The following is a 52,236-nucleotide window of genomic DNA, read 5'->3' as shown; positions in this document are numbered from 1 at the left end:
GAGAAGCCGATCCGCATGTATCTGGTCGGCATCCAGGACCTCTATTCGAACAAGATCCTGTCCTGGCGGCTCGACGAGGCGGAGACATGGGAGGTCGTGCGCCTTGTCGTCGGCGACATGGTGGAGAGCTTCGGCATTCCCGAAGACATGTACATCGACAACGGCCGGGCCTTCGCCTCGAAGAAAATCTCCGGCGGCGCGAAGACACGCTATCGCTTCAAGGTCCGCCCCGAGGACCCGGAAGGCCTGCTCGTCGCCCTGAAGATCAAGCCGCATTTCGTTCTGCCGAAATCCGGCCAGTCGAAGCCGATCGAACGCGCCTGGGGCGATTTTGCCGAGGACATCTCGAAGCATCCGGTCTGCGCCGGGGCGTATACCGGCAAGAAGCCGACCGAAAAGCCCGACAATTACATGAGGACGGCTATCGACATCGAGGACCTGAAGCGGCTCATCGCGCACCAGGTCGCCGAGCACAACGCCCGAACCGGCCGCAAAACCCAGATCGCCAAGGGCCGCAGCTTCGACGCCGTCTTCGAGGAGAGCATGCAGCAGCCGACGACGATCGTTCGGCGTGCATCCGAGGCACAGCGCTTCCTCTGGCTGCTCGCCTCCGAGACGATCAAGACCCACAAGGGCAGCGGCGCAGTGCACTTCGCCGGCAACCGGTACTGGAGCCGCGAGCTGAACCAGCACATGGGCGATCAGGTGACGATCCGCTTCGATCCCGATGACCTGCACGGCTCCATCAAGGTGTATGACCTCAAGAACCGGTTCATCTGTGACGCAGCGTGCATCGCCGATACCGGCTTCAAGGACCAGGACGAGGGACGCGTCCACGCGCGCGGCAGGGCCGAGTTCGACAAGGCAACGCGCGCCGCCGCTGCCGCCGAGCAGCGCTTCAACCAGAACCAGCTCGCCGCAATCCTGCGCAAGGGCCAGCGCGACCTCCAAAAGGCAGAGCCAGTGCATCCGAAGGTGACGCGCATCTTCACCGGCAAGCTCGCGCCCGAAGCGGTGCCGGTTCCCGCAGAGGATTTCGAACAGGGATTTTCCAAGGCAATGGCCCGTGTCGCCGGTGCCTCGGTCCACGCATTCCCGAGAGGGGATAAGGCCGGCAAGTAACGCGTCCGGTCGCTCAAACTGAGCCGAAGTGTAGTGCGTACGGTTCCGGAAAAAAGAACGGGCGGGAGTGGAAGTCCCGCCCAGCAGAGCCCCAAAGGGCAATACACAAGGAACCTTTTAGATGAACAAGCATGTTGGCACAAGCCAGATGACGGCGGGATCGACCTGGGAGCGTCCGGTCAATCCGCCCGTGCTCCTCGACAACAGGTCGCAGGAGGATATCCAGCTGTGGTGGCAGCTGGTCGACGGCGTGATCGACACGGCCAAGGCGAGCGGCTGGACGAAGGCCGAGGTCGCGCGGCGGATCGGCATGGCGGACGGCACCTTCAGCCAGTGGTTCTCCGGCAAGTATTCCGGGCGCCTCGACAGCACCAACAAGATCGTCCTGCAGTGGCTGTCCGCGATCGAGGAGAACGCCTCCATCGCCGCGACCATCCCGCAGTCGCCGCCCTTCATGAAGATGCGAGGTACGGTCGAGATCCTCGACACGCTGATGTGGGCGCAGCTCTGCCCCGACCTCGTCATGATCACGCTCGGCGCCGGCATGGGCAAGACCGAGACCTGCATGCATTTCGAGCGGTCCCGTCGCCATGTCTATCGTGCGACGGTCTCGGAAAACACCAAGACCGTGCACGGCATGCTGACGGAACTGGCCGAGGAGCTGGACGTGCGCGAGCACAATCCCGCTCGTCTCGCCCGCGCCATCGGCAACAAGATCCGCCGGGCCGGCGACGGCACGCTGCTCATCGTCGATGAGGGCCAGCACCTCAACGACGAGGCGATCAACCAGCTGCGCCACTTCGTCGACGTCTACAAATGCGGGGTCGCGATCGTCGGCAACGCCGAGGTGTACACCCGCTTTTCGAAGGAGAAGAAGAAAAACCGCTCCTACGATCAGCTCAAGAGCCGCATCGGCAAGCGCCTTCAGCGGCCGGAGCCCTATGCCGAAGACCTCGTCGCCTATGTGAGATCATGGGGCATCGAGGACCCCGACTGCGCCAAGTTCCTGATCGGCATCGGCAAGAAAGGCGGCGCCTTCCGGCAGATCGACAAGACCATGAAGCTCGCCACCATGTATGCGAACGGTCGCGGCGAGACCGTGGCGCTCATCCACATCACCGAGGCGTGGAAGAACCGTGATGTCGAGGACATGGCATGAAACCCATCGTCTATGACGCCACTTTGAGCGCCACGATCCTAAACGCCTCGGCCCGCATTCTGCCCTACACCGCCGAGGGAAAGACGATGCCGGCCGACAAGGCGCGGGACGTCGTCGTCGAACTCGCCCTGGCGCTTCGGCTCGCCGCTGCCATGGAGCAGGAACTGGCCGTCCATCGGCTCGGGGAAGCCGGAATGCTCGCCCGTGCATCGCTTGAGGGCGCGGCCACAACGGCGCTCGATCAGTTGATCCGGGATCCTGTCGGCAAAGTCGTCAAGGTCGATTTCGACAAGGGGAGGAAGTCGTGAACACCGCCTTCCTTCTTTCCGATTATCTCACCGAGCTTCGGAGGACCCTCGCGGGGGTCCTCCAGCACGGCCGGACCGTTCGCCTCGGCGAGGTCCAGCTCATCACCGAACAGCTCAACACGGCCGTCGCGCTCGCCCAGGAAGTCGAGGAAGAAAACCGCATCCTCGAACATCGCCTGTCGGCCGGGCGCGACGATCTGCGAAACCGGAAGGCGGCGGCGGACATCACGGATGTCGCCAGCGGCGACAACGTGACCGCCTTCCGGCTCCCCCACTTTCCCAACAACTGAAGGATCATCACTATGGATGTAGTCATTATCGCAGATAAGCCGGCCACACCGCGCCAGATCGAAATCGACGGCGCCATTTACATCGAAGACGTTCGCGGCCGTTTCGTGCCGGAAGCCATGTATCGCGCCACCGCGCAGGTAAAGATGGAGCCGGCGATTGTCGAGCTTAACGGCCGGCCCGGCATGATGGATGCCACCGGGAAATGGGTGCCAATCGCCCTGGTCAAGCCAGCCAATGTTCTCGAAGACGAGATCGTCCGCAAATGCATCGCCTTCGCCCTCGATGCCAGCGCCTCGCTCTCCCGCCTGCTCGGCCACACCAAGTTCGACCTCGGTTCCTACGACGCGCTCCTGGAGCAGGAGTACGGCGTGGTGAAGCGCGGCGAGAAGGGCAATGCGACGTACTACAGCTATGATGGCCTCTATCGCGTCCAGGTGCAGGTCGCGACCCTGATCGACTTCGGTCCTGAATTGCACATCGCCAAGAGCCTTGTCGACGAATGCATCAACGACTGGTCCGCTGACAGTCGCGCCGAGCTTCAGGCGCTCGTCACGCGGGCTTTCAATGTTGATCAGGAGGGCACGCTCAACCGGTCGGAAATCTACCGCCTGTTGCGATACGAAATGGCCGACCCACGCTGGAAGCGTGCAATGGATGCGATCCGCGATGCCATGCGGCCGATCGGCTCGAAGGAGTACATCCGGTTCGGCCGCCGCGCCGACGTCAAGGCGAAATGGGAAACCATCTCCCTTGATTTCGCCCGGGCATGAGGGCGCCGCCATGACCCGCGCCCTCGGCATTGTCCGCGCAGCAAAGCTGCTCATGCAATCGCAGTGCCCGGTCTGTGGTGCTGACCGCACGGAAACAATCGGCGGCGCCCGCTCGCCGATTGCCATTTGCGTTTACCGCTGCACGGCCGAATTCGAGGTCGACGGTAACGGCGAGATCATTCCGATGAACGTCTGCCCCTCGGCGTCCTATGGCGCGGCCGCGCGGCTGAACAGAGAAGCGCGCGCCGATGCCCTGCGCCAGGCAGGTGGAGCATGAGGCACTTCCGTGATCAACGGGCGATCCGCGAAGCCATTGCTGAGATGTTCCATGCCGAGGGCGCAAAGGTCGTGGATCAGGAGGGTGTCACCTTCGCTTTGTTCTTTGAAACCGATCCCTTCGACCTTCCCCGTGCACCTGTATTGGTGGCGAAGATCAACATAGACCGCCTCGCGGCCGACATCGAAAGGAGGCTGTCGTGAACGATCCGAGCAAGATAACCAGTCTCATCCGGGAAGCTTTGCGTGATGACGATATCGCACGTTTCCCAGATTTCACTGAAGCGGTCAGTGACGTGTGTGACGAACTGGAGCGCTTCCGCTCGGACCGCTCCTACATCATCGGCCACAACGACGGCTGGCGCGATGCGCTCAGGCAGGAGGTTTCAAGGGCGGAGGCAGACCTTGCAGAGGCGCTGAACCTCATCTGGCGCCTGCGGTCAGTCATCGAGGTCAACATCGATCCTTCGATCGCCAATCGCATTGCGGCACTTCACGAGAGGCATCCGCAGCTCGTCCCCGGTTCCGCCACCGCATCATCGGGAAAGGACAGCGACAGCGAACATGCCTGATCGTCGTTATGTCGTCGAATACGGCGACCTCCTTCACCGTCGTGTCGGCCGTGCCCCGGATCGAGAACCCGGCGACTTCTTGACTAAGGTCGAGGCCGCCGAGCGCATCATCGCCGAGATGGATGAGGCCATTTGGCTGGCCAAGGACAGCCGTCGCCGTGCTGTCCGCGTTCTCGCTGCCGAGCGCAAGAAAGCCGCCAGCACATCGAAAGGTCAGACCGATGAGTGACGCGATCCCCGCCGACGTCATGAAGGTGGCTGAGAAGGCTTTTAAGTATGGATTTGGCCTTCGGTACGAGGTTGCCATTGAGGCTATCGCGAAGGCCATCCTTGCCGAGCGCGAACGATGCGCCCGAATTGCTGAAGAACATCGCGACAATCGCCCACTTATTGCGCACCAACCCAGTTCGCTGGTCATCGGTCGGTACGAGGGAGAGCAAGCCGCCTGCACTGAGGTTGCCCGACTTATCCGCGTCCCCACAGGAACAAGTGGAGCCGGTCATGAGTGATCGTCTCGCTCCCGTCCATATCCACCCGACGCGCCCGATCGCAGACGGCATCCTCTTCGATGATCTCGACGGTGCGCCGCTCGACGTCGTCAATCGCCTCGCCGCGCGCCAGATGGTTTTCGTGACGTATGTCCGCCTCAACAGGCGTCAGTACGGCGGCAGGATCGTCGCTCGGTCAGAGGCCGAGGCGGAACAGATCGCCTTCGGCCGCGGCTTGGGCGAGACGGTCGTCGGCACGCTCGTGCTCGCCGGATATCTCAAAGGACACTCCCGATGACCTCGTCAATCGCCGCCATGCACGTCGCCCGCAAGCAGCTTGACCTCGACGAAGACGTCTATCGCGCCAAGCTTGTTGCGATCACCGGAAAATCTTCCGCCAAAGACATGACCGAGGCCGAGCGCCAGAAGGTTCTTGGGGAATTCCGGAGGATCGGGTTTCAGCCAGCGCGAGGCCGTTCGACGGCTCGGCGCCAACTGACCGGCAAATACGCGAAGAAGCTCCAGGCGCTCTGGATCGCCGCCTACAACCTCGGCCTGGTCGACGATCGCGACGACCAGGCCATGCTCGCGTATGTCAAGCGCCAGACCGGTCTCGACGATACGCGTTTCCTCCATCACGCCGATGACGGGCGCGCGGCGGTCGAGGGGCTGAAAGGCTGGTTGAGGCGGGAAGCCGACGTGATGTTTGGGACCAGCAACGGCTACGAATGGCTCGCCCATGACGGAGCCAAAATCGCCTGGGCGCAATGGCGCATCCTCCATCCCGATGCGTGCCTCATGGTGCGCAAGGGGTTCGACCAGGCTGTATCCGAGATCCTCGGCATCCGGCTGGTCTGGCTGGGCGACGTCAAACCATCACAGTGGCAGACGGTGATGAACGCCTTCGGCCCACGCGTGCGCGCCGCCAGGAAGGCCGGCACGCCATGACCACGCCCCTCCACGTCAGCGACCATGCCATCCTGCGCTACCTGGAGCGTGCGCATGGCCTCGACGTGGAGGCCGTGCGCCGGCACATCGCCAGCCGGTGCGCCACCGGCGCGGCGCTTCGGGCGACGACCGTCATCGTCGAGCGCGTGAAGTTCGTGCTGGCCGAACGGGAAACCGGGACCGTCGTCGTCACGGTCTTGAAGGCCCGATGGCCGGTCAGACCGGAGGACCGGACGTGATGGGCACGGCCGCGCACCTTCCCCTTTTCGAGGTCGAAACCTTGAACGCCATTCGAGAGGAGCGTGAAGACCTTTTGAAGCGTCTTCAGCGCGGCGGCGTCGATGCCCACACGCGGATCAAGCGCGAGGAGCGCCTGAAGGTGCTGACCGCCCGTCAGATCGAGATCGAGACGGCTCTCAGCCTGGGGAGGCGCCCGTGAGCCGAAGCAGCCTTCCGGGCCTTCTCGGTGACATCGCCGACATCGCGGGCAGCGACGTTGCCTTGACGATCGCCCGCAGTCACGGCGGCACACGCGTTTCGATCCCGCCGCGTGCCGAGCCGAACCATTGGCTCACCCGGCTGGTCGGCCTCGATGTGGCCGACCGCATATGCCGGGGCCTCGCGATCGTCGACGCGGACGGCCGGCCCGCTGCCATCCGGCATGAGGTCTTGCCGCTGGGCCCGGCATCGGCCAGGAGCCTTGCGCGTCGTCGTGCCGCCGAGGCGCTTGCCCAGGGCGCCAGCGGCCGAGCCGCTGCCAGGGAAGCGGGCTTGCACGAGCGCACGATTTGGAGGATGAAAGCCAAGGATAAAGATCAGGGCGAATTGTTCTGACGGCCTTGGCTGACATTTGTCAGCCCTGCAACTCCCCCAACGCTCACCATAGTCCGACCAGATCGCCGGAACGATTTCCGGTTGTTTTCATCTGATCCGGGGGCGTTTCCTTTGAGCACCATCAGCTTTGACAAATGGGTCATCACGCGCCTGCTCGCCCATGGCGCCTATGCCGGCAAGGCGGACGATGCGCCCGGCCGCATGATGATCGAGGGCCTCAAGCGTTTCCAGGCGGCCGAGGGCCTGAAAATCACCGGCACGGCGAACGAAGCCACGGTCGCCGCCCTGCGCCGTTCGTCGGCCGCGCCGAACGCAACGTTGCTGATTGCGCCCGAGCCGCCGACCGAACCCATCTGGATGCGCGAGGCCCGCCGCTACCTCGGCCTGCGGGAGATCGTCGGGAAGGGATCGAACTCCACCATCATGTCCTGGGCGAAACGCCTCGGCGGATGGGTGGCGAGCTTCTACAGCGACGACGATATCCCGTGGTGCGGCCTTGCGCTCGCCGCCTGGGTCGCGGTGACGCTGCCCCAGGAGGCGCTGCCCTCAAATCCGCTCGGCGCGCTCAACTGGCGGACCTTCGGCATTTCGCTTCCCGCGCCCTCGGTCGGCGCGATCCTCGTCTTCAAGCGGCCGGGTGGCGGGCATGTCGGCCTCTACGTCGGCGAGGACGCCACGCACTACTATGTGCTCGGCGGCAACCAGAGCAACAGCGTCTCCATCACGCGCATCGAGCGGTCGCGCCTGGTCGCGATCCGCTATCCGAAGACCGGCGGCAACCCGATCGGCGGGCGCGTGCACCTGTCGGCAAAGGGCGTGCCGGTGACGAAGGACGAGGCATGAAGGACGGCCCGGCCTACAACACCACCAAGCGGCAGATCTGGTTTTCCTTCGGCCTCGGCTGGCTGGTCATCCTCCTGCTGATCGTCGGCGGGCTTCGCGGATCTCGCGAAGCGGTGGATCTTGCCGGCATCACGATCCCGTCGATGATCCTGCTCATTGCGGCCATGCTCGGCATCCATCGCTACACGGGGTCGATGGACTTTCGGGCGATGCAGGATCGAGCCCCGGCCAGCGTCGAGCCACCGTATCGCGCGCGCGACGAACCGACGGGAGAGGTCCAGTGATTGCCGCACTACAAGGGCGGGCAGCGCAGGCCCTGATCGGTCTCGCGCTGCTCGTCGGCCTCCTGCTCGCCGCCTGGCTTGTTCTGGATAGGCTCGACACGATGATCGAGCGCGCCGAGAAGGCCGCGATCGAGAAGCGGGACGCCCACTGGACCGCCGAGATCGAGCGCGGAAACGCCGAGGCCAACCGCCGCATCGCCGACCAGGCGAAAGCGGCGCTTGCCATCGAAACCGACGCCAACGCCCGTATCCGGGCCGTCGAAAACCAACTTGCCAGCCTGGAGACTGCGAATGCGGCCCTGCCACATGGCGATGCTTGCGGCCTCGGCCGTGATCGCGTCCGCCTGCTCCCACACTGAGCCCAAGCCCGTCGTGCGCATCGTGCGGGCGCAGGTAACGCTGCCCGAAAGCGCACGCCTTGCCTGTCCGCACCCCATAGCGCTGCCCGACCGGGACATGACCTCGGGCGAGGTCACCGTGAAATGGGGCGCCGATCGCGCGGCGCTTTTGACATGTGAAACCAGGCGGGCGGCTGCGGTCGCGGCCGTCGATGCTGCCGGAGAAGACCGTTGATGGACTTGTCGATACTCATGCCGTGGATCGGCGCCGCCCTGTCCATCATCGCCCTCGGCACCCAGCTCAAGGCCATTATCTCGTCCGGCGAGCGAAAGCTGGAGGAGCGGGTCACCAAGGTGGAGCTGAAGCTGATCGAGCATGATCGTCGCGTCCAGACGGTCGAGAGCGAGATGAAGCACCTGCCCGACCGGGAGACCGCCCACAGTCTCCAGATCAGCATGGAACGCATTGCCGGCCGGCTCGACACGATGGACGAGCGGCTGCGCCCAATCGCTGCCACCAATCACCGTTTGCAGGAATATCTGCTGGAGCAGGCCAAGAAATGAGCATCGAGAACATAATCCAGGAAGAAGCTCGGCTCATCATCCTGAAGGAGCTGAAGCGCCAGTCGAACCGATCGCTCACCTCCGAAGCGATGCGGCGCTACCTACTGCGTAGCTTCCTCATCGACAAGCCGCGCGAATGGGTCGAAAGCCAGTACTTTTTCTTGCGCGATATGGGCGCCGTCGATGTGATCCCGGCCGGCACGGTCGCGATCGCACAGCTGACGGAACGCGGCGACCTCTTCCTTCAGGGGCTCGCCTTCATTGCGGGTGTCCAGTCCCCGTCCGCGAGGGCGTGACATGGCGGAGGATCGCCGTGGCCGTGGGCGGCTCGACAGTCTGGAGCTGCTGCCCGAGGAGGCACAGGACGATGTGATCTGGGCGGTCGGCCAGCTCAACGAGCGCCGTCGATCGACGGCCGACATCCTCTTCGAGCTGAACGACCGGCTCGACGTGAAAGGCATCGCGCCGATCTCGAAGTCCGCCTTCTACCGCCGATCGGCCCGGCTCGCCAAACGTGTCATGCAGCTTGAGGAGCGGCGCTATATCTACGCCGGCATCGCCGAAAAGCTGACACCGGAGGAAATCGGTCGAAACGATGTCGTGCTCGGCGAATTCCTGAAAACGCTTATCGACGATCTCCTGGACAGGGAGGAGGCCGACAGCAAAAGCGCGATGGAACTGGCGCGCGCCTACAAGGATACCATCGTCGCCCAGCGGCATTCGGCCGAGCACCGCCGCAAGGCCGAGGAGGAGGCGAAGACCAAGCTGCTCAAGGCCGTCGATGCTGCTGCCGGTGTCGCCGGTGTAGAGGGCGAGAAGCCGGACGGCCTCGCCGTCATCAAGAAGATCCGCGAAGAAGTCTACGGGATTTTCGATGAATGAAGCCCGCCGTCCCGCTCTATCGCTACCAGCGAAAATGGTTCCTTGATCGCCCGCGCTTCAAGATCGGCATGTTTTCCCGCCAGACGGGGAAGACATTCACGACCGGTCTGGAGATTGTCGATGATGGCTATGTCGCCGCCGCCCAGGGCCGGCGCTCGCCCTGGGTGATCCTGTCCCGTGGCGAGCGCCAGGCGCGCGAGGCCATGAACGAAGCCATCAAGCCGCATGCCAAAGCCTACGGCCTGGTCTTCGAGGAGCACGAATACGACTGGCAGGGCGAGAGCGGAACCCACAAGGCCATGGAGGTCATCCTGCCCCATGGCAACAGCATCCTTGCCTTGCCGGCCAACCCCGATACGGCGCGCGGCTTTTCCCGCAACGTGTTTCTCGACGAGTTCGCCATCCACAAGGATAGCCGCGAAATCTGGGGGGCGCTCTTCCCGGTCATCTCGAAAGGCTGGAAGATCCGCGTCACGTCCACCCCGAAGGGCAAGGGCAACAAGTTCTACGAGCTGATGACGGCGAGCGACCAGACTTGGTCGCGTCATAGCGTCGATATCTACCAGGCCGTCGCCGATGGCCTGCCGCGCAATATCGAGGAGCTGCGCGCCGGTCTTGCCGACGACGAACTCTGGGCGCAGGAGTTCGAGTTGCAGTGGCTCGACGAGGCAAGCGCCTGGCTGTCCTACGATCTCATCAATTCGGTCGAGGACGAGCTTGCCGGCGATCCGTCATTGTACCAGGGCAATGTCTGCTTCGTCGGCCGCGACATCGGCCGGCGCAACGACCTGCATGTCATCTGGGTTTGGGAAAAGGTCGGCGATGTCCTTTGGTGTCGGGAGATCATCGAGCAGAAGCGCGCGACCTTCCTCGAAATGGACATGGCCTTCGACGAGGTCATGCGCAAGTACCGCGTCGGCCGCGCCTGTATCGACCAGACGGGCATGGGCGAGAAGGTTGTTGAGGACGCCCAGCGCCGCTACGGCAGCGTCATCGAGGGCGTGTTGTTCACCGGCCCGAACAAGCTCGTGATGGCCAATTCCGGCAAGGACGCTTTCGAGGATCGCAAGGTGCGGATCCCGGAGGGCAATCTCGCCCTGCGGTCCGATCTGCACAAGCTGCGCCGTGTCGCCTCCGCGACAGGTGCGCCACGCTTTGTCGCCGAGCGCGACGACGATCACGCCGACCGCACCTGGGCAGCGTTCCTCGGCATTCATGCCGCCAGCGATGGCGCGGTCATCTACGATTATCAACCTGCATCGTCCCTCGGCCACAACAACGGCCCGCCGCTCGACGATGACGACGAGAATGAATACGGGAGGCGGCATTGGTAAGCTCGCGCACATCATCCATCCTCGGGCCGGATGGGCGGCCGATCGTCGTGTCCGTCCTGGCGGAGGAGATCGCCACGCCGACCGTCGCCGGCGTCCGGCGCACGCACGAAGACCGTGTCGCCTCCGGCCTCACGCCAGAGCGCCTCGGCACCATCCTGCGCGATGCCGCCGAGGGCAATGCCCGCGCCTATCTCACGCTCGCCGAGGAGATGGAGGAGCGTTATCTGCACTATGCCTCGCAGCTCCAGACGCGCCGGCTCGCCATCGAGAGCGTCGACGTCACGCTTTCCTCCGACAAGGTGCCGACGAAAATCACCGATGCCGTGGGCGAGCTGATCGACGACGACGGTTTCAAAGAGGCGAAGGGCACGCTGCCCGATGGCATCAACAACGGGTACGCCTGCGTCGAAATGATGTGGGAATACGAGCGGAAGTACCTGCGGCCCGTCGAATACCTGGATCGCGATGCGCGCTTCTTCCAGATGGAACGGCTGGGCTTGCGCCAGCTTCGCCTTGCCGTCGACGGCTCCATCGAGGGCGAGGAGCTGCCGGAGGCAAAGTTCCTGCGCCATATGCCGCGCACAAAGCTCGGACTGCCCCTGCGCCGCGGCATGGCCCGTCCGGCCGCCTGGGCCTACCTCATCCAGCAGTTCACGTTGCAGGACTGGGCGGCGTTTTCCGAAGTCTACGGCATGCCGCTGCGCGTCGGCAAATACAATGCCAGTGCCAGCTCGGCCGACAAGCGCACGCTGCTGAAAGCGGTTGCGTCGATTGCCAACGACGCCGCCGCGATTATCCCGGCCGGGATGGACATCGAGTTCCACGAGGTGAACGGGGCGAACGGCGCCGCCGTCTTCGGCGGGCTCCTGGAATATATCGACAAGCAGATCTCGAAGCTCGTCGTCGGCCAGACCATGACCAGCGACGACGGCTCCTCGCTCGGCCAGGCGAAGATCCACAACGAGGTGCGGCTCGATATCCTGCGCGCCGATTGCCGCCAGCTTGCCATCACGATCAACCGCGATCTGATCAAGCCGTTCGTCGATCTCAATTTCGGACCGCAGGAGCACTATCCGTTCGTCGAGTTGCCGGTGCCTGACCCGGAAGACGTGAAGGCCCTTTCGGACAGCCTCGGCGTTCTGGTGCCGCTCGGCCTGCGCGTCAGCCAAAACGAGATCCGCGAAAAGCTGGGCCTCTCCGACCCCAAGGCCGACGAAGAAATCCTGAAGAAGGCCGAGCCCGCCGCCGAGCCACCGCCACCAGCCGATGCCGGCAAGCCCGCGAAGCAGCCGCCGGCGAACGATGACGAACCCCGGCCCGAAGACGAGGGCAGGATGAAGACGGCAGCGCTGTCCGCGATCGTTTCGGATCACAAGCGCGCCTGCCGGTGCGGCGCCTGCACCGCGCTGCTGGCGGCCGAGGCCGGCGAGCCGGATGCGCTCGACCAGGTCGAGCAGCTCTTCACCGCCGCCATGGACGATTGGGAGGAGGTCGTTTCGCCGATCGTCAATCCGATCGCCGATATCGTCGCCAACGCCGCGTCCTTCGAAGAGGCTTTGAGCATGCTTAAAGCGGCCGGGCCGGACGCCTCGAAGATGGGCGAGCGCCTGGCGCGCCTGGCCGCCATCGCACGCGGCATCGGCGATATCGCGGACTGACCGATGGCGGAGCGGGCCAATCGATTTGCCTATCCGCCCGAGGTCACGGGCTATTTCAAGAACAAGACCGTCAGGCCGGCCTTCTCCTATCTCGACGTGTGGGCGGAAGAGCATGCCTACACGATGACCGTTGCCAAGACGACGGAGCTGGAGGTCACCAACGCCTTTCACCGGACGATCGGCCAGGCCTTCGACGAGGGCAAGGGCTTCGACAACTGGAAACCGCTGATCCAGGCGGAGTTGACCAAGCTCGGCTGGTGGCAGCCGCGCATGGTGTCCGACCCGTCCGGCATCGATCCCGACCGGATGGTGAACTTCTCCTCCGACCGTCGCCTGAAGACGATCTTCTGGTCGAACATGAATTCGGCACGGTCGGCAGGTCAGTGGGAGCGCGCGCAGCGATCGAAGCGCGCCCTGCCGTATGTGCTCTACATGCGCACCACGTCGGGCGATCCGCGCGTGGAGCACCTCCAATGGGTCGGCCTCATCCTGCCGATCGACCATCCGTTCTGGCGGACCCACTGGCCGCCGAACGGCTGGCTCTGCAAGTGCCAGGTGCGCATGATCTCGGCGCGCGAGGCACAGGCGCTGCTCGGGACCGAGCGCGTCATCGGCAAGAATGCCGAAGGCGAGGACATCAAGATCCGCTATACGGACAGCCCGCCGGATCTCGGCCCCGATCGCCAGCACCGCAACCGGCGCACCGGCGAGGTGACGATGGTGCCGCCCGGCATCGATGCCGGCTGGCACACAAATCCCGGCCTTGCCCGCTCGACGACGCTGATCCGCAATCTCGAAACCCAGCTTGACGCGGCGCCCGAGACGGACGCCACCCGCGTGCTGAAGGAGCTTTGGGACGATGCTTATCTTCGGCTTGCGCCGCGCCTGCCGCAGAAGGTCTGGTTGCCGGCCGGGGTTTCGAAGGAACTGGCGCAGGAGCTGGGCGCCAAGAGCGCGGTGATATCCGTCACGTCGGAGACGATCGCCGAGCGCATCGACCGGCACAAGCTCGCCGTCGACGACTTCGCCGTCTTCCCGGAGCTGCTGGCCGAAGGCCTTCCTCTTCCCGATCCGCGCGGCAAGAGCAACGTGCGCGCCATCATCCGGCGCATCGGCAAGGCGTGGTGGCGGGCTTTCGTGACCTTGTCCGAAACCGGCTACCTGCGGGCGACGAGCCTGCACCAGAAGTCGGAGAAGGAATTGCGCAACGCCGTCGAGCGTGCGGGCATGACATGGCCGGGGGAAGAATGAGGCGCGGCAGGGAGGGACCGCATCCCGGCCTGTCCGGGCTCCCTCCAACGGGCAATCGAGGCCAACGGACTTCGCCGCCGCGCTCCTCACATCATAGTCTATGGCCGCCGTCAGGGCAAACGAACCTGAATGCCGAGGTTCTTAAAGAGGGTGCGCGCCTGGGCATCGGCCATCGTGCGGCCGATGTCGTCGAGGAATTGTGGACCGCAATAGATACTCATTTCGTTGGCGTCGTCGGCGTCGGCGTCCAGATGGCCACTGTTGACGATCACGACGCGCCAGGCACAGCCGAGAATGGGGTTCGTTCGAACCGTATTGCCGAAGGGGCTCTTGCAGCCGGTGCTCAGGCAATAGGCGACGTTCCGCTGTCCCTGATAGTCGCCGGCCGTGGCAGCGTCATAATCCCGCTTCCATTCCTGCTTCAGGCCTTCGCACAGGGGCGCGTCTTTCTCTCCCGTGCAGTCAGAGGGGAGCGCGAGGTAGTCGGCCGCCGGCTTCCATGGTGTTTCCCCAGCCTCGACCAGGCTCACACATCCACATGCGATAATCGCCGCCAGAACCGCCCTCATACGCGTCTCCCATACCTCTCAAGCCCGATCAAAATAGACGCCCCACACAGGCGCGCAAGCACCCCGTCTGCGACGATGTATCCCGCAGAGGCCAGATGCGCGCCCACGGGCTTCAAAACGGCTTCAAATTTGATGATAGGATTGCGTCGAGCGGTGCGGTCGGCGTAGAAACGAGGCCGAAGCGGCTCCCATGATCTTCGACCGCCGTGGCTGACAGTTGTCAGCCCCAACGCCTCATGCGGCTCTGGCAAGGATTGCCGCATGATTTCGAAGAGCGCAACCCACGACGGCATCTCCTGCCTTGCCGGCGAGCCGGCCGGTCTTCCCAGCACGATGACTGGTATGACCGTACTCGATGCATTCGCGGCCGACCCCGATGCGGCGTCGGCCAAACGCGGGCCGGAATGGATCAAGCTGGCGCCGCGCGGCAAGTTCACGGCGCGCGACGGCCGTGTCTTCGACGTCGATCCCGAGCTGCTCGCATCCCGCTTCGACAGGGAAGGTATCGACCTGCCCATCGACATCGACCATGCCACCGTGAAGAAGGCCCTGTTCGGCGAGAGCGCACCGGCGGTCGGATGGATATCGAAGCTGGAGGGACGCGCGGATGGCCTCTACGGCAAGGCGGAATGGCTCGACGAGGGTCTGCGCGTCCTCGCCGCCCGCACGCACCGCTACATTTCCCCCACATGGAAGGCGGACGACGCCGGCAAGGTGACGTGGCTGCATTCGGCCGCGCTCGTCGCCGCTCCCGCCGCCTCCATGCCGGCCGTCGCCTCGGCCGATCTTTCTGCAACCCCGGAGAAACCCATGTTGAAAGCCATTGCCGCCGCCCTCGGCCTGTCCGAGGACGCCGCCGAGACGTCGTGCCTGTCCGCCATCTCCAACCTCAAGGCCCGTATCGATCCGGCCGTCCACAACCAGGCGCTCGACCAGGTCAAGACGCTGACCGCCGAACTGGAGGCGAGGAATACCGCCGATCATAAGGCCAGGGTCGAGGCGCTGCTCGGCGGCGCCCTGGAGAAAAAGAAGATTAGCCCCGCTCAGCGCGAACGCTACGAGGCACTCTGCGCCACGCCCGAGGGCCTCGCCCAGGTCACGGCGCTCATCGAGACCCTTGGCGCGGGCCTTGCCCCTTCCGGCCTCGACGAAAGGCGCGCGCCCGGTGACGTCGCCACCCTCTCGGCCGAGGACCGCACGGTCATGCGCGCGCTCGGCCTCTCCGAAGAGGACTACCGTAAAGCCAATGGCCTGACGGCCGCCTGACCGACGCAAGGAGCGATCATGACTGCAATGAGCGAAGCGCGCACCATCGTCGAGATCGTGCCGGACTACTCCGATCCGCCCATGAAGGGCGCCACAACCATTCTCCAGGGCGCCCTTGTCGTCATGGAGAGCGGCCTTGCCGTACCGGGTAAGACCGCGACCGGCCTGACGGTGATCGGCCTCGCGCGCCAGACGGTGAAGAACGCCGGCGCCGATGGCGCGGCGACCGTGCCCTGCAAGCGCGGGACAGCGCGCTTCTTCAACCTCGGCGCCGACGCGGTGGTGGCCGGCGATATCGGCAAGGACTGCTACATCGTCGATGACCAGACGGTTGCGAAGACCAACGGGACCAACACCCGCTCGGTCGCCGGCAAGGTCATCGCCGTCGATGGCGCCGGCGTGTTCGTCCGCGTCGGCTACTAACCCCTTTCAGGAAAGGATCGCATATGTCCCGCGTTCTCACGGCGGAAAAGCTCGACGCAGCAAGGCGCGGCTTCAAGACCGCCTTCCAACTCGGCTTGACGTCGACCTCCGCCATCTACCAGTCATTGGCAACCGTCATCACGTCCGATGCGCCGGAGGAGCTGTATGGCTGGCTTGGGTCCATCCCTAAGATGCGCGAATGGATCGGCGCCCGTCACATCCACGGTCTGACGGAGAAGGCATACTCCATCAAGAACCGCAAATTCGAACTGACGGTCTCGGTCTCCGCCGACGACATCTTCTATGACCGGCTCGGCATCTACAGGCCACGCTTCGAGATGCTCGGCAATTCGGTCGCCCTGCATCCCGACGAAACGGTAATGGAACTCATCGCCGCAGGTGCATCGGTTCCCTGCTTCGACGGCCAGAACTTCTTCGACACCGACCATCCGGTGGGCCGGCCGGGCGCCGTGACGTCGGTATCGAACTATGCGTCAGGCGGTTCCGACCTGTGGATCCTTGCCGATCTCTCCAAGCCCCTGAAGCCGTGGATCTACCAGAAGGTCGGCGAACAGAACTTCATCAACAAGGAGGACGGCAAGACCTCCGACCACGTCTTCATGCACGACGAGTACGTCTATGGTGCGGATGTGCGCGGCGCGGTCGGCTGCGGCTTCTGGCAGATGGCCTACGGGTCGACGCAAGCCCTCGACGCCACGAACCTGAAGGCGGCCTACCAGGCCATGAAAGCCTTGACGGACGATGAAGGCCGGAAGCTCAAGATCCAGCCGACGCACCTGCTCGTTGGCAACACCAATCTGTTCAAGGCGCGCGAGATCCTGCTCTCCGAGACGATCGGCGGTTCGACGAACACGATCCGCAACCTCGTGCAGGTCATGGAACTGCCGCTGCTCAACTGATCCCGGGAGCGACCGCTACGGCGGCCGCAAACTGCCGGCGGGCTTCCTCCTCCCGCCCGCCGGCGGTTTTCAGACAAGCGGCGACACCGCCGTTTCTCTGAGAACCGACAGGAGACCCTCATGGCCCCGAAGACCTCCGCCAAGCCCGAAGACATGTCGCTCGTCGCTCGTCGCGTCATCGTCGTCACCGCTCCGGCCGGCCCGCGCCGCCGCGCCGGCTATGGCTTCGGCCCGCACGAAACCAAGTTCTACGAAGGCGACATTGCCGAAGACGAGTTGGAGACGCTCGTCACCGCATGGCGCGCCGATCCGATGCTCAAGATTGACTTCCGTATGGAAGAGGTGCCGGCGCCTGCGAAGGAAGACGCGGGAGAATAAGGAATACCCCAGGGGAGGTCTGATCCGGCTCGCGAGGCCGTCAGCACCCATCGACCCGCCCGGCCGGCGGATAGGGGACGTTGCGAACGTAGGGGCCAAGCCCGCCTCCCACCCTTTTGCATCCGGCCGAAGACTGAAATCCGAGCGGGGAGCGCCGCGAGTGGTGGAAGCCGGCAACTTTAGCCGGTCAGCAAACCCGAAGCCCCGCCGATGGAAGCGATGCCATCGGACGAACAGCGGCATAGAACACGCGAGGAGAGCATGACCGTTTACGCCACCATCGCCGAGCTTGAGGCCCGTCACCGCGACCAGCTCACGCTGATCGCCGCCGACGAGCAGACGGGCGTGCGCGACGATGTGCGGATCACGGCCGGGCTTGCGGACGCCTCGATCGAGATCCGCGCCATCCTCGCCGCGCGCTATGCGCCGTCCGAACTCGCCGGCCTCGACGCCGACAGCCTAGCCGTCCTTCGCATCTATTGCATGGACATCGCCTTCTACCGGATCGCGCTCGCCTTCTCGCGGCTCACGGACGAGATCCGCGAACGCCGCGACCAGGCGATCAAGCGCCTGGAGGCCATCGCCGCCGGCAAGGGCGCGCTGACGACGATCGCCGGCGCAGGTGCCGGCGCCGGCGATGGCGGCGAGGTCGGCCAGAACGAAGTGATCGTCGTGGCGCCCGAGCGCGTGTTCACGCGCGAACGTTTGGGGCGCATCTGATGAGCGGCATCTCCATCGAGATCGATGTCAGCGATTTCCGGGGCGTCTTCCGTCGGCTGGAGCCCATCTTCAATTTCGAGCCGGCGGAGCTGATGACGACGCTCGGCGCGCTCGGCGACAGCCAGACGCGCCGCCGCATCGCCGAAGAGAAGACCGCTCCGGACGGCACGCCCTGGAAGGAAAACCGGGAGGGCACGTCCATCCTCATGAAAACCGGCCAGCACCTGCTCGCCTCGTGCGCGTGGACCGCCTCGGCCGACGAAGCCGAATGGGGCGCAGCCTGGGAATACGCCCATGTCCACCAGGACGGCATGACCATTATTCCGAAAAACAAAGAGCGCCTCGCCTTCACGGTCGGCGGCATCCAGGTCTTCGCCAAGGAAGTCACCATCCCGGCGCGTCCCTTCGTCGGCCTGTCCGCCGAGAACATCACCGAGATCATCGACGTCGTGACGGATCATTTCGGGGTGGCGCAATGATCCCGGTTTCCCTCGATCAGATGCTCACGGTCGATCCGGTCGCCGGCTTGCAGGCTGCGATCGTCACGACGGTCAAGACGCTGCTCACGGGCGTCACCGTCGCCAAGCATCCCGGCAAGGTCGACCTGTCGGAGCTGGTCGCCAAGACCGTCGTGCCGGCGCCGGGCATCGGGATCGGATGGTCGCGGATCCGCACCGCCGGGATGGCGGACGGCTCCTATGGCCTGGCCGTCGAATGGGTGGCCTATATCGTCGCGGAAGCCCGTGTCGTCGGCATGAAGCGTGTCGAGAAGGAAGTGGTCGGCATCGCGATCGGCACGCGGCTGCTCGCCATCCTCAGCGACAACGAGGCCTCCTTCTGGGGGCGGGCCGCGCTGATGCCGGTTTCGGAAACGCCAGCACCGGAGCTGAAGCCGCTCTTCACCGTGAAGGACGCTTCACAAGGCACCGCCTACTATACCGTCACTTGGACGCAAGTCCTGCCCGACGTCGGTCATACCTATTTCCCGCAGCACAAGGGCACGGTCGACGCGGAGAACGGCTCGATCAACTACGACGATCCGGCATGGATCGACGCGATCACGCCCTTCCTGGCCGGCGAGGTGGTCGACGATGCGTAGCCTTGCCGCTCTCGAAGCCCGCCGCGCGCGCAACGCCCTTGCCATGGCCGAACGCCGCATCGCCCTGATGCATCTGCCGGGCAAGGTCGCCGAGAAGGACCCGGAGAAGCGGTTGCTGCGCCTGAAGATCGGCGAGACCAGCGACGGCCAGCCGATCCTCGGGCCCTGGTCGCGCTGGCAGGAGGCCGGCGCCGGCGGCTTCAAGATCCATTCCGAACCCGACATCGACGAACAGATGGTCCTGACGAGCTTCTCGGGCACGGTCGGCGCCGCGTCGATCGCGATGCCGGCAACCTACGACCAGGACCATGACGCGCCGTCCCAGTCCTCCGATACCACCGTCATGCAACGCGGCGGCGGACGAATGGAAATCGGGCCGGACGGCATCAAGGTCATCGGCAATTTTCGCGCCGAGGGCGGCGCCTTCACCCACAACGACAAGAACGTGGGGTCCGACCACGGCCACGTTTCCGCGCCCCCCGGCCCCCCCGGTCCACCTGTCTGAAAGGAACGATGATGGCGAAGCAACCCAAGCCCGGTCGGGATGCCCCTCCGACCTCCGAGCCCCGAAACGGCAAAGACGAACGCATCGTCTACGAGGTCACGGACAAGGCACCGCCCTATGTCGCCGGCCGCCGGCTGAACGGCGCTGCCGAGATTGCGCTCTTCGAAGACGAGGCACGCGCTGAGCTGCTCGCCGGGCACATCCGGCCGAAGGGCATGCCGCGGCAAGGCGACGCTTGAAGAGGCTTTGAACATGGTTGGAGCGATCCGTTACAGGGCAGGCATCGACGCGGTGACGGGCAATCCGATCACCGGCGTGCCCCATCTCGTCCAGTCGCTCGGCCGGATCTGGATGACGCGGCTCGAGGAGATGGTGATGCTCCTCGACTTCGGGTCGAACCTGCGAGGCCTCCTCGCCGAGGACATCGAGCCGGGCCTCGCTCTCGACATATATAATGAGATGGTCGCCTCTGCGGCCCGCTGGGAGCCGGAATACGAGATCACGAGCCTCCAGCTCGTCAAGGTCACGCAGGACGGCACGCTCGGCATCCGCCATGCGGGGATCTACTATCCCGAAGGCCGGCTCGGAAACTACGACATCGCGATCCCGCTGACCGTCCCGCCGACATCGCTTGGCCGGGGAGGTGCATGACCATGCGGTTTGTCGACCTCGATCTCTCCCGCCTGCCGATGCCCGATGCCGTCGAAGCCATCGACTACGACGCGCGCGCCGCCGAACGCATCGCCGAGCTGAAAGCCCGCCTCAACGACAAGGGCATTGCCTGGAACGTCGAGGACCTGAAGACCGATACGCTGGTGGCCACCGAACGGCATGCGACGAAATTCGACATGCTGCTGCGGAACCGCGTGAACGATGCGGCGCTCGCGACCACGCTGGCCTTTGCCAGGAAGAAGGATCTGGAGCACAAGGCCGCCGAGATGGGTGTGGTCCGCCAGGTCATCGTGCCGGCCGATCCGACCGCCAACCCGCCGGTAGAAGCGGTGATGGAAGACGATGAAAGCCTGCGCCGTCGCCGGCAGCTCGTCATCGAGGCGTTTTCGACCGCTGGCCCCGAAGGCGCGTACATGTTTTTCGCGCTCTCGGCGCATCCTCATGCGCTCGATGCGGCGATCTACGATCCGCACAGCGGCCTGTGCGAGGACGGTGAGGTACTCTGCGTCATCGCCTCGTCGCAGGGCGACGGCGTGCCGGCAGATGTTATCCTCGACAGCATCGCGGATACGCTGGACGCCCGCACAATCAGATATGCCGTGACAGCCGAGCGGACCCGGGCGATCACCCGCCGGCAGAAAATCCGTCCTCTGACCGACAAGGTGATCGTCGAGACATGCTCGACGCTGGATTACACGCTCTCGATCGTCCTCAAGATCGCCCACGGCCCGGCGCCGGAAGCCGTCGTCGCCGAGGCCCGTAAGCGCCTCGACGCCTACATCGCCTCGCGCCGGCAGATCGGCCGCATCATCTCCGACACCGCCATAGCGGCCGCCGTCCACGTCGCCGATGCCTCTGGCGTCGCCCTGGTCGATGACGCCGACATCGTCGCGACGGTGGCCGGCGATCCTGTTTCCGACGTCGTGCCTGGCCCGAAGCAACTGGCCCGATGCACCGAGGTCGCCGTGACCTATGAGATCCTGACATGACGAACCAGCATCTGCCGACCGACGTGAAAGAGGCTCCTTATGTGGACAGCCTCGAAGAAACCGAACTGTTCGTGTTGTTCCAGGGCCTCTTGCACCGGTTGCGGAACGGCAACCTTCAGGCATTCATCAGCGATGAGCTTGCCCGCCGCGTTGAAGCCGGTCTCGATCCGATCATGGACGGGCTGGCGGGGAAGCCGAATGCGACGGACCTTGCCGCCGTCGCCACGTCGGGGAGCTATGTCGACCTTACGAACAGGCCGGCACTCGGCACGGCTGCCTATCAGGACGTCGGCGCGTTTCCGAACTTCGCGGACTTCGCCGCCCTCGCGGCGGCGGTCGCCACCGGCACCCGGAACTATGACACCCTTCTTCTCGCCAACGCCGATCTTGCGAGCATCGACGAGGGCGGCGGCGTCAACATCCTGGATGACGGCAGCAACAACGGCTACTGGGTGAAACAGTCCGGCGCGCTCGTCAAGAAAAGCAATGCGAGCCTTGCCGGCATGGCGACTGACATCGTCGGCATGAAGGTCGTCGAAGCCGCTGCGCTCACCGTGATGGCTGCGGTCGGCCTGACCGCCCGGCCGTCCGGCACGTCGTGGGTGGTGTCGTGGACCAGCGCCGCCGGCATCTACCTCAACCAGATCGTCAGTGTCGCAGCGCTGGCCGAAACCACGCTGCCGGCGACCGAATGCATCTACATCGATCTGACGACGGCCTCGCCCTACACGCCCGTCAAGGCCTTCGCCTCGTCGCTGCTGCGCGGCGACTTCGCGGCGGGCCGCAAGCTGTGCCTCCTCTACAACGGGTCTCCCGGCGCGCTCTCCGGCGCTCTTGCCGCGCAGGTCCGTGCGGCGACGGTGACCGATCCGCTGAAGATGAATGCCGGCAGGAACTATCCTCTTCGCCAGGCCACGCGCAATGGCTTGACCTCCACCTCCGCGCCGCAAGGCTTTCTGGATGCGCTCCTCGGCGTGCGGGTGGAAGGGGCCATTCCGGGTGAGGTCTACCAGTTGTCGTGGTACGCCAACGGGCAGGCCGATTTCGGCGGCGACGACTGGATCATCCGGGCATTCGACGCCGCCGCGATGCCGACGAGCAACGCCCCGATCAACCTCGTGGTGCGGTCCGACGGTCCGCAGCCGCATATCGACCCGCTCGGCGGCATCCAGACGATCCGCATCGTCCCGTCGAACCGCCAGGACATGGCGTTCGTGCTGACCATCGATGCCGGCAAGCTGCCGGCGGCGGGGACGCCCATCGATGCGTCATCGTCGGCCGCCTTGCCGGGCTGGTCGTGGATCATCGATCCGTCGTGCTACAGTCGCTCCCCGGCCGACACCGCCCTGATCGCCGAGCTTTCCGGCACGCCGAACATCGTCCCGAACCCGTGCCTCGCCTCCGCTCTCCCGTCGCCGCGCCTGACGTCGGCTGCGGTCATCGCGGCGGCGGAGGCTCCGCTGGCTGCGCATTTCATCGAGCGGGCTTATGAAGCCGGGACCGGCGGCGTCGCCTTCTTCGAGCTGGTCGACATCGCCGCCGACCCGGCTCCGCGTGTCGCGCACATCTGCGTCTACGCCTGGTCGGAGACCGGCAGCAACTGGCCGTCGCTAGTCCAGGTTCATCGCTACCTCGCCGGCGTGTCGCAGGGCGCCATCGCCCTCTCCACCGTCGAGCAGCTGGGGCCGAACCTCCGCCTCCTGGCCGGCACCATGGCCATCCCCGCGGGGACGGCCGGTGAACTCCGGATCGGCGTTCCGACCGGCGGGATGGTGGCCGGGTCTCGCGCGCAGGTCGGGGGCTTCGAGGCCTTCCTGTTTTCCAGGCCGGTGTCCTGGCACAGGGTTCCGCGCGATCGGTGGTCCGATCAGTACAAGGGGGCCAACATCGCCACCGCCCTAGCCACGATCCGCCAGGAAAAGGCCGTCGGCGTCTTGCGGATCGCGGCGCGCGCCTTGCGCGCCTCCGTCGCCGGCTCCTCCATCACATGGGGACAGGGCTGGCTCGGGCAGAACTCCTATGTCGGGCAGATCGAGGACTACCTGCGCACGGTACTCGCCACGACGAAACTGCCCGCCGACATGGTGTTTTCCGGGACCAACGCCTCCATCAGCAACCCGCTGTTCTACAAGGGGGCGGCCCGGGCGTTGGAGGGCGTCAATTCGGAAGTCAGCTTCACCTTGGATGGTGACGAGCTGAGCCTGTGCATCGCGCGGGAGCGCGGCAATGTCGGTGCGGCCCGCGTGGAGCTGTATGTCGACAATGTCCTGCACGACACGTTCTCGACCTTCAACGCCGAGCCCTATGGCACCGGCGAGGCCTTCGCCTTCACCGGAGACGGCACGACGCGCCAGTTCGACCTCGGCCGCGCCTTCACGTTCAACCACACGCTGACCGTCGCAGGCGACGCGAAGACCGTCGTGATGAACACGCAGGGCTCCGGGGCATCCATCCCTGGCGGAACCGACGCCATGGTCATCCGCAAGTTGGTCAATGTGAGCGGCCATCCGGAGGTGCATCACTTCCTGTGGTTCGCGGTTGCCCCGGCAGACGGTGCGGCGATCGCCGGCACCTACGACTACGGCGAGAGCATCACCTATGTCCGCAACACGGTCGGGCAGACGGCCCGGGCGCTCACCTCTGCGAACGAAAGCGCCTTCGGAGACGGCAACGTCGCCTTCGATCCGTCGATCCCGGCCGCCGTGTCGTCCGGTCTCAACTTCCGTGAGAGCGATGCCCGGTCCGTCAAGTCCTGGCATTTCGACAGCGCGGCGAGCCGGACGATCCGGCTCAAGATCGTCGCGCTCGATCCGCGTGGCAGCGGGACGCCGAAGCTGATCATCAACTTCGCGACGAACCGCATGCACCATATCCAGAACGCCGGCATCGGCGGATGGACGGCGGCGCGCTTGCTTACCGATACGGGCCTCAACGGCTTGCAACAGGTCATCGACTTCGCACCGGACATCCTGCTGCTCGAAAGCTGCACCAACGACGATTGGCAGGTCGGCGTTCATCGCGCCTGGCGCGCGCGCACCGGCCTCAATGACGCGACGGTGCGGGCGGACAGCGCCGCGTTCATCCGGACCTTGTCCTATGGCGGCTCGACCTACTCCATGGATGACGTCCGGATCCCGATCGCCGCGATCACCTCGACGTCGCTCGACCTCGACATGAGCGGCGTCACGGCGGTGATCGTTCCGGGCGATGTCGTCACAGTCGGCAACTTCGCGGCCGGCGACAACCGCTGCCTGGTCTCGCGCCTCGTCAAGACGTGGGACAGCGGCGCCGGCCGGATCACCTGGGACAAGCCGCTCATGGCCTCCGAACTGGCGCATGTGCGGTCGCTGTCCGAACTGGTCGGCGCATTCGCCATGGTGCGGGGCGCACCGGACTGGGTCGAGGATCTCGAAACGATCATCGACGACATGCGCGCGATCGATCCGGCCATCGAGGTCGCCCTTGCGACCGGCGGCATCCCGAATGCCCGCCGGCGGCGGCTTGAGGGGTATCGCGAGCTGGCGATGGATGTCGCGAGCCGCCAAGGCTGCGGTTTCGTCGACTTCTACCGCCGTACGCGCGACTGGCAGTTTAGCCAGCCCCGCACCGCGCAGCGCTACATCGGCGCCGGTCAGGCCACGGCGTCAACCGGAGCGGCGAGCTATCCGCTCTACAACACGGACGGCAGCCCGGCGACGGATGCGGACGGCACGCTCAACCTCGCGCGTCACTGGTCCGTCCTTGTCGACGGCGTCGAGCGCATCAACCGGGGCTGCTACGTTGCCGGCGGCCCGAAGACGGGATGGGCGAGCGGCGTTGCGACGATGACGCTGGCCAACGTCAGCATCGTGTCCGACCGCTACACGCTGGTGTTCACCGATGACGTGCCCGGGGTGGGCGCGACCATCGTCGTCAAGCGCGCGGCGGACAAATGGTCCTCCGATGATTGCCATCCGAACCTTTACGGCATGGCGGTCATGGGGCGCGAGGCGCTGGCATTTGTAGAGCCGGCGGCGCTTGAGGCGGCTTCGGCGTAGAGAGCGGGATAGCGCGGATGTTCGACGGAAAGTATCGCCTCTGGCACAACGATGGTGACGGCACGCCGCTGGATTTCGGCGTGCCGTACGGCCCGCCTCCCTATGTCACCACGCTTCTGCCGGACAGCTCGACCGCGTTGGAGCGCGCCATTGCCGAGGTCGATGCGTGGCGGATGGAGGCGGTCGACACGGATATCATCCGGCGCATCCATCGCCCGGATGAGTGCCCGCCGGCTTTCCTGCCGATCCTCGCATGGGAATATTCCGTCGACGAGTGGGATCCCGAGTGGACCGTTGCGGCAAAGCGGGAGGCCATCAAGCAATCGTTTGAGGTCCACCGCCACAAAGGCACGGCTTATGCCGTCGAGCGGGCAGTCACCGCGCTGAACTATGGGGGCCGCGTCGAGGAATGGTTCGAATATGGCGGCTCGGCCTATCGCTTTCGCGTGGTCGTGCAGCTCGGCGAGGAGGAGCCGTGGGACGGGAAGCGCGCCAGCACGCTGGTACGGGTCGCCCTGCGGACGAAGAACGTCCGCTCGCGGCTGGAGGCCATCCATCTGCGGCGGCAGTCGAGGATTGGAGGGCCCTATATTGGCGCCTTCGTCCAGTCGCGCCTCGTGACCAGGCTCATTCCGGATGTGCCCAGCGAGATTTCTGTCGCGCCGTATCTCTACATCGGGGCCGTCGTGTCGGTCAGGTCCAAGACAACACTCAGGGATAGATAAATGAAGACCGTTGTTACACTTGCGGGTCTCGCCAAGTTTGCAGCTGCGGCGGCGGAGGGCGGCTCTCCTGTCGTCCTGGCCCATCTCGCGGTCGGTGACGGCAACGGGCAGCCGATCGAGCCGGGTCAGAACATGTCAGCGCTCGTCAACGAGCGCCATCGCGCGCCCGTTCTATCGTCGACGATCAGCCTGGAGAATCCCAATTGGTTGATCGTGAAGGCGATCGTGCCCGGAGCGGCGGGACCATGGTGGATCCGCGAACTTGGGCTCTTCGACGAATCTGGCGCGCTCCTCGTCGTCGCCCAGTATCCCGACACCTACAAGGCTGTGGCGAGCGAGGGTGTCGAAACCTCGCTGGAGGTGACGGTCACCATCACGGTCACCTCGACCTCCAATGTTCAGGTGGCGCCAAATTCCGAGAACTACGCCACGCAGGAATGGGTGCTTTCCCGCAAGGTGTCGATCAGCCAGCTGACGGGGCTCCCCTTTATCCCGGTCAAAAGCTTCACGACGGCATTGCCGCCGTCCTCACCGGCCATCGGTGACCTCTTCGCCATCCCGCCTGGCGCCGGCGGTGCCTGGGCGAACCATGCGCAGCGGATCGCGGAATGGTCGGGCGCGAGCTGGACAATCCTCATTCCGCCCGATGGACACCTCATCGGGACGCCGAATGGCAAATGTTACTGGCGGGCTGGCGGTATCTATTCCGAGGTTTCGCTTGCAGCTTTTGCCACCTTGGCCGAACACCTGGCCGGCGTGAGCCTCGCGAAGATGACGAACCCGGCCGGCGTCAAGGCCATGCTCGACGCCCTGAAGACGGACCTGCTCGGCTATATCGGCGGGCTCGTCATCGCGACCGGCAACGTGAACGCGGATTGGGGCCAGAAGATCTATTGCGACACCAGCGGCGGAGCCATCTCCGTCACGCTCCCGGTGCCCGCGGATCAGCCGGTCGGAGGCAAACGGGTGGCGATCGAGATTTATCGGTTCGGCGCCAACGCCGTGACCGTCATGCGCAACGGGCAGCCCATCGCCGGCCTTGCCGAGCATTTCTCAATTGATCGGGACAAGGTCGGCGTCCGCGCCGTCTGGGTCGGCACGACCTGGCGGCTGCATCCCGAAGTCGTCGCTTAAGGAGGCGCGCATATGAGCACATTCACTGGCCTGTTCGGTGGCAGCAGCCGCGTCAAGATGGTCTACGAGAGGACCATCACCGTCTCGGAAGCGTGGACGAAGCCGTCGCTCGATCCGGATCTGCTCGTCGAGGGATATCTGGTCGGCCCAGGCGGCGGCGGGTCCTATAACGGCAAGGCCGGCGGCGGCGGCGGGGCTGGCAAGTATTTCTACTGCCGCTTGCGCGATCTCGCGGCGACTGTCGCGGCCGTCATCGGCGCCGGCGGCGATCCCGGAACGGGCGGCGACCAGAACGGCAAGGATGGCGGCGTCACATCGTTTGGCAAATGGCGCGTCTTCGGCGGCGCCGGCGGCATGGCCAACGGCAATGGCGGCGGCGGTGCTGGCACGCACGGCAAGGGCAACGGCTCGAATGGCGGGGCGCCGGGCGGCGCCGATGTGACCGGCGACGTGCCTTATCCGACGCTCGACGACGGCGGCGGCCGCGGGTCCTATTCCGGTCTCCTCTCTACCTCGCAGTCGAAAGCCGGCATGGACGCCGTCAACGGCGGCGGTGGTGGCGCCGGGACCGAAAGTGGCTTCGTCGGCGGTGCCTCCGAATTCGGCGGCGGCGGCGGTGGCGGCGGGAAATCGACCCATGCCGGCGACGGCGGCGCGCTGGGCATGCCCGGCCAGGTGCCGGGCGGCGGCGGCGGCGGTAACGAGGGCGCCAATGGCGGCGCCGGTGCCCGCGGCGAAATCCGCATCCGTATTTTCGAGGGGATCTGATATGCGCATCGCCATTGCATCCGTCGACACCATCGACAACGTGATCGAGGCCCCGAGCCTTGCGGTCGCCGCCACGCTCTTCCCGCATGCCGAGCTTATCGACGTCGCCACGACGGCGGTCGGCATCGGTTGGGTTCGTACGGAGGGCGGCTGGGCCCCGCCGGCGGTTCCCGAGCCCGTGCCGGTGGCCATGACGCACCTGCAGTTCATCGAGCACGCCCAGGTGGCCGGTGATCTGTCCGATGAGGGCCTGGTTGCCGCCCGCGCCGATCCGCTGCTTGCTGCGTTCTGGATCAAGTTCGAGTTGGCAACGTCGCTCGAACGCGATCATCCGACCACGGTGCAGGGGCTCGCTGCGCTGGTGGCGACCGGGCATCTCACCGAAGAGGGAAGAGAGGCAATCGTCGAACTCTGGCCAACAGTTTGAGGGGTTAAAAGCGACGGTAATGGCCGCTTGAAACCGTCGTTAAAACCCGTCATTGCTGGCGGGTAGGGTCCGCCGTCCGTTCAGGGCTGACACTTGTCAGCCCCATCTCACATGCGCGCGCGCATATGCCTACTCCCTGACCGCCACCAGCTCAGGGATGTCCCATGTCAGCCACCACGGATTTCGTCGGCGTCCGCAATTTCTCGGACCTGCGTTCGACCGTCGCCAAGATCGACACCCGCGACAGCACCATTCCGGGTGTTGCTCTGCCGGCCCCGGAGGCAGACAATGTCAAGTTCCCGATCGGCGAGCCTGTCGCGGTGCCCCTCGATGACGCCGAGATGATCACGGCGCTTGGCGCGGGCGTGGCGCAGGATACGATGAACCAGTTGCTGCTGGAGGGTATCGTCACCGACGTCGCCTTCGTCCGCACGGCGCACTCCACAAAGACCGATCCCGCCGAAAAGCTCGAGGAAGAGATCGATGGGATCGTCGGTTCCGCCGGCGCCAAGACCGGCGCCTGGGCCCTCCTCGACGCAAAGGGACATATCGGCCTCGAGCCGGGCGGGCTCATGTCCCCAGGCTACATGAGCCAGCGTATCGGCGATGCCGCCAACGCCGTCACCTCGACGCTGTCCACGATCGCCGGCCGCATCATCGACTGCCTCGTGATGGCGGACACGCCCGCCACCAGCCGCGAGGCCGCGCTGGAGTGGGCCGAGGACTTCGCCACCGCGCTCAACGTCGTCGGGCTCTATCCGCAGATCGTCACCAATCTTGGTGGCGGCAACGTCACCCGGCCGATGTCCGCATCCATGATGGGGGCGATGATCCGCCGCGACAAGGAGGCGGGCAATCCCTACAAGGCGTTCTGGAACCGGCCCCTTCAGGGGGCGCTCAAGCCGTCCGTGCCGGTCGGCTACACGGATGGCGACATCGCATCCGATGCCAATTGGCTGAACCAGCGCGGCATCGGCACGCTGATCGAGCGCAATCTCATCTGGGCGCCCTTCACGACGGCAACCGACCCGACCGTCAAGGGCTGGCGCTCCATCAAGCGCATCCGCACCCGTCGCGCGATCGAGAAGGCGACCCTGCGGCCGCTGCGCCAATACCTGTCGGAAGACATCCATCCCGACGCGGTCAATCTCATCTATCGCGCGCTCGACCAGTTCTGCATGGACCTGGTCACGGCCAAGGCGCTGATCGATTACGAGCTGGTCTGGTCGAAAAGCATGAACCCGGCCACCTTGCTGGAGGCCGGCGCGCTGCGGGTCAAGGCCCGGTTCGCCGAGACGCCCGACCTGGTCGACCTCCAGATCTACACCGAACCGCAGCCGGAGGCTTTCGACGTGCTCGAAGCGGCCATTGCGGCTTCGCTCCAGCAGCTCGGCCTGCAAAACATCCGCGTCACGGCCTGATAGGAGAGCCTCATGGACGGCATTGTAAGAGGTTCGAACTGGTACTGCGAGGAAACCAACCAGCGCCAGCGCGTGGATGAAACCACGCTGCCCGAGCTTTCCCGCGAGATGATGCCCTACGTCACCGGCGGCGGGTTCTTCGCATTCGAGCTGCCGGCGGAGATCCAGGCCATGACGGCCGAGATGACCGTGAACGGGGTCCATGAAGACCTCAAGGCCCGCTTCGGCCGCGAGCCGGGCGACTGGACGAACCTGCGCTACTACGAAAGCCTTCTGAACGTCTTTCCCGCCAACAGCACCGGCGCGCCGGCCGCCGGCAAGCCCAAGCTCAAGGGGCGTGTCGTCTTCCTCAAGGGATTGCTGAACGGTTATGGCCAGGGCGGGGTGAAGGGCGTGAAGCCGAGCGCGGTAACGCGCCTGCGCTGGTCGAGCATCGTGCTCTACCACGACATGATCGACGGCAGGACGATCCACAAGTTCGACATCCAGAACAACATCCTGATCATCAACGGCGTGAACTACACCGCCGAGCACAACCAGATCATCCGCGCCTGATCGGCGGCGCCGTCGTTGCGTGCGATCGAGGGCGGCTGCCGGCGGGTGGCCGTCCCTTTGCTTGAAGAGGAGGTCTCATGTCTTCAAAGCCCGTCTCCGCCACTGTGGAAACGCCCCTTTCCCTCAATGACAAGTCCGATGTCGCGGTCGAGGAAATCCCGCTTCCCCCGCCCGAAATGTGGGGCGAACTGGAAAACGATCCCGCCGCAGCGCCGGCAGCACCTGTGCCGGCGAAGGGCGTCCGTGAGATAGCCGTCCTCGAATTCGTCGATGGCAAGCCTTGCCGCCGCATCCCGCTCGAATACCCGTTCAAGGACGCGGAGCGCGGCCAGGTCACGGAAATCGTCGTGCGGCGCCTGACGGTCGGCGAGGTCGGCGACCTCCTCGACCACCGCCCCTCGTCGCCGGACAATTTCGACATCTACGCCCTGATGACGGGCTTTCCGGCTCCCGTCCTGCGCGGGCTCATCGATGTCGACGGCGAGGCGGTCGCGGATGCCTGCTATGATTTTTTTCCCCGCGTCTTCCGTCCGGCGAAGGGCGCGCCATCATCCCCCTCGACCGATGGCGCAGCCTGATGGGACGCGTTGCGGCGACCTTCTCGACCTCGTTGCTGGACGTGCGCGCGCTCTATTGGGATGACGCCCTGCTTTGGGCCAATGAAGCACCAAGCATCTGGAAGGAGACCTGGGGGAGGAAGGGATCGTGAGCGACCTCGACGTTTCGCTTCGCCTTCGGCTGCTCAATCAGCTCTCGCGCCCGGCAGAGGAGGCCGAGCGCGATCTGAAGGACCTAAAGAAAGCTGCCGAGCAGCTCGGCCGCACCAACGGCGCGGGCGGGCTCGCGAGCGATCTCGACCGCCTCGGTAAAGAGGCTACGGACGCGAAGGGAAAGCTCGGCGCTATCGGCAAGGAAGCCTCCGAGGTCCGCAATGCCATCGGCCGAATCGATGACGGTGCCCTCACTGGGCTGAAGTCCGATGCGGACACCGCAAAGCGGGCCATCGGCGCTATCGGACAGGAGGCAACGGAGGCTCGGCAGAAGATCGGGCGGATCGATGACAATGCCTTCTCCGCGCTGAAGAGTGATGCGAAGGCTGCGGAGAACGCCATCGAGCAGATAGGTCGGGCGGCGGACACGACCGGCCAGAAGCTCAGACAGCTTCAGATGCACGGCCGCGGTACCGGGCGCGCTTATGGCCCTGGTCATGTTCCGGGTCGCCAGGGCGGCATGTTCTCGCAGACAGCCGGCGCTGCTTTCGATCGGCTCGGCGGCGATGCCTTCCTCCCGCTTGGTGCCGGCGCCGCGTACATGGCCGGTGGAGCTTTCGCCTCGGCGGCCGTTGTCAGCGGTGCCGCCATTCGCGCGTCCATGGCCGATGAATTCACATCCGACCAGCTCATGGTCCTTGGCCAATACAGCGAAGCCGACCAGGCGCGATACGATCGCCAGCTTGCAGCGATCGGCGCGCGCAAGGGCATAGGTGCGAAAGGTGCCATGGGCGTCTTTGGTGGCCTGATGTCAGGAGGGCTTTCGGCGCAAGACGCCAGTGCCATGACCGAGAATGCCATCGTCTTTGCCAAGGCCTCCCAAGCCGATGTCGGCGACGCGGCGGCAACCACGATTGCTCTTCGCAACAACCTTGGTATCGGCGCCGGCGACATGATGAGTGCCTATGATGCCATGGCGCTCGGCGGTAAGGAGGGGCAGTTCGAGGTTCCCGACATGGCCCGTAACTTCCCTTCGCTTGCAGCGAAGATGTCTGCGGTCGGAGAGAGCGGCTTGCAGGGGGTAAAGGGGCTCGTTGCGATGGCCCAGGCCATTCGCGCAACAGCCGGATCGAGTGACGAGGCGGCGACCAACTTCGAGAACATGCTCGACAAGTTCACGGCCCCGGACTTCGTGAAGAACGCTGCCGATCTCGGCATCAATGTCGAGCAGACCTTCAAGAAGGCCAAGGATGACGGGCTGTCGCCGGTGCTCGCCCTTATCGACCAGATCGGGAAAAAGGTCGGCGACAATCCCTTCAAGCTATCCGAACTGTTGCCGGACAGACAGGCCCGCGCCGCGATCCAGGCTGTGCTCGGCGACCTGACCGGCGTCCGGTCGCAGATCGAGAAAATGGGCAAGTCGGAAGGCACCGTGCTCGACGACTATGCGAAGGCCTCGGACAATGCCTCGACGGCTTTTGACCGCTTCACCTCCAATGTCGCGGCGAAAGCCAAGTTTCTTGCCGCCTACGCCCTGCCTCCACTCACGGCAGCGATGAATGAGATGTCGGAGGCGATGGAGGGCGACCGGGAGCCCCAACAGATCAAGGCGCCGGAGGATGCAAGTGGCGAGACGAAAGCCGCGATCCAAGCCGCCAATGATCGTGGCGCACGCCTCAATCGGTTTTTCGAAGGCATTCTCGGCTTCGAAAAATCGGGGACCAGCCGCAAGCTCGATATGGTCGACGCTTACCAGCAGTACGGCCAAAGCCGGATGGAAGGCGAGCAAAACAAGCCGGGTTTCTGGCAGCGCTTTCTTTGGGGGGCGGCGGCGGACGAAGACTTCGCGCTGCGCGAGCATGTTCGCGCAACGATCAACGGCCGTGATGCCGAGCAGCTTCCCCTGGGCGCCGAACGGAATGTTGATGGCAGCGATCTCGGACGCTCGACCGGCGCGGTCGGGAAGCCGACACGACGACCGAACAACGATGACCTCGGTCAGAGCACTGACTTGATCCCGCTTCCGCTGGCCCGTCCCGCCGAGCTGGACAAGGCTGCTTCGGCCAGCATGTCAGCTTATACCAGCGCGCTCGCGGCCGAGGGCGAGGAGGCCAAGTCGACGGCGCAGAGCATCGCGGACAGCATCAAGGCTATGCTTGGCTTCACCGTCAGCCCGACCATCAGCCCGACCTATATTCCCGCCGGCAGCGCCGGGACAAGTAATGCCGGCAGCGAGAAGCACACGTCGGTCCAGCAATCGACCGGCGTCAAGCTGACGCAGAACATATCCTCGCCCAACTCCAAGCATGCGGCCATGCGGTCGGTCCGCGAGCAGAACAGGGCCATTCGGCAGGCTCAGGCCCGATCCTATGCCGAGACCGGGAGGAACCTCGCATGAAGCCGGCCTTCAAATCGACCGGCGCCCTCATCTCCATCGGAGGAGCGCGGCTCAGCGTCATCGGTCTCAACCCGCAGCGGCTTTCCTCTTCCTCCGAAGCGCGCTGGCCAGGGCATGCGACGCCGAGCGGCATGAGCTATCAGAAGACCGGCCTCGGGCCGCGCACGCTCACCATCGACGCCAAGACCTTCCCCCATGTCACCGGTGGCCTCGACGCCTATGCGATCCTCCAGGCGCATCACGAGATGCAATCCGTCGTGCCGTACATGCGGCTGCGCGGGAACTATCTCGGCCAGGCGTCCGGCCTAGTTGGGATCGAAACGCTCGATACGGACGAAGAGCGCTTGCACCCCTTCGACGGCGTCGGCCGCGAGGTCGATGTGACGATCGGGCTTATCGTCTTCCCCTTCCGGATACTCCAGCTGCTCGACGCTTCACGCATCAAAAGCTTTGGAGGATTGCGGTGATCACGCCCTTCATCGTGCCGGACGGCGGTATGCGGATCGACATCATCGCAAAGCGCCTGCTCCAGACAGAGCGGTTCGGCGCGACGGAGGCCGTGTTGGCAGCCAATCCGGGCCTCGCCACGATCATGGTGTTCGGCCTCGTGCCGGAGGGGGTGGCCGTCTACCCTCCGGCAGACTGGACGCCCACCTCCACCGCATCGCTCATCCTGCCGTGGGAATAGCCGATGCGTCGACCGATCGTTCGCATCATCGGGCAGAGCGGGCTCGACCTCATTCCGGCCTGGTCGGGCAAGGGCCTGACGCGTGTCAGCTTTCTCGACAACGACGGCGGTGAGGCGGACGAGATCGAGTTTGAGTTTTCCTGGCCGCCCCCCTTTCCCGACAGTCCGGCCGAGGGCACGAAATATCGGCTGATCTACGGATGGGAGGAAACCAGGTTGCGGGACGCCGGCCTGTTCACCTATCAGTCCGACCATCTCGGAGGAGATCCCGAGAGCGGCGACCTCATGACCATCATCGCCCGATCGTCGGATTTCGTCGATGCGGACAAGGATGCGGACAGCGAGCATTTCGACGACAAGACCGCCGGGGACATCTTCCGGCAGATCGCGGCTCATGCTGGCAAGAGTGCGATCGTTCACCCGGACATCGACAAGATCAAACTGCCCTACCGGCTCCGCTGGCGTCAGCCGCGAAGCGCGTTCGCCCAGGAACTGGCGGCCGAACTTGGAGGCACTGTAAAATATGCCAATAACACCCTGTTGGTGCCGATGCGAAACAGCGGTCAGACGGCAAGCGGGCACACCCTTCCGACGATCGTCATCCCCTACAAGCACGGCCACAGCTTTGAGATTTCCAGCGAGGCGAAAGGCCGGTTCAAGGACAGCGCCACAGGTTGGTTCGACCTCGTGAGCGGCCTTGAAAAGCTGTTTGAAGGGACGTCGATTGGTGCCGCAAGCCGGTACTTTTCCCTTCATCCGGCCCGCTCTGAAGCCGAAGCGGAGCTGGCGGGCAAAGCCGAGATCGGCGAGGAAGCCCGTTCCAGCATCTCCGGCAGCTTCGAAGCGGACGGCATGGTGGATGCCATGGCCGGGGCGCCGGTGAAGCTGCAAGGCTTCGGGGCGAGCCGCGATGCGGCCGACCTCGTGGCATCCTCCATCCAGCACGAATGGACCTTCGACGATGACGGCGGGTGGATCATGAGCATCGAAGTGGCGAACAGGGAGGCCAAGAGCTGATGGAGCAGAAAGCAATGAAAAAGGAGACCGAAAGCCTCCTGAGATTGGTAGCGTGCCTGTTTGGCGCGATCTGCGGCGCGGCGGCAGCGATGATCGGGCTTCTTGTGATGTCCATCTTCGCAGATATTGGCCTGCCGACGGCCTTCGTTATCCAAATCCTCGCCGGTGCAGGGAGTGCAGTCTTTCTCGTGTGGCGCACGGCCTGACCGGGTGGCCGAGGCGGTGGAACGCCTCAACGACGGGCCCAAGTTTGGCGACCTGACCCGTCCGACAGCAGCATTGCACAACTGTCACACCCGTACCCTGCAGGGCGGGATCTGATGTGACTGAGTCGTGAGCTTTTTGAAATGGTGAATATGCAACCGGCCTCCCCGGTCTCTCCTACCGCTCCTTACATTGGCGGCAAGGGAGGGCGCGCATGAGGAACGTCCGTTGCGGCTCCTGCCGCGCCCTGCTGTTTCGGGCTGGACATCACGCCATCGCCGGAGTTATCGAAATCAAGTGCCGCCGGTGCGGCACTCTCAATCATCTGAGGCCACACGAGCCCTTCCACGATCGCCCCGAGCGACCGAAAAGGACCAACTCGTGTGGCTTCACATTCCCCTGACGTTCCTTCCTTCACCGGCGTCGCACTCTGCGCAGGCGTCGGTGGCCTCGAACTCGGCCTCCATATCGCCGAGCCCACCTATCGAACTGTTTGTTTCGTCGAGCGGGAAGCCTTCCCTGCGGCCGCTCTCGTGGCGAGGATGGGCGACGAGGCCCTGGATCAGGCTCCTGTCTGGTCTGACGTTACCACCTTCGACGGCCGCCCTTGGCGCGGCCGCGTTCATCTCCTCACTGCCGGCTATCCCTGCCAGCCCTTCAGCTTTGCCGGCCAGCGGCGCGGCGAGGACGATCCCCGCCACCTCTGGCCGCACGTCCGCAGAATCGTCGCGGAGATGGACCCCGAATGGTGCTTCTTCGAAAACGTCGAAGGGCACCTGTCCCTGGGAGCCGCCAGCGTCTTCGCAGACCTTTCCGCAATGGGCTACAGCATCAAAGCGGGCTTGTTCTCTGCGGCAGAGGTCGGCGCACCCCACCAGCGTCGGCGGCTCTTCATTGTGGCCCACGCCGACAAAGTCCCGATATTGCACCAAGATCGAGCTGGAGTTGGCGAACGGCTTCCTGAGGATGAGAGACGATGCGGCGGCAGCGGGATCACAATTCGGGATCGGAAAGGCCGCGAGGGTCTGGACCCAGATATGGTTGCTGATCACGGCATGCGGGGCGACCCCGACGCGTCCTTTCAGCTTCCCGTCTTCCCACCCGCTCCATCTGAGTTTGAACGCTGGAGCCCGATCCTCGCCCGGCATCCTGACCTTCAACCCGAGCTTTTCGGACTGGGTGATGGGATGGCCGATCGGGTGGACCGATGCGATGCGGCCGGTAACGGGGTGGTCAGCCTGGCTGCGGCGTATGCGTGGCGCACTCTCAAGGCTGCCCACCTGAGCGGATGCTAGAAGAAGGGCCTCGGCCAGCGCCCGAGGCCCTTCACATGTTGTTTTGCCTAGTTTTTGCTTATTTCGGTCCACGGAAAGGACTTGAGCCGTAGGGTATGCGCTCGCCAGGGACTAGGGAGGGTCGCCACTTCGGGATGCAGGTGCACTGGCCACGCCCGTCGCACCCGACACACACGAAGCGGAGACCTAACGGCCGCGCGCTCTCCTCGATGTTTGTAGGGTCGATTTTGACATTCTTGTCGCACCGATAGCAGTAGACATAGATGTCAAATTCATCGGCGAGCCGTTCGCCATAGGTAAGAGACTTTTCGGACATGCGGTATCCTCGTTTCGTAATGCCGCATGTCCTTCCCCGGCGGGGTAAATGGCGCTGGTATATGCGTCCGTCAAGCTCGGGGATGTGTTCTTTCCACAGTCAGCAACTGGCGCCGTGGAGACGGTCTCAAAGAACCTTCGAATGATGTTTGGGAGCCGTTTTTGTCACGCCGTCCGGAATTTCAAAAATTCCGATTTCGCGTGTCAAAATTCCGAAATTTCGCGGCGAGCTACAGGGGGCCACGGCGCGCTAGCCGAGTTGCTCAACCTGTCGCACCGGAAAACGGGAGAGTTGCCACGCACTGCATTGATGGTAGCGGAGGAGGGATTCGAACCCCCGACACAAGGATTATGATTCCTCTGCTCTAACCTACTGAGCTACTCCGCCGCCCGAAAGAGGAACAGAACGATGTCCGTTGCCGTCCGGTGCGCGGCTTATAGGGTGCTGTTCCCGCGGGTGTCAAGCGGCCTTCGCACAAAAATCGCTTTGTCCGCAAAGGCCTTGGCGGATGCGGGTGTTCAGGCCGCCGCCGGGGTCGACAGAATGCGCCTGAGGGCATCCTCGGCGGCCGGTTCCCGCTCGGAACGCAGGATGAAGCCGCCGCCATGGATGCGGGCGTCCTCGCCTTCGCCGGAATAGAGCGCGCAGGCCTGGCCGGGCGCAACACCCGGCTCTCCTTCGGCAAGCTCCACATAGAGGCCGCCGGGGCCGGACTTGAGGCGGGCGGGGCGCGGCGGCCGCGTCGAGCGAACCTTGGCGTAACAGTCGAAGCCCGCGGCGGCCACGGCCTCCAGGTCGCCGTCGCCGAGCCAGTTGATATCGCGCAGGTAGAGGCGGCGCGTTTCCAGCGCCTCCTTGGGGCCGACGATGACGCGGCGCGAGCGGGCGTCGAGATAGACGACATAGAGCGGTTCGCCCGTCGCGATGCCGATGCCGCGGCGCTGGCCGATCGTATAGTGCAGGATGCCGTCGTGGCGGCCGAGCACGCGGCCGTCGATATGCACGATGTCGCCGGCAAGCGCCGCATTGGGCTTCAGCTTGTTGACGATGTCGGAATATTTGCCCTGCGGCACGAAACAGATGTCCTGGCTGTCGGCCTTCTTGGCGACGACGAGGCCCATCTCCTCGGCAAGCGCCCGCGTTTCGGCCTTCGAGAGATGGCCAAGGGGGAAGCGCAGATAATCGATCTGCTCCTGGGTCGTGGCGAAGAGGAAGTAGCTCTGGTCGCGCTCGGCATCGACCGGCCGATAGAGCGCGCGGCGCTGCGGCGCGTCCGGCGCCGGGTTCGGCCGGGAGCGGATGTAATGGCCGGTGGCGAGCGCATCCGCGCCGAGCTCCTTGGCCGTGGCCAAAAGGTCGGCGAACTTGACGGTCTGGTTGCAGGCGACGCAGGGGATCGGCGTTTCACCGGCAATGTAGCTTTCGGCGAAGGGATTGATCACCGTCTCGCGGAAGCGCTTTTCATAGTCGAGCACGTAGTGCGGGATGCCCAGCGTTTCACAGACCCGGCGCGCGTCGTCGATATCCTGGCCGGCGCAGCAGGAGCCGGCGCGGTGCACCGCGGCCCCATGGTCGTAGAGCTGCAGCGTGATGCCGAGCACGTCGTAGCCTTCGCGTTTCAGGATGCCGGCCACGACGGAGCTGTCCACGCCGCCCGACATGGCGACGACGACAAGGGTATCTTCCGGCTTGCGATCGAAATCGAGACTGTTCACGCGAGGTCCGTTCCGGTGCTGCGGCGCTTGAAGGCCCGCCGCAGGGCACCTTTCACTGAGGTTTGCTTGACGCAAGGACGGCGCCCCGCAATCGGCGCGGCGTCTTTCGGGCGACATATAGAAACTTGCCGCACCGAGGGCAAGAGAAGGCCGGAAACCGCGTCTTTCCGGCCGCGCATCGGCCCGCCTTCCCGGTCCGCCGGCAGAAGCCTCACGCGAGGGAAATCAGATGAGGCGCAGGCGCAGCGCGATGGCGATCGCCTGCATGCGGTTGACCGCCTTGAGCTTGCGGGTCGCGCTCTTGAAATAGCTGCTCACCGTATAGGCCGAGATGCCGAGGATGATGGCGATCTCGTCGCTGCTCTTGCCGGCCGCCGCCCAGCGCAGGCACTCGACCTCGCGGCTCGACAGTTTCTCCCGGCTCGCCGTGGCCGCCACGAAGGTCTTTTCAAGGCACTCGAAAAGCTGGAGGGCGGCGAAATGCAGGTCCGTCAGCTCCCGGCGGGCAAGCGGGGCCTGCGTGCCGGAAAAGGCCATCAGATAGGGATCCGATGTCGTGGAATGCAAAAGGAAGGCCGTCGAGGCGGCAAGGCCGTGGCTTTCGGCAAGCGCGATCGCCTCGCCGGCCTGGCCGTTCTCCCAGTCCGACGGGGCGAGGAGCGAGCTGTCGCCCTGCACGGGCAGCTTCGTCATGCCCGTCTCGATCGCCAGCCGGCTCAGATGGAAGAGGTTCATCGCATCGTACTTGCGCACGAGATCGGCCGGCCAGTTGCTGACGATCAGCCGCTCGGCAAAACGCTGCTGCTCGTTGGCCGGGAAGCGCGACACCAGGAAGTGGCTGAAGCCGAAATGGGTGGCGCACTGGCGCATGAGGTGCAGCACCTCGTATTCGGTCTGCACGGATTCGATATTGGCCGTGGACAAGAATTCAGGCGACCAGGCCTGCTGCAGGAGCATGTTGTCTGGATCTTTCATTTTCCGTTTCCAACAGCCGGCGCGAAGGCCGGGCTCGGGTGCATTCTCGATCCGGAAAATTTAAGGCGCACCCCTTCACAAGAGCGGCGACGAAAAACGCCGCGGAAGCCATATCCCGACTGGGAACAGCTCGCGGAGGAAATTCATGGTGATGCATCCTAGGGCTTCCGGTGGCATCCATCGACGCCGCCCTTAAATTTGGGGGCGTATTAGCAGGATTTGAATAAAAGGGAAATGAAATATTTGCATGGCTCCCATGCGGGTGTTGCGCAGGGCGAGCATGGCAAACGTAAGGGAAGCCAGGGCTTCCAGCCCCGGGTACAACGGGCGAAGCCGCTCAAAAGATTAGAAAATTGTTAGCATGCGTTTAGGCAAATCTTAAATGTGGCGGGCTACAGTCCCCGGCATATGGTCTTGAGTTTATGTAGAGAGTCCAATGACCGATCTGATACGACCCCGCGTTAAATACGTCATCGGCCCCGATGGCAGCCCCCTGACGATCGCCGATCTGCCGCCGGCCAACACGCGGCGCTGGGTGATTCGCCGGAAGGCAGAAGTCGTCGCCGCCGTACGTGGCGGGCTCTTGAGCCTCGAAGAAGCCTGCGAGCGTTATACGCTGACGGTCGAAGAATTCCTCTCCTGGCAGTCCTCCATCAACGATCACGGCCTTGCCGGCCTGCGCACCACGCGCATTCAGCAGTACCGCCACTAACCGTTTCATTTCCGATCAAGACCCCTACGGCTGCGCCCCGCGCGGCCGTAGTTTCGTTTGAGGGGTCAAGCGCCGCGCTCGGTCGGGCGCAGCTTCATCTGCAGAAGGCCGGTCATGATCGCCGAGGCGGCGTAGAACCAGAGGCCGGGCTGGGTGAAGGCCGAGGCCATGCCGCTCGTCTTCGCCGCGACGATGACGAGCGCCACCAGCATCACATCCATCATCGACCATTTTCCAAGGATGGGCAGCAGCCGGGCGAGCCAGTTCGCCTTGTCCTCCGGCGGCGTCGGCGCGGTCGCCTCCAGCGCGATCGCGAAGAGCTTGATCACCGGGAAAACGATGGAGAACAGCGCAACGAGCACCGCAAGCCCCCCGCTCCCCTGCCCCCAGAGCGAGACGACGATATCGATCAGCGAGGGCGTCTCGTCGAAGAAGTAGAGTTTTTCGAAACGCACGAGCGGCAGGACGAGGCCGAAGGCGAGGAACAGCGCAGAGAACACGAGAAGGGCGGGAACGACAAGGATCATGGCAGGTCATCGCTGGTTTCGATGCCCCTGCATAGCACCGCGGCGACGCGGATGCAGCACAGTCTGTTCACATCCTGCACGGTTGCGGGAGGGCGCAGGACAGGAAAGGATGGCACCAAAGCAACGAGAGCGAGGACCATCATGGACATCACGAGCGAAGAGACCGGCTCGAAGGGCCGCTATTCCGCCACCGTCGACGGGCACGAGGCGGAGGTGACCTATTCACGCGCCTCCCCGCAGCTCGTCATCGTCGACCATACCGGCGTGCCGGATGCGCTGCGCGGCAAGGGCGTCGGGCAAGCCCTGGCGGCCCATGCGGTGGAAGAGGCACGCAAGGGCGGCTGGAAGATCATGCCGCTCTGCCCGTTCTTCCGCGCGCAGGCCATGCGCCACAAGGAATGGCACGACGTCGTCAATCTCTGACACGGTCTCCCCTCAAAAAAACGCGAAGAGCCCTCGTGAGCGGTCTTTCGGCCGCTCGCGAGGGTTCTTCAGAACCGGACCGGGTCAGGCGCGCAGCCGGACCGCGTTGTCGCGCTCTTCGAGCGCCGAAGCCTTGGCGAACTCCGCCTCCGCCTCTTCCAGCGCCAGTTCGGCCGCGTCCTGCTGCACCTTCAGTTCCCGGATCGAGACCTGGAGGTTGTCGGAACGCTGGCGCGCCGCCTTGGCGAAGGTGGGGTAAGCGAAGTGGTTGGGATCGGTGATCCCGGATTTCTTTTCCTCGATGGCGATCTGGCTTTCCAGTTCCTTCGACATCCGTTCGAATTCAGACATCATCAACTGAAGCTGGGCCAGCTGCCGCCTCTTCTCTTTCACCTGAAATTCCTTCAGGCGAACTAGGCTCTCACGCGACTTCATACGCAATACTCCCGTGGATAGCGAGACCCCGGCATTGGAGCGAACGACCGCCAAAACACGGCAACCGTTCACCCGGCATTCCAAATCAGTGCCCGAAGCGCGGCGTTTCACCGCACGCCGGAGACCGGCATTGAGCCCGAAACCCGGCAAAACGCGCCGGGCCCGCGAAAAAATTCAGCGATATTAATAAAACCCTACCGCTGGTAACCTTTCGTTTACGGGCATCGTTAATCATAGGTGCGATGATTTAAGGCTCAGTAAATGCGGTTCGCTAAAAAACGGGTGCGTCACATTGATGAGTCGAAAGAGTCGGTTAACCGTGCTTCTTAAAGAGACAGTTTAAGAGTCACATTTCCGATTCATCCATGAAATCAGGGGGCTGCCTAAAATAATTAACAGATCGATACACCTTGCCAAAGGGAATCAGGATTTGTTAACCAATTCGTGGCAGCCTCCAAATCAGGCAACGACTGGATCCGTATCGCGTAGGGGGCCAGGTACCTTGAGCGGCGGAAAAGGGGACAGATATGCGGGTTCTACTCATTGAGGACGACAGCGCGACGGCGCAGAGCATCGAACTGATGCTGAAGTCCGAAAGTTTTAATGTGTATACCACCGACCTCGGCGAGGAAGGTGTCGATCTCGGCAAGTTGTATGATTATGATATCATCCTGCTCGATCTGAACCTGCCCGACATGTCGGGTTACGAGGTTCTGCGCACGTTGCGCCTGTCCAAGGTCAAGACGCCGATCCTCATCCTCTCCGGCATGGCCGGCATCGAGGACAAGGTGCGCGGCCTCGGCTTCGGCGCCGACGACTACATGACCAAGCCGTTCCACAAGGACGAGCTCGTCGCCCGCATCCACGCCATCGTACGCCGCTCCAAGGGGCACGCCCAGTCGGTCATCTCGACCGGCGAGCTCATCGTCAATCTCGACGCCAAGACGGTCGAGGTCGGCGGCCAGCGCGTCCACCTGACGGGCAAGGAATACCAGATGCTCGAGCTGCTCTCGCTGCGCAAGGGCACGACGCTCACCAAGGAAATGTTCCTGAACCACCTTTACGGCGGCATGGACGAGCCGGAACTGAAGATCATCGACGTCTTCATCTGCAAGCTGCGCAAGAAGCTGGCGAACGCCGCCGGCGGCGCGAACTATATCGAGACGGTCTGGGGCCGCGGCTATGTGCTGCGCGAGCCCGACGGCGACTATCTCGAAAGCGCCTGACCCGGTCCTCCTCCCCTTTTCCGCTCAAGATTTCGACCCGCCGCTTGCCGGCGGGTTTTCCTTTGTTCGAGTTGGTTGTGGGCGGGGCGAGACATCGACAAACGAAAAACGCGGCCGGCTCCTCAAGAGCGGCCGCGTTCAAACGGTCAGTCCGGTGGTCGTCGTCTCAGGCGGCGGCCGAGAGGCTGCCGAAGACTTGGGTCAGGATCTTGCGGTCGAAGGGCTTGAGCAGGAAGTCGTCCGCGCCGGCGCGTTTGCCCATCATCATCTTCTTCAGGTCCGCCTCGACCACGCAGTAGTAGATGCGCACCGACTTGCCCTGCGGCAGGTTGCGGACATTGCCGATGAGTTCGAGAGCCCCGTCCATCGTCGAATCGACGATGAGGATATTGGGCAGCTCCGCCTCGCAGCGCACAAGGGCTTCCAGCGAGCTCGACGCTTCCAGCACAAGGAAATCGAAACCGGAGAGAATACGTTTGCCGACCTTACGGACGACGTCGGAACCATCGGCGATCATCAACCGCTGCATTCGCTGCTCCTAGGTCTCCCGCCCGTTAAGCGGGAACAATACAAGGTGCAACTCTACCGCCGACTGGCAAACAAAGCGTTAGCGGCCATGGTTAACGGGCCATGGCCGCCATCGATCATTCCGAGGCCGGAACGACCCGGGCCGAGAAGACGATCTCCTCGGGGCTCACGGCGACGTCGAGCGCCATGCCCGCCTCATCGGCGAGCAGCACGGTGTAATAAGGCTGGATGGAATGGGCATCGACCGCCTCTTCCGGCGTGCCGGAGAGGATTTCCGTGAACTTCGGCGGCACGCGCAGCATACGGCCCCTGGCGACGAGCTTGAAGGTGGCGTCGAATTCCGGATTGTCGAGCGTCACGTCGATCGAGCCGCCGCGCGGAATGGCACCGTAGGCGACGAGGAACAGGTTGAGCAGCAGCTTGACCCGGTTCTTCGCGACGATGGCACGCGGCCCGGTCCAGGTGATCTCCGTCTTCTTCTCGGCGGCGGCGAAATCGCGCGCGGCCTTTTCGGCCTCGCCCGTGTCGATCGACGCACCGACCGAGCCGGAGGCGCCGAAGGCAAGCCGCGCGAATTTCAGCCGCACGGAGGCATTGAGCGCGCTGGTGCGGATGAGGTCCATCGCGTCGGCATCGGCGCCACCCTCGTCAAGCAGCTCCAGCCCGTTGTTGATCGCCCCGACAGGCGAGATGACGTCATGGCAGACACGGCTGCACAGAAGCGCTGCCAGGTCGGGACCGGTCAGCGTAAGGTTCGGATTTTTCGCCATAAATTTCTCCCAGATCCACGCATCACTTCACGCGGACGGCCCTAGCATGGGCACATTCGCGGGCATCCTGCGCGACGCATAGCACGCGGGAATTGCGCGAGGCGTGCCCGATTTGAAGACAGCCATAATGACACCACATTTGGTAAACCGATTGTTAAGACGATCGGATCAAATTGCAGCATGGAACGGGGCCGATACATGAAGGAAGGCGAGCGGGACATGGGTGTTTCAAATCTGGTCACGATCGCGCTCAGGATCGTAACAGCGGCGATCCTGGCGCTTTTCACGGTTCTGCCGGCACAGGCGCAGCAGAACGGCCAATATTCCATGCAGGAGATCGTCGACGCTGGCCACGGCTTCTTCGGCTCGACCTCGGGCGGCCTTGCCAAGGTGGTCGAACGCGCCTTCGAATCCTACGGCCTGCCCAACGGCTATATCCTCGGCCAGGAAGGGTCCGGCGCCTTCGTCGCGGGCCTGACCTATGGCGAAGGCACGCTCAACACAAAGAATGCCGGCCAGCATTCGGTGTTCTGGCAGGGCCCGTCGCTCGGCCTCGACTGGGGCGGCCAGGGCAGCCGCACCATGATGCTCGTCTACAACCTGCCCGACGTCAATTCGCTCTACGAGCGCTACGGCGGCGTTTCCGGCTCGGCCTATGTGATCGCCGGCGTCGGCATGCAGGTCAACGTCAACCGCGACGTCGTGCTCGTGCCGATCCGCACCGGCGTCGGCGCCCGCCTCGGCATCAATGCCGGCTACCTGAAGCTGACGCGCGAGCCGACCTGGAATCCCTTCTGAGAATGAAAGGGCGCCCTCGCCCGTCCGGTTAACCGAGAGTTGATTTCTGGTGGAGGGCCCCTCCCGCAAGGTTGGACGAGCCGCTATAGTGGGCTCGTTCGAGCCCGTTTGGGGCCAGTTTTGGAACGAGTGGACCCGTGATCGAGTATGCCCTTCTCTTCGCGCTCGGCTTTCTCGCCGCCACGCTGACCGGCCTGCTCGTCGCGCCGGCCGTCCAGAAGCGCATCGTCAAGTTCACCGAGAACCGCATGCGCGCCACCATGCCGCTGAGCCCGCAGGAGGTGCGTGCCCAGAAGGACATGGCCCGCGCCGCCTATGCCGCGGAAAACGCCCGCCTGTCGGAAGGGATACGCCGCGAACGGGAAAAACACACGCTGGAAATGGTGCGCAACGAGAAGCTGCTGGCGCAGGCCGCGGCGATCGGCACGGAAAATGCCGAACTGCACGCCCAGATCGCCGACATGAACATCGAGGCCGGCGATATGCGCTCCGCCCTGCGGCGTGAGGAAATGAAGGGCGAGCAGCTCAAGACTGCGCTCGCGACCGCGGACCGTGAAATCCGCGGCAAGGTAGCCGATATCGAGGCGCTTCACGCCCGCATCCACCACCTCGAAGCCGATCTCGACGCCATGAAGATCGATCTCGCCACCCGCGACACGACGATGGAAAACCTGAAGAGCCGGATCGGCAATCTCAAGGACGAGCGCGACAGGCTGCGCGAGGATCTCAAGACGGCGAACCAGAGCGCTAAGGCCCTGGAAGTGCGCCTGTCGCGCGAGGAGGGCCGCGTGCTCCAGCTCGAAACACGGCTGACGCGCGAGCTTGCCGGCAGTGCCGACAAGGACAATGCGATCGAACGGCGCATCGCGGAAATCAACCGCCTGCGCGACAAGGTGAAGACGTTGACAGCGGAAAACAAGGAAGCGGTGAAGGCCGTGCGTTCCACGGAGCTTGCCCGCACCATCGCCGCAAGCCGGCCCTCGCCCCGGCGTGCCGACAAGGTCGCACCGCCGCCGATCGACATCGCCGCGCTGGAAGAGGACGTGCGCAACCAGGGTACCGCCCTCTCCGAACGGCTGATGGCGGCGAAGACCGGCGAGAACGATGCGGCGTTGCGCGAGGAGATGGCCGATCTCGCCAGCAAGATGATCGTGCTGACCGCTACCCGCGAGGGTGCCGGTTCGCCGGTGCACGATCTTATCGCCACGATCGACCCCGCCCTCGACGGCGATGAGCGCAGCCTTGCCCAGCGCGTGCGCGAGCGGATCGGCCGCGACGAAGCATAGCCTGTCGCGGCGGAGGAGTGCGAGATGAAGGCAGCAATCCTGGCCCTGCTCATCGGCGTCACCGGCGCGACGGCCCCCTCGCCCAGACAGGCAGCCAGCATCGACGGGCGCTATTGCGGCCGCCTCTGGAGCAACGGCGTGCTGGTCGAGGCGATCACGGTGCTGAAGCTTGCCGGCGACGGCCGGCTGGGCGGAACCTATGAATTCGTCGACGGCGGCGGCCGAACCTCGGGCACCCTGAGCGAGGACCCGCCCGGCGAGGGCCTTGCCCGCACGCTCGACTGGCAGGACATGTACGGCAGCGGCAAGCTCTCCATCACCCTCAGCCCGGATTTCAACGGCTTCACCGGCACATGGCAGGACCAGACCGGCGGGCCGAACGAACTGTGGGACGGCGTTCGCTGCTGAGGGGCACTGCGAACAACGGAAGGGCCTGCGAGCGCCTACGCGATACGCCCCATGGCAAGCGCGATCTGGTAGAGCGCGATGCCGCTCGCCGTCGCCACGTTCAGGCTGTCGAGCCCCGGCCGCTGCGGAATGCGCGCCGTGCGGAAGGAGGAAAGAATGGCCTCCGGCAACCCCTCGCCCTCCGTGCCGAGCACGAGCGCGATGCACCGCGCAGCCGGGATCTCCGCCACCGGCACCGCACCGCGCGGCGAGAGTCCCCAGATCTCGAATCCTCTTTCCGCAAGGCCGGCGAGCATGGCCTCGGCGCCGGGGCCTCGGGAAAACGGCACGCTCAGCACCGAGCCGACGGAGACGCGGATCGCCTTGCGGTAGAGCGGATCGCAGGAGGTCTCGTCGAGGAACACCGCATCCGCGCCGAAGGCGGCGGCATTGCGGAAGATCGCGCCGACATTGTCATGGTTGGACAGGCCGCAGCCCGCAAGCACGAGGCTCGTTTCCGGCAGGCGGCCGAGAAGCGCGGCCCCCTGTTCCGGCGGCGGCTTGCGGCCGAGCGCCAGCACGCCGCGATGCATGTTGAAACCGGCGATCGCATCGAAGACCGCGGCCGAGGCGACATAGACCGGCACTGTCTCCGGGAAGGAGGCCAGCACATCGGCAACGCCTGCAAGGCGGTTTTCGAGCAGCAGGATGGCCTCGGCGGCAAACCCGTTCTTGCGGGCCGAAACCCCGCCGAGCATGCGCAGCACCACCGTGCCCTCGGCAATGAACAGTCCGTCCCGGCCCGTCAGGTCGCGCTCGCGGATCGAGACGAAACCCGCGATGCGCGGATCGGCGGGATCCTCGATCAGGGTCGGCTCCGCCGCCATGCCCGGTCAGTTGCCTGCGATGGCGACCTCGGCGACGATGCGCCCGGCCGCGATGTCGAAGAGGAACGCCTTGCGCGCGCCGTCGGCCATCACGCCGTAGAACAGGATCTGGCCGCCGGAATTGGAGACCGCCGAGACGGCGAAGCCATCGGGCAGCGTCGCGGTCGCCTTGACCGGTGCATCGCTCGGCACGGCCAGGGCGCTGCCGGACGAGGCGACGGCTTCCGGCTTGCCATCCCGCGCGTTGATCTTATAGACAATGGCCGCAAGCACCGCCATGAACATCAGGAGCATGATGCCGCCCGAGACCAGTTGCAGGCGCATCATCTTGCGACGAACATTTTCCATCACCGGGTCGAGCGGCTTGTCTTCCTGATCGTCGTTTTCGATGTTGGACATGGCAGGCGCCCTTCCGGCAATGAGTGTAGTGAACGATGACCGACCCCTTTAAAGAAGCCGACGCCACAAGAAAAGTCCTGACGGTGCCGGAAGACGCCGAAGGGCGCATCGACGCCTGGCTCGCTGCCACGCTTGCCGGCGATTTCTCGCGCAGCCGCATCAAGGCACTGATCGAGGAAGGAGCCGTTCACGTCAACGGCGCGGCCATCGGCGAGCCGAAGCGCAAGATCCATCCCGGCGACCGCGTCGAGATCGCCCTGCCGGAGCCGCGCGACCCCGAGCCGAAGGCCGAGGACATCCCGCTCGACGTGCTCTACGAGGACGACGACCTGATCGTCATCTGCAAGCCGGCCGGCCTCGTCGTCCATCCCGGCGCCGGCAACTGGACCGGCACGCTGGTCAATGCGCTCATCCACCATTGCGGGACGAGCCTTTCCGGCATCGGCGGCGTGCGGCGCCCGGGCATCGTGCACCGGCTCGACAAGGAGACGAGCGGCGTCATGGTCGCCGCCAAGAACGACGCCGCGCACCGCCACCTCTCCGACCAGTTCGCCGACCACGGCCGCACCGGCCCGCTGGAACGCGCCTACCAGGCCGTCGTCTGGGGTCGGCCCCGCCAGCTCAGGGGCACGATCGACGCCCCGCTCGGCCGTGGCATGGACCGCACCAAGCGCGCGGTGAAGCGCGAGGACGCCGACGATGCCCGCGAGGCGATCACCCATTACGAAGTGGTCGAGCGCTATGGCGAGACCGAGGACGGCACCAGCCTCGCCTCCCTCGTCGAGTGCCACCTCGAAACCGGCCGCACGCACCAGATCCGCGTGCACATGGCCCATATCGGCCACCCGCTGATCGGTGATCCGGAATATGGCGGTGCCTTCAAGACCAAGGCCAACCGGCTGCCGGACGAGGCGCGCGACGTGGTGAACGGGTTCCACCGCCAGGCGCTGCATGCCTTCCTGCTGCAGTTCGAGCATCCCTCGACGGGCGAGACCCTGCATTTCGAAGCCCCGCCGCCGGCGGATCTGGCCCGCCTGATCGGGGCGCTGCGGGCCGTCTAGCACGCCGCCGCCCCTTGATTCTCGGGCGCTGGACCCCATTTGAGGGATGTGTCGCAAAATCCGTTCCGCCCGTCCCGCCTTCACGCAGCCGTGAAGCTTGCGGAGCCTTGAAACATTGTTTCGCCACACCTATCTGTAGGATCAGTGGGGTCGCCATGACCCACGGGGAGCATGGTTGCTGACGGGGATCCGGTTTTCAGGATCAGGCTCCGTACCAAGGCTTGCCGGAATGGAAGCCGTCTCAGAAAGGGGTGCTGAATGGCCCGCAATACGCTGCCGTCGATCACGGCCGGAGAAGGTGGTCTCAACCGCTATCTCGATGAAATCCGCAAGTTTCCCATGCTTGAGCCGCAGCAGGAATACATGCTCGCCAAGCGTTACCAGGAGCACGGCGACCGCAACGCCGCCCACCAGCTCGTGACGAGCCACCTTCGTCTCGTGGCGAAGATCGCCATGGGCTATCGCGGCTACGGCCTGCCGATCGGCGAAGTCGTCTCCGAAGGCAATGTCGGCCTGATGCAGGCCGTGAAGAAATTCGACCCGGAACGCGGCTTCCGCCTTGCCACCTATGCGATGTGGTGGATCAAGGCCTCGATCCAGGAATATATCCTGCGCTCGTGGTCGCTGGTGAAGATGGGCACCACCGCCAACCAGAAGCGGCTGTTCTTCAACCTGCGCCGCATGAAGGGCAAGATCCAGGCGATCGACGACGGTGACCTGAAGCCCGACCAGGTGAAGGAAATCGCCACCAAGCTGAAGGTCTCGGAAGAGGAAGTCGTTTCGATGAACCGTCGCCTCACCGGCGACGCCTCGCTGAACGCGCCGATCAAGGCCGGCGAGGGCGAATCCGGCCAGTGGCAGGATTGGCTCGTCGACGACCACGACAGCCAGGAACAGACGCTGATCGAGCAGGACGAGCTGGACACCCGCCGCGCCATGCTGGCGCGCGCCATGGGCGTCCTCAACGAGCGCGAGCGCCGCATCTTCGAGGCCCGCCGCCTCGCCGAAGACCCGGTGACGCTGGAAGAGCTCTCCGCCGAGTTCGACATCAGCCGCGAGCGCGTCCGCCAGATCGAGGTCCGCGCCTTCGAGAAGGTACAGGAAGCCGTGCAGAAATACGCGGCCGAACAGGCCCGCGCCGTGCGCGTCATCGAAGACGCCTGATAGAGGCGGCCATCCGACCATGAACAGGCCCGGCAGCGATGCCGGGCCTTTTGCTTGAGGCTTGCCGCATCGGCGCTTCGCCGGTCCATCCTTCGGGCAGCGCATCACGGGGCGGGCAGCGCGCCGGATTTTGCCGTGCGTGGTATTGAAACTGGACATCGACAATGACCGAAGCCTATCGCCTGCCGGAAGAATTCACGACCGAACGCCATCTGGTCCGCCGCATCCGCCCTTCCGATGCGCAGGCGCTCTTTTCCGGATGGGCGACGGATCCCGAGGTGACCCGCTACCTCACCTGGCGCCCGCATACGGACATGTCCCAGACGCAGGATTTTATCCGGCGTGCCAGCCGGGATTGGCAGGCCGGTGCGAGCTTTCCGGCGGTGATAAGCCCCCGGCAGGCTCCCGGCGACCCCATCGGCATGGTTCATCCCCGCCTTGTGTCGACAAAGGTGTCCTACGGCTGGCTTGTCCGCCGGGACCATTGGGGGCAAGGCGTCGCCAGCGAGATCGTTCGCTGGGTCGTCGCGCATGCGCTATCGCATCCGTCTATTTTCCGGGCGGAAGCGACGTGCGACACGGCCAACACCGCTTCGGCGCGCGTGATGGAGAAGGCCGGCATGGTACGGGAGGGGCTCTTGCGCCGCCACATGCTTCATCCGAACCTGTCGGACGAGCCGCGCGACAGCTTCCTCTATGCCCGGGTGCGGTGAGCATCGGCCGGGCATGAAAAAGCCCGGCAGAGCCGGGCCTTTGCCTTGATGGAAGATCGCCTTACTGGCTGCCCGGCGTGCCGAGCGTCGCCCAGGCCTTCATCACCTTGTCGAACGCCTCCGCGCCGGCTGTGCCCTTGTCGAGCGTGATCAGCGCACGGCGGCCGTTGCGGTAGGTGATCGGGATGTCGATCCAGCTGCGGGTGCGCAGGAGGTCCGTGTTCTTGGCGATCGCCTCGGGGAAGTCGTTGAGCGCGATCATGTGAAAATCGTCGGTGATCTTCGCCGGCACGGCGATCAGGGCGTCGCCGCGATCCTGCTCGGTGCGCTTCATCGCCACGCGCTGCACGCTTTCGATGCCGCCGCCTTCGAAATTCTCCGGCAGCGAGAAGACGAGCTCCACCAGATGGCTCGCCGGCAGGGAGCGGTCGCCGTTGCGGCGGAAGGTGATCAGCGCCGTCAGGCCCTTGGAGGGCACGTTGACCTGCGCGCGCACCACCGGCTCGTCCTTGGCGTCGCCGCCCGGCGATTCTTCCGCGCTCGACCAGGCCACCGTGCCTTCGATCGCCGTCGGCGCCGTCTGGCCGAGGCGCTCTTCGTAGAGGAACATCTTCTGCGTCACGCCGATCGCCGGCTGCTCGCCGGTGGCTGCGGGCGTACCGCCCTCCGTCGTGGTCGTCGCATCGCCCGTGCCGGCAGGCGTCTGTGCCGCGCCGTCGGTTTCAGGGGTCGCCTCGCCCGTCGTCGTGCCGCTGGCTGCCGCGGGACCGTCTTCCGTCGTCACGCCCGCCGTTTCCGGGGTCTGCGCGGCGACCGACTTGCCCTCTTCCGGCGTTGCGCCGTCGAGCGCGGCGGCCGGCCCCTCGTCCACTTCGGTTCCATCCGCCAGGAGGCGCTGCGTGAACTTGCCGGTGCCGCTCGGGGTTGCCACGGCAACCTCGGTGTTCGTCGATGTCCCTGCCGCGGTGTCCGGCGTCTGGGCCGTCTCGCCCGAGGTGGTGTTCGCCGCCGGCAGACTGCGGCTGCCTTCGGCGGTCTCGGCCGTCTGCGGGGTTTCTGCCGGCGTTTCGGT

At 64.7% G+C, this 52,236-nt stretch carries 70 protein-coding genes and 1 tRNA gene (2 of these 71 running past the window's edge); 60 read left to right on the top strand and 11 right to left on the bottom strand.

Annotated features, from left to right (window positions below; translation table 11 throughout):
• From MUU56_RS16735 to MUU56_RS16615, 25 genes are all read left to right on the top strand, one after another.
• Nucleotides 1-1,122 carry the 3' portion of a transposase domain-containing protein gene (locus MUU56_RS16735; RefSeq protein WP_244768415.1) on the top strand. The gene continues 837 nt to the left of window position 1, outside the view, so only the last 1,122 of its 1,959 coding nucleotides appear in the window; the start codon falls outside the window, past its left edge; it ends in the stop codon at nucleotides 1,120-1,122.
• Between the two features lie 121 nt (nucleotides 1,123-1,243).
• On the top strand, nucleotides 1,244-2,281 hold the full coding sequence (locus tag MUU56_RS16730; protein WP_244768414.1) for an AAA family ATPase: 1,038 nt from the start codon (nucleotides 1,244-1,246) through the stop codon (nucleotides 2,279-2,281).
• Nucleotides 2,278-2,589 carry a hypothetical protein gene (locus MUU56_RS16725; RefSeq protein WP_244768413.1) on the top strand — a complete coding sequence of 104 codons (312 nt, stop codon included), beginning with the start codon at nucleotides 2,278-2,280 and terminating at the stop codon, nucleotides 2,587-2,589. The genes MUU56_RS16730 and MUU56_RS16725 overlap by 4 nt, the downstream gene beginning before the upstream one ends.
• Nucleotides 2,586-2,879: a hypothetical protein gene (locus MUU56_RS16720; RefSeq protein ID WP_244768412.1), complete on the top strand. Its 294-nt coding sequence runs from the start codon at nucleotides 2,586-2,588 to the stop codon at nucleotides 2,877-2,879. The genes MUU56_RS16725 and MUU56_RS16720 overlap by 4 nt, the downstream gene beginning before the upstream one ends.
• Nucleotides 2,880-2,891: 12 nt before the next feature.
• On the top strand, nucleotides 2,892-3,650 hold the full coding sequence (locus tag MUU56_RS16715; protein WP_317633320.1) for a DUF3164 family protein: 759 nt from the start codon (nucleotides 2,892-2,894) through the stop codon (nucleotides 3,648-3,650).
• Between the two features lie 10 nt (nucleotides 3,651-3,660).
• Nucleotides 3,661-3,927 carry a hypothetical protein gene (locus tag MUU56_RS16710; RefSeq protein WP_244768411.1) on the top strand — a complete coding sequence of 89 codons (267 nt, stop codon included), beginning with the start codon at nucleotides 3,661-3,663 and terminating at the stop codon, nucleotides 3,925-3,927.
• The gene (locus MUU56_RS16705; protein WP_244768410.1) at nucleotides 3,924-4,130 is read left to right on the top strand and encodes a hypothetical protein; all 207 of its coding nucleotides are present in this window, start codon (nucleotides 3,924-3,926) and stop codon (nucleotides 4,128-4,130) included. Before MUU56_RS16710 ends, MUU56_RS16705 begins: the two co-directional genes overlap by 4 nt.
• Nucleotides 4,127-4,498, top strand: a complete 372-nt coding sequence (locus MUU56_RS16700) for a hypothetical protein (protein ID WP_244768409.1) — start codon at nucleotides 4,127-4,129, stop codon at nucleotides 4,496-4,498. Before MUU56_RS16705 ends, MUU56_RS16700 begins: the two co-directional genes overlap by 4 nt.
• Nucleotides 4,491-4,727, top strand: a complete 237-nt coding sequence (locus tag MUU56_RS16695) for a hypothetical protein (RefSeq protein WP_244768408.1) — start codon at nucleotides 4,491-4,493, stop codon at nucleotides 4,725-4,727. The genes MUU56_RS16700 and MUU56_RS16695 overlap by 8 nt, the downstream gene beginning before the upstream one ends.
• Entirely contained in the window at nucleotides 4,720-5,007 is a 288-nt protein-coding gene (locus tag MUU56_RS16690) for a hypothetical protein (RefSeq protein ID WP_244768407.1), read from the top strand. The genes MUU56_RS16695 and MUU56_RS16690 overlap by 8 nt, the downstream gene beginning before the upstream one ends.
• A complete protein-coding gene (locus MUU56_RS16685) occupies nucleotides 5,000-5,284 on the top strand; it encodes a hypothetical protein (RefSeq protein ID WP_244768406.1) in 285 nt (94 codons plus the stop codon). The genes MUU56_RS16690 and MUU56_RS16685 overlap by 8 nt, the downstream gene beginning before the upstream one ends.
• Nucleotides 5,281-5,934 (top strand): regulatory protein GemA, encoded by a 654-nt coding sequence (locus tag MUU56_RS16680; protein WP_244768405.1) that lies wholly within the window; start codon nucleotides 5,281-5,283, stop codon nucleotides 5,932-5,934. The genes MUU56_RS16685 and MUU56_RS16680 overlap by 4 nt, the downstream gene beginning before the upstream one ends.
• Nucleotides 5,931-6,173: a hypothetical protein gene (locus MUU56_RS16675; protein ID WP_244768404.1), complete on the top strand. Its 243-nt coding sequence runs from the start codon at nucleotides 5,931-5,933 to the stop codon at nucleotides 6,171-6,173. The genes MUU56_RS16680 and MUU56_RS16675 overlap by 4 nt, the downstream gene beginning before the upstream one ends.
• Nucleotides 6,170-6,373 carry a hypothetical protein gene (locus tag MUU56_RS16670; protein ID WP_244768403.1) on the top strand — a complete coding sequence of 68 codons (204 nt, stop codon included), beginning with the start codon at nucleotides 6,170-6,172 and terminating at the stop codon, nucleotides 6,371-6,373. Before MUU56_RS16675 ends, MUU56_RS16670 begins: the two co-directional genes overlap by 4 nt.
• A complete protein-coding gene (locus MUU56_RS16665; protein ID WP_244768402.1) occupies nucleotides 6,370-6,768 on the top strand; it encodes a hypothetical protein in 399 nt (132 codons plus the stop codon). Before MUU56_RS16670 ends, MUU56_RS16665 begins: the two co-directional genes overlap by 4 nt.
• A gap of 111 nt (nucleotides 6,769-6,879) precedes the next feature.
• Nucleotides 6,880-7,611, top strand: coding sequence for a TIGR02594 family protein (locus tag MUU56_RS16660; RefSeq protein WP_244768401.1), 732 nt, complete (start codon nucleotides 6,880-6,882; stop codon nucleotides 7,609-7,611).
• The gene (locus MUU56_RS16655) at nucleotides 7,608-7,895 is read left to right on the top strand and encodes an NAD(P)+ transhydrogenase beta chain (RefSeq protein ID WP_244768400.1); all 288 of its coding nucleotides are present in this window, start codon (nucleotides 7,608-7,610) and stop codon (nucleotides 7,893-7,895) included. Before MUU56_RS16660 ends, MUU56_RS16655 begins: the two co-directional genes overlap by 4 nt.
• Nucleotides 7,892-8,254: a hypothetical protein gene (locus tag MUU56_RS16650; protein WP_244768399.1), complete on the top strand. Its 363-nt coding sequence runs from the start codon at nucleotides 7,892-7,894 to the stop codon at nucleotides 8,252-8,254. Before MUU56_RS16655 ends, MUU56_RS16650 begins: the two co-directional genes overlap by 4 nt.
• Complete coding sequence (locus MUU56_RS16645; RefSeq protein ID WP_244768398.1) at nucleotides 8,187-8,468, top strand: hypothetical protein; 282 nt, start codon at nucleotides 8,187-8,189, stop codon at nucleotides 8,466-8,468. The genes MUU56_RS16650 and MUU56_RS16645 overlap by 68 nt, the downstream gene beginning before the upstream one ends.
• The gene (locus MUU56_RS16640; RefSeq protein WP_244768397.1) at nucleotides 8,468-8,797 is read left to right on the top strand and encodes a DUF2730 family protein; all 330 of its coding nucleotides are present in this window, start codon (nucleotides 8,468-8,470) and stop codon (nucleotides 8,795-8,797) included. The genes MUU56_RS16645 and MUU56_RS16640 overlap by 1 nt, the downstream gene beginning before the upstream one ends.
• A complete protein-coding gene (locus MUU56_RS16635) occupies nucleotides 8,794-9,093 on the top strand; it encodes a hypothetical protein (RefSeq protein WP_244768396.1) in 300 nt (99 codons plus the stop codon). The genes MUU56_RS16640 and MUU56_RS16635 overlap by 4 nt, the downstream gene beginning before the upstream one ends.
• 1 nt (nucleotide 9,094) lies before the next feature.
• A complete protein-coding gene (locus MUU56_RS16630; protein ID WP_244768395.1) occupies nucleotides 9,095-9,679 on the top strand; it encodes a phage protein Gp27 family protein in 585 nt (194 codons plus the stop codon).
• Nucleotides 9,676-11,013, top strand: coding sequence for a terminase large subunit domain-containing protein (locus MUU56_RS16625; protein WP_244768394.1), 1,338 nt, complete (start codon nucleotides 9,676-9,678; stop codon nucleotides 11,011-11,013). Before MUU56_RS16630 ends, MUU56_RS16625 begins: the two co-directional genes overlap by 4 nt.
• Entirely contained in the window at nucleotides 11,007-12,671 is a 1,665-nt protein-coding gene (locus tag MUU56_RS16620; protein WP_244768393.1) for a DUF935 domain-containing protein, read from the top strand. Before MUU56_RS16625 ends, MUU56_RS16620 begins: the two co-directional genes overlap by 7 nt.
• Before the next feature lie 3 nt (nucleotides 12,672-12,674).
• A complete protein-coding gene (locus tag MUU56_RS16615; protein WP_244768392.1) occupies nucleotides 12,675-13,922 on the top strand; it encodes a phage head morphogenesis protein in 1,248 nt (415 codons plus the stop codon).
• Between the two features lie 110 nt (nucleotides 13,923-14,032).
• Here the strand turns inward: MUU56_RS16615 and MUU56_RS16610 are convergent, their stop codons facing one another.
• Nucleotides 14,033-14,491: a hypothetical protein gene (locus MUU56_RS16610; protein ID WP_244768391.1), complete on the bottom strand. Its 459-nt coding sequence runs from the start codon at nucleotides 14,489-14,491 to the stop codon at nucleotides 14,033-14,035.
• A 261-nt stretch (nucleotides 14,492-14,752) separates the two neighbouring features.
• Here MUU56_RS16610 and MUU56_RS16605 point away from each other — a divergent pair, with 261 nt between their 5' ends.
• The 26 genes from MUU56_RS16605 (at nucleotide 14,753) to MUU56_RS16480 (ending at nucleotide 36,842) form a co-directional block, all read left to right on the top strand.
• A complete protein-coding gene (locus tag MUU56_RS16605) occupies nucleotides 14,753-15,757 on the top strand; it encodes a phage protease (RefSeq protein WP_244768390.1) in 1,005 nt (334 codons plus the stop codon).
• Between the two features lie 18 nt (nucleotides 15,758-15,775).
• Entirely contained in the window at nucleotides 15,776-16,180 is a 405-nt protein-coding gene (locus MUU56_RS16600) for a hypothetical protein (RefSeq protein ID WP_244768389.1), read from the top strand.
• Nucleotides 16,181-16,203: 23 nt separating this feature from the next.
• On the top strand, nucleotides 16,204-17,100 hold the full coding sequence (locus MUU56_RS16595) for a Mu-like prophage major head subunit gpT family protein (protein ID WP_244768388.1): 897 nt from the start codon (nucleotides 16,204-16,206) through the stop codon (nucleotides 17,098-17,100).
• A gap of 120 nt (nucleotides 17,101-17,220) precedes the next feature.
• The gene (locus MUU56_RS16590; protein ID WP_244768387.1) at nucleotides 17,221-17,478 is read left to right on the top strand and encodes a hypothetical protein; all 258 of its coding nucleotides are present in this window, start codon (nucleotides 17,221-17,223) and stop codon (nucleotides 17,476-17,478) included.
• 261 nt (nucleotides 17,479-17,739) lie between these two features.
• Nucleotides 17,740-18,198 (top strand): gp436 family protein, encoded by a 459-nt coding sequence (locus MUU56_RS16585; protein ID WP_244768386.1) that lies wholly within the window; start codon nucleotides 17,740-17,742, stop codon nucleotides 18,196-18,198.
• Nucleotides 18,198-18,677, top strand: coding sequence for a phage virion morphogenesis protein (locus tag MUU56_RS16580; protein ID WP_244768385.1), 480 nt, complete (start codon nucleotides 18,198-18,200; stop codon nucleotides 18,675-18,677). The genes MUU56_RS16585 and MUU56_RS16580 overlap by 1 nt, the downstream gene beginning before the upstream one ends.
• Nucleotides 18,674-19,297, top strand: coding sequence for a hypothetical protein (locus MUU56_RS16575; RefSeq protein WP_244768384.1), 624 nt, complete (start codon nucleotides 18,674-18,676; stop codon nucleotides 19,295-19,297). Before MUU56_RS16580 ends, MUU56_RS16575 begins: the two co-directional genes overlap by 4 nt.
• The gene (locus MUU56_RS16570; protein WP_244768383.1) at nucleotides 19,290-19,802 is read left to right on the top strand and encodes a phage baseplate assembly protein V; all 513 of its coding nucleotides are present in this window, start codon (nucleotides 19,290-19,292) and stop codon (nucleotides 19,800-19,802) included. The genes MUU56_RS16575 and MUU56_RS16570 overlap by 8 nt, the downstream gene beginning before the upstream one ends.
• Before the next feature lie 11 nt (nucleotides 19,803-19,813).
• On the top strand, nucleotides 19,814-20,041 hold the full coding sequence (locus tag MUU56_RS16565; protein WP_244768382.1) for a hypothetical protein: 228 nt from the start codon (nucleotides 19,814-19,816) through the stop codon (nucleotides 20,039-20,041).
• Between the two features lie 13 nt (nucleotides 20,042-20,054).
• Nucleotides 20,055-20,453 (top strand): GPW/gp25 family protein, encoded by a 399-nt coding sequence (locus MUU56_RS16560; RefSeq protein WP_244768381.1) that lies wholly within the window; start codon nucleotides 20,055-20,057, stop codon nucleotides 20,451-20,453.
• A 2-nt stretch (nucleotides 20,454-20,455) separates the two neighbouring features.
• Complete coding sequence (locus MUU56_RS16555; protein ID WP_244768380.1) at nucleotides 20,456-21,463, top strand: baseplate assembly protein; 1,008 nt, start codon at nucleotides 20,456-20,458, stop codon at nucleotides 21,461-21,463.
• Complete coding sequence (locus MUU56_RS16550; protein ID WP_244768379.1) at nucleotides 21,460-25,500, top strand: SGNH/GDSL hydrolase family protein; 4,041 nt, start codon at nucleotides 21,460-21,462, stop codon at nucleotides 25,498-25,500. Before MUU56_RS16555 ends, MUU56_RS16550 begins: the two co-directional genes overlap by 4 nt.
• A 17-nt stretch (nucleotides 25,501-25,517) precedes the next feature.
• Nucleotides 25,518-26,225: a phage tail protein I gene (locus tag MUU56_RS16545; RefSeq protein WP_244768378.1), complete on the top strand. Its 708-nt coding sequence runs from the start codon at nucleotides 25,518-25,520 to the stop codon at nucleotides 26,223-26,225.
• Nucleotides 26,226-27,359, top strand: coding sequence for a phage tail-collar fiber domain-containing protein (locus MUU56_RS16540; protein ID WP_244768377.1), 1,134 nt, complete (start codon nucleotides 26,226-26,228; stop codon nucleotides 27,357-27,359). It begins immediately after the preceding gene.
• A gap of 12 nt (nucleotides 27,360-27,371) precedes the next feature.
• Nucleotides 27,372-28,127: a glycine-rich domain-containing protein gene (locus tag MUU56_RS16535; RefSeq protein WP_244768510.1), complete on the top strand. Its 756-nt coding sequence runs from the start codon at nucleotides 27,372-27,374 to the stop codon at nucleotides 28,125-28,127.
• A gap of 1 nt (nucleotide 28,128) precedes the next feature.
• On the top strand, nucleotides 28,129-28,554 hold the full coding sequence (locus MUU56_RS16530) for a hypothetical protein (protein ID WP_244768376.1): 426 nt from the start codon (nucleotides 28,129-28,131) through the stop codon (nucleotides 28,552-28,554).
• A 164-nt stretch (nucleotides 28,555-28,718) separates the two neighbouring features.
• The gene (locus MUU56_RS16525) at nucleotides 28,719-29,975 is read left to right on the top strand and encodes a phage tail sheath protein (protein ID WP_244768375.1); all 1,257 of its coding nucleotides are present in this window, start codon (nucleotides 28,719-28,721) and stop codon (nucleotides 29,973-29,975) included.
• A gap of 12 nt (nucleotides 29,976-29,987) precedes the next feature.
• A complete protein-coding gene (locus MUU56_RS16520) occupies nucleotides 29,988-30,530 on the top strand; it encodes a phage major tail tube protein (protein ID WP_244768374.1) in 543 nt (180 codons plus the stop codon).
• A gap of 77 nt (nucleotides 30,531-30,607) precedes the next feature.
• Nucleotides 30,608-31,108 carry a hypothetical protein gene (locus MUU56_RS16515; protein ID WP_244768373.1) on the top strand — a complete coding sequence of 167 codons (501 nt, stop codon included), beginning with the start codon at nucleotides 30,608-30,610 and terminating at the stop codon, nucleotides 31,106-31,108.
• 127 nt (nucleotides 31,109-31,235) lie between these two features.
• Complete coding sequence (locus tag MUU56_RS16510) at nucleotides 31,236-33,638, top strand: phage tail tape measure protein (protein WP_244768372.1); 2,403 nt, start codon at nucleotides 31,236-31,238, stop codon at nucleotides 33,636-33,638.
• A complete protein-coding gene (locus tag MUU56_RS16505; RefSeq protein ID WP_244768371.1) occupies nucleotides 33,635-34,105 on the top strand; it encodes a phage tail protein in 471 nt (156 codons plus the stop codon). Before MUU56_RS16510 ends, MUU56_RS16505 begins: the two co-directional genes overlap by 4 nt.
• Nucleotides 34,102-34,326, top strand: coding sequence for a tail protein X (locus MUU56_RS16500; RefSeq protein ID WP_244768370.1), 225 nt, complete (start codon nucleotides 34,102-34,104; stop codon nucleotides 34,324-34,326). The genes MUU56_RS16505 and MUU56_RS16500 overlap by 4 nt, the downstream gene beginning before the upstream one ends.
• A gap of 3 nt (nucleotides 34,327-34,329) precedes the next feature.
• Nucleotides 34,330-35,343, top strand: coding sequence for a phage late control D family protein (locus MUU56_RS16495; RefSeq protein WP_244768369.1), 1,014 nt, complete (start codon nucleotides 34,330-34,332; stop codon nucleotides 35,341-35,343).
• Nucleotides 35,343-35,549 (top strand): hypothetical protein, encoded by a 207-nt coding sequence (locus tag MUU56_RS16490; RefSeq protein WP_244768368.1) that lies wholly within the window; start codon nucleotides 35,343-35,345, stop codon nucleotides 35,547-35,549. The genes MUU56_RS16495 and MUU56_RS16490 overlap by 1 nt, the downstream gene beginning before the upstream one ends.
• Nucleotides 35,550-35,761: 212 nt before the next feature.
• Complete coding sequence (locus MUU56_RS32925) at nucleotides 35,762-35,950, top strand: Com family DNA-binding transcriptional regulator (RefSeq protein ID WP_244768367.1); 189 nt, start codon at nucleotides 35,762-35,764, stop codon at nucleotides 35,948-35,950.
• The gene (locus tag MUU56_RS16480) at nucleotides 35,931-36,842 is read left to right on the top strand and encodes a DNA cytosine methyltransferase (RefSeq protein WP_244768366.1); all 912 of its coding nucleotides are present in this window, start codon (nucleotides 35,931-35,933) and stop codon (nucleotides 36,840-36,842) included. The genes MUU56_RS32925 and MUU56_RS16480 overlap by 20 nt, the downstream gene beginning before the upstream one ends.
• A 626-nt stretch (nucleotides 36,843-37,468) precedes the next feature.
• Here MUU56_RS16480 and MUU56_RS16475 read toward each other — a convergent pair.
• From MUU56_RS16475 to MUU56_RS16465, 3 genes are all read right to left on the bottom strand, one after another.
• Nucleotides 37,469-37,545 (bottom strand) — tRNA-Met (locus MUU56_RS16475).
• A 131-nt stretch (nucleotides 37,546-37,676) separates the two neighbouring features.
• Nucleotides 37,677-38,873 carry a tRNA 2-thiouridine(34) synthase MnmA gene (gene mnmA, locus MUU56_RS16470; protein ID WP_263194397.1) on the bottom strand — a complete coding sequence of 399 codons (1,197 nt, stop codon included), beginning with the start codon at nucleotides 38,871-38,873 and terminating at the stop codon, nucleotides 37,677-37,679.
• 225 nt (nucleotides 38,874-39,098) lie between these two features.
• Complete coding sequence (locus tag MUU56_RS16465; RefSeq protein ID WP_244768365.1) at nucleotides 39,099-39,848, bottom strand: helix-turn-helix transcriptional regulator; 750 nt, start codon at nucleotides 39,846-39,848, stop codon at nucleotides 39,099-39,101.
• Nucleotides 39,849-40,284: 436 nt separating this feature from the next.
• Here MUU56_RS16465 and sciP point away from each other — a divergent pair, with 436 nt between their 5' ends.
• Nucleotides 40,285-40,560 (top strand): CtrA inhibitor SciP, encoded by a 276-nt coding sequence (gene sciP / locus MUU56_RS16460; protein ID WP_023515011.1) that lies wholly within the window; start codon nucleotides 40,285-40,287, stop codon nucleotides 40,558-40,560.
• A gap of 65 nt (nucleotides 40,561-40,625) precedes the next feature.
• Here sciP and MUU56_RS16455 read toward each other — a convergent pair whose 3' ends face one another.
• A complete protein-coding gene (locus tag MUU56_RS16455; RefSeq protein ID WP_244768364.1) occupies nucleotides 40,626-41,087 on the bottom strand; it encodes a paraquat-inducible protein A in 462 nt (153 codons plus the stop codon).
• A gap of 141 nt (nucleotides 41,088-41,228) precedes the next feature.
• Here MUU56_RS16455 and MUU56_RS16450 point away from each other — a divergent pair, with 141 nt between their 5' ends.
• Nucleotides 41,229-41,510 carry a GNAT family N-acetyltransferase gene (locus MUU56_RS16450; protein WP_244768363.1) on the top strand — a complete coding sequence of 94 codons (282 nt, stop codon included), beginning with the start codon at nucleotides 41,229-41,231 and terminating at the stop codon, nucleotides 41,508-41,510.
• A gap of 84 nt (nucleotides 41,511-41,594) precedes the next feature.
• On the opposite strand, the gene MUU56_RS16445 is transcribed toward MUU56_RS16450, so the two are convergent.
• Nucleotides 41,595-41,945, bottom strand: coding sequence for a flagellar export protein FliJ (locus MUU56_RS16445; RefSeq protein WP_244768503.1), 351 nt, complete (start codon nucleotides 41,943-41,945; stop codon nucleotides 41,595-41,597).
• Between the two features lie 527 nt (nucleotides 41,946-42,472).
• Here MUU56_RS16445 and ctrA point away from each other — a divergent pair.
• Nucleotides 42,473-43,171 (top strand): response regulator transcription factor CtrA, encoded by a 699-nt coding sequence (ctrA, locus tag MUU56_RS16440; protein ID WP_064331096.1) that lies wholly within the window; start codon nucleotides 42,473-42,475, stop codon nucleotides 43,169-43,171.
• A gap of 166 nt (nucleotides 43,172-43,337) precedes the next feature.
• Here the strand turns inward: ctrA and MUU56_RS16435 are convergent, their stop codons facing one another.
• Both MUU56_RS16435 and chpT read right to left on the bottom strand, forming a co-directional pair.
• Complete coding sequence (locus MUU56_RS16435; RefSeq protein ID WP_244768362.1) at nucleotides 43,338-43,700, bottom strand: response regulator; 363 nt, start codon at nucleotides 43,698-43,700, stop codon at nucleotides 43,338-43,340.
• A 115-nt stretch (nucleotides 43,701-43,815) separates the two neighbouring features.
• Complete coding sequence (gene chpT, locus MUU56_RS16430) at nucleotides 43,816-44,469, bottom strand: histidine phosphotransferase ChpT (protein ID WP_244768361.1); 654 nt, start codon at nucleotides 44,467-44,469, stop codon at nucleotides 43,816-43,818.
• A 219-nt stretch (nucleotides 44,470-44,688) separates the two neighbouring features.
• Here chpT and MUU56_RS16425 point away from each other — a divergent pair, with 219 nt between their 5' ends.
• The 3 genes from MUU56_RS16425 (at nucleotide 44,689) to MUU56_RS16415 (ending at nucleotide 46,961) form a co-directional block, all read left to right on the top strand.
• The gene (locus MUU56_RS16425; RefSeq protein WP_244768360.1) at nucleotides 44,689-45,267 is read left to right on the top strand and encodes a DUF1134 domain-containing protein; all 579 of its coding nucleotides are present in this window, start codon (nucleotides 44,689-44,691) and stop codon (nucleotides 45,265-45,267) included.
• A gap of 137 nt (nucleotides 45,268-45,404) precedes the next feature.
• Nucleotides 45,405-46,553 (top strand): coiled-coil domain-containing protein, encoded by a 1,149-nt coding sequence (locus tag MUU56_RS16420; RefSeq protein ID WP_244768359.1) that lies wholly within the window; start codon nucleotides 45,405-45,407, stop codon nucleotides 46,551-46,553.
• 24 nt (nucleotides 46,554-46,577) lie between these two features.
• Nucleotides 46,578-46,961 (top strand): hypothetical protein, encoded by a 384-nt coding sequence (locus MUU56_RS16415; RefSeq protein ID WP_244768358.1) that lies wholly within the window; start codon nucleotides 46,578-46,580, stop codon nucleotides 46,959-46,961.
• 35 nt (nucleotides 46,962-46,996) lie between these two features.
• On the opposite strand, the gene MUU56_RS16410 is transcribed toward MUU56_RS16415, so the two are convergent.
• Entirely contained in the window at nucleotides 46,997-47,827 is an 831-nt protein-coding gene (locus MUU56_RS16410) for a TrmH family RNA methyltransferase (protein WP_244768357.1), read from the bottom strand.
• 6 nt (nucleotides 47,828-47,833) lie between these two features.
• Nucleotides 47,834-48,226, bottom strand: a complete 393-nt coding sequence (locus tag MUU56_RS16405) for a hypothetical protein (protein ID WP_244768356.1) — start codon at nucleotides 48,224-48,226, stop codon at nucleotides 47,834-47,836.
• 35 nt (nucleotides 48,227-48,261) lie between these two features.
• Here MUU56_RS16405 and MUU56_RS16400 point away from each other — a divergent pair, with 35 nt between their 5' ends.
• From MUU56_RS16400 to MUU56_RS16390, 3 genes are all read left to right on the top strand, one after another.
• Nucleotides 48,262-49,287 carry an RluA family pseudouridine synthase gene (locus MUU56_RS16400; protein WP_244768355.1) on the top strand — a complete coding sequence of 342 codons (1,026 nt, stop codon included), beginning with the start codon at nucleotides 48,262-48,264 and terminating at the stop codon, nucleotides 49,285-49,287.
• Between the two features lie 258 nt (nucleotides 49,288-49,545).
• On the top strand, nucleotides 49,546-50,451 hold the full coding sequence (gene rpoH, locus MUU56_RS16395; protein ID WP_064331103.1) for an RNA polymerase sigma factor RpoH: 906 nt from the start codon (nucleotides 49,546-49,548) through the stop codon (nucleotides 50,449-50,451).
• Nucleotides 50,452-50,615: 164 nt separating this feature from the next.
• Nucleotides 50,616-51,164 carry a GNAT family N-acetyltransferase gene (locus MUU56_RS16390; protein ID WP_244768354.1) on the top strand — a complete coding sequence of 183 codons (549 nt, stop codon included), beginning with the start codon at nucleotides 50,616-50,618 and terminating at the stop codon, nucleotides 51,162-51,164.
• A 61-nt stretch (nucleotides 51,165-51,225) separates the two neighbouring features.
• On the opposite strand, the gene MUU56_RS16385 is transcribed toward MUU56_RS16390, so the two are convergent.
• A protein-coding gene (locus tag MUU56_RS16385; protein WP_244768353.1) for a ribonuclease E domain-containing protein crosses the window boundary here: on the bottom strand, nucleotides 51,226-52,236 show its final stretch. The gene runs 1,242 nt beyond the window's last position; the window shows 1,011 of its 2,253 coding nt (coding positions 1,243-2,253); the start codon falls outside the window, past its right edge; it ends in the stop codon at nucleotides 51,226-51,228.

It is taken from the genome of Shinella yambaruensis, from assembly GCF_022899355.1.
GTDB classification, from domain to species: domain Bacteria; phylum Pseudomonadota; class Alphaproteobacteria; order Rhizobiales; family Rhizobiaceae; genus Shinella; species Shinella yambaruensis.
The sequence above is the reverse complement of the archived record's forward strand: the minus strand, read 5'-3'. Positions and strand labels throughout refer to the sequence as shown.

Bases quoted from the DNA above. Each gene is read 5' to 3' on its own strand.
- MUU56_RS16730 (WP_244768414.1), top strand. From the start codon at position 1,244: ATGAACAAGCATGTTGGCACAAGCCAGATGACGGCGGGATCGACCTGG.
- MUU56_RS16725 (WP_244768413.1), top strand. From the start codon at position 2,278: ATGAAACCCATCGTCTATGACGCCACTTTGAGCGCCACGATCCTAAAC.
- MUU56_RS16715 (WP_317633320.1), top strand. From the start codon at position 2,892: ATGGATGTAGTCATTATCGCAGATAAGCCGGCCACACCGCGCCAGATC.
- MUU56_RS16710 (WP_244768411.1), top strand. From the start codon at position 3,661: ATGACCCGCGCCCTCGGCATTGTCCGCGCAGCAAAGCTGCTCATGCAA.
- MUU56_RS16705 (WP_244768410.1), top strand. From the start codon at position 3,924: ATGAGGCACTTCCGTGATCAACGGGCGATCCGCGAAGCCATTGCTGAG.
- MUU56_RS16695 (WP_244768408.1), top strand. From the start codon at position 4,491: ATGCCTGATCGTCGTTATGTCGTCGAATACGGCGACCTCCTTCACCGT.
- MUU56_RS16690 (WP_244768407.1), top strand. From the start codon at position 4,720: ATGAGTGACGCGATCCCCGCCGACGTCATGAAGGTGGCTGAGAAGGCT.
- MUU56_RS16685 (WP_244768406.1), top strand. From the start codon at position 5,000: ATGAGTGATCGTCTCGCTCCCGTCCATATCCACCCGACGCGCCCGATC.
- MUU56_RS16680 (WP_244768405.1), top strand. From the start codon at position 5,281: ATGACCTCGTCAATCGCCGCCATGCACGTCGCCCGCAAGCAGCTTGAC.
- MUU56_RS16675 (WP_244768404.1), top strand. From the start codon at position 5,931: ATGACCACGCCCCTCCACGTCAGCGACCATGCCATCCTGCGCTACCTG.
- MUU56_RS16655 (WP_244768400.1), top strand. From the start codon at position 7,608: ATGAAGGACGGCCCGGCCTACAACACCACCAAGCGGCAGATCTGGTTT.
- MUU56_RS16645 (WP_244768398.1), top strand. From the start codon at position 8,187: ATGCGGCCCTGCCACATGGCGATGCTTGCGGCCTCGGCCGTGATCGCG.
- MUU56_RS16640 (WP_244768397.1), top strand. From the start codon at position 8,468: ATGGACTTGTCGATACTCATGCCGTGGATCGGCGCCGCCCTGTCCATC.
- MUU56_RS16635 (WP_244768396.1), top strand. From the start codon at position 8,794: ATGAGCATCGAGAACATAATCCAGGAAGAAGCTCGGCTCATCATCCTG.
- MUU56_RS16630 (WP_244768395.1), top strand. From the start codon at position 9,095: ATGGCGGAGGATCGCCGTGGCCGTGGGCGGCTCGACAGTCTGGAGCTG.
- MUU56_RS16625 (WP_244768394.1), top strand. From the start codon at position 9,676: ATGAAGCCCGCCGTCCCGCTCTATCGCTACCAGCGAAAATGGTTCCTT.
- MUU56_RS16615 (WP_244768392.1), top strand. From the start codon at position 12,675: ATGGCGGAGCGGGCCAATCGATTTGCCTATCCGCCCGAGGTCACGGGC.
- MUU56_RS16610 (WP_244768391.1), bottom strand. From the start codon at position 14,491: ATGAGGGCGGTTCTGGCGGCGATTATCGCATGTGGATGTGTGAGCCTG.
- MUU56_RS16605 (WP_244768390.1), top strand. From the start codon at position 14,753: ATGATTTCGAAGAGCGCAACCCACGACGGCATCTCCTGCCTTGCCGGC.
- MUU56_RS16600 (WP_244768389.1), top strand. From the start codon at position 15,776: ATGACTGCAATGAGCGAAGCGCGCACCATCGTCGAGATCGTGCCGGAC.
- MUU56_RS16595 (WP_244768388.1), top strand. From the start codon at position 16,204: ATGTCCCGCGTTCTCACGGCGGAAAAGCTCGACGCAGCAAGGCGCGGC.
- MUU56_RS16590 (WP_244768387.1), top strand. From the start codon at position 17,221: ATGGCCCCGAAGACCTCCGCCAAGCCCGAAGACATGTCGCTCGTCGCT.
- MUU56_RS16585 (WP_244768386.1), top strand. From the start codon at position 17,740: ATGACCGTTTACGCCACCATCGCCGAGCTTGAGGCCCGTCACCGCGAC.
- MUU56_RS16580 (WP_244768385.1), top strand. From the start codon at position 18,198: ATGAGCGGCATCTCCATCGAGATCGATGTCAGCGATTTCCGGGGCGTC.
- MUU56_RS16575 (WP_244768384.1), top strand. From the start codon at position 18,674: ATGATCCCGGTTTCCCTCGATCAGATGCTCACGGTCGATCCGGTCGCC.
- MUU56_RS16570 (WP_244768383.1), top strand. From the start codon at position 19,290: ATGCGTAGCCTTGCCGCTCTCGAAGCCCGCCGCGCGCGCAACGCCCTT.
- MUU56_RS16565 (WP_244768382.1), top strand. From the start codon at position 19,814: ATGGCGAAGCAACCCAAGCCCGGTCGGGATGCCCCTCCGACCTCCGAG.
- MUU56_RS16560 (WP_244768381.1), top strand. From the start codon at position 20,055: ATGGTTGGAGCGATCCGTTACAGGGCAGGCATCGACGCGGTGACGGGC.
- MUU56_RS16555 (WP_244768380.1), top strand. From the start codon at position 20,456: ATGCGGTTTGTCGACCTCGATCTCTCCCGCCTGCCGATGCCCGATGCC.
- MUU56_RS16550 (WP_244768379.1), top strand. From the start codon at position 21,460: ATGACGAACCAGCATCTGCCGACCGACGTGAAAGAGGCTCCTTATGTG.
- MUU56_RS16545 (WP_244768378.1), top strand. From the start codon at position 25,518: ATGTTCGACGGAAAGTATCGCCTCTGGCACAACGATGGTGACGGCACG.
- MUU56_RS16540 (WP_244768377.1), top strand. From the start codon at position 26,226: ATGAAGACCGTTGTTACACTTGCGGGTCTCGCCAAGTTTGCAGCTGCG.
- MUU56_RS16535 (WP_244768510.1), top strand. From the start codon at position 27,372: ATGAGCACATTCACTGGCCTGTTCGGTGGCAGCAGCCGCGTCAAGATG.
- MUU56_RS16530 (WP_244768376.1), top strand. From the start codon at position 28,129: ATGCGCATCGCCATTGCATCCGTCGACACCATCGACAACGTGATCGAG.
- MUU56_RS16525 (WP_244768375.1), top strand. From the start codon at position 28,719: ATGTCAGCCACCACGGATTTCGTCGGCGTCCGCAATTTCTCGGACCTG.
- MUU56_RS16520 (WP_244768374.1), top strand. From the start codon at position 29,988: ATGGACGGCATTGTAAGAGGTTCGAACTGGTACTGCGAGGAAACCAAC.
- MUU56_RS16515 (WP_244768373.1), top strand. From the start codon at position 30,608: ATGTCTTCAAAGCCCGTCTCCGCCACTGTGGAAACGCCCCTTTCCCTC.
- MUU56_RS16505 (WP_244768371.1), top strand. From the start codon at position 33,635: ATGAAGCCGGCCTTCAAATCGACCGGCGCCCTCATCTCCATCGGAGGA.
- MUU56_RS16495 (WP_244768369.1), top strand. From the start codon at position 34,330: ATGCGTCGACCGATCGTTCGCATCATCGGGCAGAGCGGGCTCGACCTC.
- MUU56_RS16490 (WP_244768368.1), top strand. From the start codon at position 35,343: ATGGAGCAGAAAGCAATGAAAAAGGAGACCGAAAGCCTCCTGAGATTG.
- MUU56_RS32925 (WP_244768367.1), top strand. From the start codon at position 35,762: ATGAGGAACGTCCGTTGCGGCTCCTGCCGCGCCCTGCTGTTTCGGGCT.
- MUU56_RS16465 (WP_244768365.1), bottom strand. From the start codon at position 39,848: ATGAAAGATCCAGACAACATGCTCCTGCAGCAGGCCTGGTCGCCTGAA.
- sciP (WP_023515011.1), top strand. From the start codon at position 40,285: ATGACCGATCTGATACGACCCCGCGTTAAATACGTCATCGGCCCCGAT.
- MUU56_RS16455 (WP_244768364.1), bottom strand. From the start codon at position 41,087: ATGATCCTTGTCGTTCCCGCCCTTCTCGTGTTCTCTGCGCTGTTCCTC.
- MUU56_RS16450 (WP_244768363.1), top strand. From the start codon at position 41,229: ATGGACATCACGAGCGAAGAGACCGGCTCGAAGGGCCGCTATTCCGCC.
- MUU56_RS16445 (WP_244768503.1), bottom strand. From the start codon at position 41,945: ATGAAGTCGCGTGAGAGCCTAGTTCGCCTGAAGGAATTTCAGGTGAAA.
- ctrA (WP_064331096.1), top strand. From the start codon at position 42,473: ATGCGGGTTCTACTCATTGAGGACGACAGCGCGACGGCGCAGAGCATC.
- MUU56_RS16435 (WP_244768362.1), bottom strand. From the start codon at position 43,700: ATGCAGCGGTTGATGATCGCCGATGGTTCCGACGTCGTCCGTAAGGTC.
- chpT (WP_244768361.1), bottom strand. From the start codon at position 44,469: ATGGCGAAAAATCCGAACCTTACGCTGACCGGTCCCGACCTGGCAGCG.
- MUU56_RS16425 (WP_244768360.1), top strand. From the start codon at position 44,689: ATGGGTGTTTCAAATCTGGTCACGATCGCGCTCAGGATCGTAACAGCG.
- MUU56_RS16415 (WP_244768358.1), top strand. From the start codon at position 46,578: ATGAAGGCAGCAATCCTGGCCCTGCTCATCGGCGTCACCGGCGCGACG.
- MUU56_RS16410 (WP_244768357.1), bottom strand. From the start codon at position 47,827: ATGGCGGCGGAGCCGACCCTGATCGAGGATCCCGCCGATCCGCGCATC.
- MUU56_RS16405 (WP_244768356.1), bottom strand. From the start codon at position 48,226: ATGTCCAACATCGAAAACGACGATCAGGAAGACAAGCCGCTCGACCCG.
- MUU56_RS16400 (WP_244768355.1), top strand. From the start codon at position 48,262: ATGACCGACCCCTTTAAAGAAGCCGACGCCACAAGAAAAGTCCTGACG.
- rpoH (WP_064331103.1), top strand. From the start codon at position 49,546: ATGGCCCGCAATACGCTGCCGTCGATCACGGCCGGAGAAGGTGGTCTC.
- MUU56_RS16390 (WP_244768354.1), top strand. From the start codon at position 50,616: ATGACCGAAGCCTATCGCCTGCCGGAAGAATTCACGACCGAACGCCAT.